The organism is Kitasatospora sp. NPDC051984 (genome assembly GCF_044593455.1).
Lineage (GTDB): Bacteria > Actinomycetota > Actinomycetes > Streptomycetales > Streptomycetaceae > Kitasatospora.
Genome location: NZ_JBIUCB010000015.1, coordinates 68378 through 120172, shown reverse-complemented (window position 1 = coordinate 120172; position 51795 = coordinate 68378). Strand labels below are relative to the sequence as shown.

The window sequence follows — 51795 nt, the reverse complement described above, 5'->3', positions numbered from 1 at the left end:
CGCGCCGGCGCCTACGGGCACGCCGATCAGGTGCGCCGGCTGGCCGTCAGCCCGGACGGCCGCTACCTGGCGACCGCCGGGAACGACCGGCTGGTGAACGTGTGGGACACCCGCACCGGTGCGCGACTGGACACCGTCCGGCGCTCGTTGGACGACACGGTGCTGGCGCTGGCGTTCGCCCGGGACGGCCGGGCGCTGGCGGCGGTCGGCCGCGAGGGCCGGCTGCGCGGCTGGGACACCGCGCACCCGGACGCCCCGGCCACCACCCTCACCGGCCCGGCGCAGTCGCTGAACGGTCTCGCGTTCCTGCCCGACGGCCGGGCCCTGGTCGGCGGCGACGACGGGACCGCCCCGCTGTGGAGCCTGTCGCCGGACGCCGCGGTGGCGCGGGCCTGCGCGGTGCTGCGGGCCCCACTCCCCCGCGACGAGTGGTCGCGGCTGCTGCCTGCCGTCGGCTACCGGCCGGACTGCGGCTGACCCGACGGGCCGTCGGGCCGGCGTGACTGCACCAGGGCGACGTAGCGGACGGTGAAGACCATCGGCACGGCGAACCCGGCGAGCTGGACCAGCAGCGAGGCCAGCGAGTGGCCGTGGCCCGCGTGGGCGAGCACGCCCAGGACGACGGCGGTGATCGCGAACGCGGCCGTCCACACCGAGGTGATGATCACGTTGACCCGGATGAACGGCTTGAGCGGCCAGATCTCGGGCGGGGTGCTGCGCTTGGCGATGCCGAGCGTGAACGGCTTGCCGATCAGCAGCGAGGTGCCGGCGATGACGGCGAGGCAGGCGGAGGAGAGCGTCGCGGAGTAGTCGCGGATGCCGGAGTGCGGGTCGGCGAAGGCGAGTGCGGCGAGCGCGGCGAAGTACAGCGCGGAGCCGAGTTCGATGATCAGCGCGTCCCAGGCGGCTCCGGCCCTGCGCTGCTGGAGGATGACGGCCGAGGCGACGACCAGACCGGCCAGGGCGGCCCACTGCCACTGGGCGGACGGGATCACCGCGAAGACGATCCAGGGCAGGAAGGTGCGCAGGTACGACATTTCGGTGTGGATTCCCCCTCGGTGAAGCGGCCGTTCCGGCCGTGCTGCCCGCAAGCCTATCCACCTGGCGCACCAATCACACCAAACGTCCGGATACCGACTATTGACATTGCGCCAACTCCCGTATCCACCACGGAACATGCGCCCGGCTTTGTCCTAACGGGATGTCAGGATCCGGGGCATGGAGAACAACACGGGGATGAACACCTACCAGCGCCTGGTCGTGCGCCTGCACGAACTCGGCATGATCGACCGTCGGACGGCGGACGAGCAGGTCGCGTCGACCGCGGCCTGGGGCGAGCCCCGACCGGAGCGGCGCGCCCAGGAGTTGGCCGGAGTGCTGGACGAGTGCGGCGTCGCGGTGCGGGCGCACGGCGAGGACGTCGACTTCGCGGAGAGCGCCTACGAGTCCGTCCTCAGGAACGCGGCACGGATCACCGGCGGCGCGGTCACCGTCACCGGGGTGGAACTGGTCGGCGAGATCGGCGACACCCGGGAGCTCCGTTTCAAGGTCAACGGCGTGGCGAAGTCGTGGTGGATCGACCAGCCGTCCGACGACTACCTCGACCTGGGGGCCATCGAGTTGGGCATCGGCGACCTCGAGCCGGGCGGTGCGGACCCCCGGGTCTTCCACCCCGTCCCCGCCGACGAGACCTGCGGGGACGACCTCCACCTGCTGGCCACCCCGGCCCAGGCGGCGGCGCTGCGCGAGGAGTTCGGCCTGCGGATCCGGGTGTGCGACGCGGACGGCGTGGTCGTCCAGGAGGTGTAGTGGCGCGTCAGAGGTGAGCCAGGTAGTGCGCCAGGTACGGCGGGGTGCGCAGGGCGGGTATCTCCTCCCGGCGCACCAGCCGGACGGCTTGGCCCTCGCCGAGGACGAGGGCGCCCTCGGGTCCGTCGTAGACGGCGTGCAGGACGGTGGTGGTGTCGGCGATCAGCGGGTGGCGCGGCGCGTCGAGTGGGCGCAGCGCGGTGACGGTGATGCCGGCTTCTTCGCGGATTTCGCGGGTGGCGCAGTCGTGGGCGTTCTCGTGGCCTTCGCGCCAGCCGCCGATGGGGGCCCAGTGGCCGGGCCAGGCGATGCCGGGGTGGTCGTCGCGGAGGTTGAGCAGGACGCGGTCGCGGGCGGGGGTGGTGACGAGGACGAGGACGCCTTCGAAGGCGTCGGCGCCGGGGTCGGTGTCCTCGGCGTACAGGGTGGTGCGGGCGCGGCGGGCGCGGTCGACGAGCATCAGCCGGCGGTGGTCCTGGGGTCGCATCCGGTTGCGCCAGCGCCAGAGGGTGTCGACGGCCCAGTCGGTGTGGGCGGTGGTGAGGCGGATGCCGCGAAGTTGGTCGTCGTCGAGGGTGCCGCCGTCGAAGATGTAGTCGGTGGCGGCGAGTGGCCGCTGGGCGGTGGGTGCGTGGTGCAGGACGGCGAGCAGGCAGCGTTCGGTTTCGACGTCGATTCCGAGTTGCTCGCGGGCCCTCGACCGGGCGCTCTGCCAGGGGGTTTCGCCGGTTCGGGTGTCGCCGCCGGGCAGTTGCCAGCGGTCGGGGTCGTGGGCGGAGCGCAAGTGGAACGGGTGGCCGTGCCGGTCGGTGAAGTAGAGGGCGCCGTGGCTGCTGGTGAGGGCGGTCCGGCGCAGGTACTGGCCGATGGGTTCGGTGAGGTCGTGGTGTCCGGTCACGGTGTCCCCCTGTCCGCGTGCGCCTGTCTTCGACCCTAGGCAGCGGTGCGGCGCGTGCCAATGCCCGGTGCGGGATCCGCCGGAACCCGGCGGCAGCCGAATTCACCCAGACGGCGCAATGCGGGCAACCCGCCGTGCGCGCGGATGTAAGGACGGGTTGGGTGGGACCTGGGGCCGGCGATCTTGGTCGGCCCGTGGAACGGATGAGGGAGCGTCGATGTACTACAGCAGCGGCAACTACGAGGCGTTCGCCCGGCCGCGCAAGCCCGCGGGAGTGGACGGCAAGCGGGCGTGGTTCGTCGGCTCGGGGCTGGCGTCGTTGGCGGGCGCGGCGTTCCTGGTCCGGGACGGACAACTGGCGGGCGAGCGGATCACCATCCTGGAGCAGCAGCGGATTCCGGGCGGCGCGCTGGACGGCATCAAGGAGCCGGAGCGCGGGTTCGTGGTCCGCGGCGGCCGCGAGATGGAGAACCACTTCGAGTGCCTGTGGGACCTGTTCCGTTCGGTCCCGTCGATCGAGATCGAGGGGGCCAGTGTCCTCGACGAGTTCTACTGGCTGAACAAGGATGACCCGAACTTCTCCCTCCAGCGCGTCACCCACCAGCAGGGCCGCGACGCCGGCACCAACGGCCTGTTCGCGCTCAATGACCGGGCGCAGCGGGACCTGTTGAAGGTGTTCCTGGCGACGCGTCAGGAGATGGAGGGCAAGCGGATCGACGAGGTGTTCGGCGAGGACTTCCTGTCGTCGAACTTCTGGCTGTACTGGCGGACCATGTTCGCCTTCGAGCAGTGGCACTCGGCGCTGGAGATGAAGCTCTACCTGCACCGTTTCGTGCACCACATCGGCGGTCTGCCGGACTTCTCGGCACTGAAGTTCACCAAGTACAACCAGTACGAGTCGCTGGTGCTGCCGCTGGTGCGGTGGCTGATGGACCAGGGTGTGGTGTTCCAGTACGACACCGAGGTCACCGACGTCGACTTCTCCTTCACGGACGGCCGGAAGCAGGCGACGGCGCTGCACTGGGTCTCCGGCGGTGAGCCGGGCGGGGTTCAACTGACCGCGGACGACCTGCTGTTCACCACCATCGGCTCGCTGACCGAGAACTCCGACAACGGCGACCAGCACACCCCGGCGAAGCTGAAGGAGGGTCCGGCGCCGGCCTGGGACCTGTGGCGGCGGATCGCGGCGAAGCACCCGGACTTCGGCCGTCCGGACGTGTTCGGCGCGCACGTCCCGCAGACCAAGTGGGAGTCGGCGACGGTCACCACGCTGGACCACCGGATCCCGGAGTACATCCAGAAGGTCTGCAAGCGCGACCCGTTCTCGGGCCGGGTGGTGACCGGCGGCATCGTCACCGCCCGCGACTCGTCCTGGCTGCTGAGCTGGACGGTCAACCGGCAGCCGCACTTCAAGCAGCAGCCGAAGAACCAGATCGTGGTGTGGCTGTACTCGCTGTTCGTGGACGTGCCCGGCGACTACGTGAAGAAGCCGATGCAGGAGTGCACCGGCGAGGAGATCACCCGCGAGTGGCTGTACCACCTGGGCGTTCCGGTGGAGCACATCGACAAGCTGGCGGCGGAGGCGGCCAAGTGCGTGCCGGTGATGATGCCGTACGTGACGTCGTTCTTCATGCCCCGCCAGGCCGGCGACCGGCCGGACGTGGTGCCGCCGGGCGCGGTGAACTTCGCCTTCATCGGCCAGTTCGCGGAGGCCGGCGACCGGGACTGCATCTTCACCACCGAGTACTCGGTGCGCACCGGCATGGAAGCCGCGTACCGCCTGCTCGGCGTGGAGCGCGGCATCCCCGAGGTGTTCAACTCGACGTACGACGTGCGGGCGCTGCTGAACGCGGCGAGCCGGCTGCGCGACGGCAAGCCGGTGGCACTGCCCGGCCCCCACGCGCTCCGCAAGCGGCTGAACAAGCGGCTGGAGACCTCGGAGATCGGCGAGCTGCTGAGCGAGTACAACCTGCTCCCCGAGTGACCCCGCATACGGTGCCCCGGACCCGAACGGGTCCGGGGCACCGGCGCGACTACTCGGTGCGCCGAACCGAACGGCCGCCTCGACGCCCTGCGGGTCGACGCTCGACGCCCTGCGGGTCGACGCGCGGGTGAACGCCCCAGGCCTCACACACCGTCAATGCCACACTTCCGCCGCACGCCGTCGCACAGCATCTCGACATCAAGCATCTTGATATCGAGAGACTTCTCCGGCAGAGTGCTCCCGGTACGGAAGAACGACGGCGTGAACGGGGTGGCGGCGATGGCGACGGGAAGCAGGGACGGCGGGGCGGGGTTGCTGGCCCAGTTGCGCAACCCGCCAGGGGGCGCGGCCGGGCGGACCATGCTGCTGACGGTGTTCACCGACCGGACCGGGTCGGGGGTGTGGGCGGCGGCCTGCGTGCTGTACTTCACCGAGGTGGAGCGGCTGACGGCCGGCCAGGTCGGGCTGCTGCTCGGCGTCGCCTCGGTGGCCGGGATCGCCGGCTCGCCGCTCGCCGGGCGGCTGGCCGCGAGCCTCGGGAGCCGGCCGGTGCTGATCGGGTGCCACCTGCTGCGGTCGGTGGCGCTCGCGGCGATACTGCTCTGCTCCTCGTTCGGCGCGCTGCTGGCCCTGGTCGCGGTGACCGCGCTGGGCGACCGGGCGGCCCGCGCGATGGAGATGCTGTTCGCCACCGACGCGGCGGGCGACCGGCGTTCGGTGTACCGGGCGCTGTCCCGGACGGCGATGAACGCCGGCTACGCGGCGGGCGCGGGCCTGGCCGCGATCGGCCTCGCGGTCGGCACCCCGGCCGCGTACCGGGCGCTGCTGCTCGCGGACGTGCTCTCCTTCCTGCTGTCGGCCGCCCTGGTGGCGGGCATCCGGGAGCCGCGCCACGAGGGCCGGGTGGTCGCCGGATCCGGGCACCCCGCCCCGGACGCCGGCACCGGGCCCCGCCCGAGCCCGTGGCGCGACGGCGGCTACCTGCGCTTCGTCGCCCTGGACTGCGCACTCACCATCGACGACGCGATCCTGAACGTCGGCCTGCCACTGTGGCTGATCCACGCCACCCACGCGCCGCACGCACTCGTCCCGGCCTTCCTGGCGATCAACACCGTGCTGGTGGTGGCCGCCCAACTCCGCGTCTCGGCCGCCGTCCGGACGCCCCGCCAGGCAGTGCGGGCCGTGCCGGTGTACGGCTTCACGCTGCTCGGCTGCTGCGCGGCGGCCGCCGCGGCGTACGGGACGGGGCCGGTCCTCGCCTCGGCGCTGCTGCTGGTCGCGGCGGTGCTGGTGACCTTCGCCGAACTGATCCGCTCGGTGGTCTCCTGGGAGCTGTCGGTGGCCCTGGCCCCGGAACGGGCCCGCCCCGAGTACCTCGGCGTGGCCGGCATGGCCCAGTCCACCGAAAAGGCAGCCGGCCCCCTCCTCCTGACCGGCGCGGTCCTCGCGACCGGCCCCCTCGGCTGGCTCGCCCTCGGCCTCGCCACCACCGTCGCCGCGTACGCACAGCGCCACTTCAGCGCGGCCCGGCTGGGCACCGCGAGCACCGTCGCCATCGGCTCGCCCGCGCCGTCCGTCACTTCGAGCTGAGCTCCACCACCCCGAACGCGTCGCCGACGGCGGCGGGCAAACGCCGGCGGACCAGACGCTGCCGACCGCGGTGCGGCTCTGGACGCGGGCCTGCACGGCAGTGCATCGTTCGGTTCCGCCGGAGCCGGCCGATGAATGGAGTGACGACATGTCGGAGGAAGTTCGAAGCGGGGCGTTGGTCGTCGTCCTTGGCGATGTGCTTCGGGCGGAGATCGCCGCCGACCCGACGATGACGGAGTTGCCGCGTGTGCGCGACATCGCCGAGACGTACGGCGCGGCCCGGCCGACGGTCGTGGCCGTTCTGCGCGCATTGGCGGCCGAGGGGCTGATCGAGGCCCGGCCGGGCGACCGGTGGACGGGCACTGGAAGGCCCTGACCACGTGAACGCCGAACGCCGCCCGGAGCGGGCGGCGTTGAGGCGGGGGGCGTTGAGGCGGGGGGGCGTTGAGGCGGGGGGCGTTGAGGCGGGGGGCGGCACCCCGTTGCAGTCGCGGAGCCTGTCGCGACCGCCCGTGGGGCACGTCTCAGGGGCGCTCCTGGCCGAACGGGTCGACCCGGATCGGCTCGGCGGCCGGGACGGTGCCGGGCTCGGGGTCCTGCGGGGAGAAGGCGATCGCCAGGCCGGCCACGGCGAGCACCACCACGATGCCGACGGCCACGGGCAGGGCGAACTGCGAGGCGGGGACGCCGGCGCCGCCGGCCCGGCCGTCCAGGGTGACGGTGACGGCGGCCATCGCGGTGTAGTGCATCGCGACCACGGCGATGCCGGCGATCAGCGCCGCGCCGAGTGCCGCCGTCAGGCCCTTGATGTGCAGGGTCATCCACAGCGCGGCGGTGGCGGCGGCGATCGCGATCGCGACCGAGGCGACGACCAGCGGGGTGTCGTAGGAGACCTTGCCCTCGACCTGCATGGCGGCCATGCCGAGGTAGTGCATCACCGCGACGCCGCACCCCGTCAGCACGCCGCTGACCAGCAGGGTGCCGGTGCCGCTGCCCCGGTAGCCGACGAAGCCGATGCCGAGGCCGACCACGACCACCGCGACCAGCAGGCTCAGCAGCGTCAGCGGAATGTCGTACACCAGCGTCGAGGCGTCGACCATGAATCCGAGCATCGCGATGAAGTGCATCGACCAGATTCCGCACCCGAACGCACCGGCCGCCAGCGCCAGCCAGCCGGCCCGCTTCTTCTGTGGCAGCGTCATGGCCCGGGCCGTGCACCGCAGTCCGATGGCGGCGCCCACGCACGCGATGACATACGCGACGACCGGGTTCACCCACCCGTACTGAAAACCGTCGAGGTGGGCCATGGTGCCGTGATTCATGAGAGGGGGGGTCCGATCGAAAGACGAAATGCTGGTGCGGGATTGCCGCACAGACAATACCTCCTGGTAACTACAGGTCCGTACCAGCAGTCAAATTCCCCTTCACTCCGCCTTTTCCCCGATCACACCACTCCTCCATCTGCCCGCGCCGTGGCACTCTTGACGCTCGTGAACAACAACAACGAGACCGAGCCGCCGCCCCTGCTGATCGTGGACGGCGCGAACGTGGTCGGCTCGGCCCCGGACGGCTGGTGGCGCGATCGGCGCGGGGCGGCGGAGCGGCTGCGCGACTCACTGGTGACGGTCGCCCGCGACGGGCTGCCGGAGCTACCGGGCCCGCTGACGGTCGTTCTGGTGGTGGAGGGTGCCGCCCGCGGGGTGGAGTCGGTGTCCGGCGTGCGGGTGGAGTCCGCTCCCGGCAGCGGTGACGACCGGATCGTCGACCTGGTCGCCGAGGAGCCGTCCCGCCGCTGCCTGGTGGTCACCGCCGACCGGGGCCTGCGCGAGCGCGTCACCGCTCTGGGCGCCACTCCCCTGGGCCCGCGCACCGTCCGCCGGCCGAACACCTAGCCGGCGGTCAGGAGGAGCGCTGGGCGCGGCGCCAGTTGGCGGGGCTCGCGCCACGGGCGCGCTTGAAGGCGGTGCTGAAGGCGAACGCGTCCTCGTAGCCGACGTCGCGGGCGACGGCGGCCACGGTGCGGTCGGTGTCGCGCAGTTGGTCGGCGGCGAGGGTCATCCGCCAGCCGGTGAGGTAGCCGAGCGGGGGTTCGCCGACGGCGGCGGTGAAGTGCGCGGCGAAGGTGGCCCGGGACTGGCCGACCTTCGCGGCGAGTTCGGCCACCGTCCAGCGGCGGGCGGGGTTCTCGTGCAGCAGGCGCAGCGCGTCGCCGATCGCGGGGACGGCCAGCGCCCGGTGCCAGGACGGCACTCGGGTGTCCTGGCGGGCGCACCACTCGCGCAGGGCGAGCACCAGGACGAGGTCCAGCATCCGTTCGAGCACGGCGTCCTGGCCGGGTGCCTCGTGCGCGGTCTCGGCGGCCAGCAGGTCGAGGACGGCGCGGGTACGCGGCCCGGCAGGAACGACGGCGAGCGGGGTGAGGGTGCCCAGCAGGCGTTCGGCGACGTCGCCACGGAGTTCGTAGGCGCCGCGCAGCAGCGTGGTGGCGCCGGGCAGCCCGTCGCCGTGGGTGCGCGGCGCGAGCGGATGCCGAGCGGGGGCATCGGCGTCGCGGACGACGATCTGCGGCGGCGTCTCCGGCGAGTCGGCGATGGTGTACTGCGCGGTGCCACTGATCAGCGCGATGTCTCCGGCGGCCAGCCGGACGTGCGCGGCCTGCGGGTCGTCGTCGAGCCGCACCGCGGCCCGGCCGCCGAGGGCGGCGACGACGGTGAGCGGCGGGGCGCCGGCGAAGGTCATCGACCACGGGGCCCGCCGGACCAGTTGCCGGACCTGGGCGTTGGTGACGCGGGCGCGGTGCAGCAGGTCGCTCAGGACGTCCATGTGACGTCACGTTAGACGATCACGAAGGTGCCTGGGCGCCCGCGCTCGACGGCGGCCGGCCTTGACGCAGCGCCGCCTGGTGGCACGACCCGCTCAGGGCGTCTCGCGTTTGGCACCCGCTACCGCCGGCTCCTCGTCACGGGTCTCCGACGTGAACGCGTCGCTCCCCGTGAGTGTCACCGCCGACGGCACCCCGAGCCGCGTGGCCACTTCCGCCCGGCCCAAGCGGCTCGGCGCAACAGGGCAGCGGTGGCGGCAGGTGCACCGGCCCGGGCGGGAGCGGGCGGGTGGGGCGGGGTTCAGGCCAGGCGGGTGCGGGTGGTGGGGCGGGTGCGGCCGCGGGAGCTTGTGCTGGGGCGGGTGGGGCGGCGGTCGGGGCGGGGCTGGTCGCGGGTGGGGCGGGCGGCGAGTGCGGCCTTGAGGGCGCGGACGGCCAGCAGGACGGCGACGGCGGCGAGTTCGGTGGGTTCGCTGGCGCCGCGGCGGGCCGCGGCGAGCTGGCAGACGGAGCACCAGACGGCGCTGGCCCGGCCGCCGTCCGGGTAGTGCAGGGCGGGTGGCACCAGGTAGTGGCAGCCGCAGCTCTGGCAGACGAAGACCAGCCTCATCGGTGCACCACCCCCGAGCCCGCGCACACCGTGCACGGCGACCAGAAGGTGCGCTGCACGGGCTGCTGCCACCCTTGTCCGTCGGTCTCCACGGAGTGTTCGGTCTTCTCCGTGCCGCGAGCCCCGGCGCAGCCCGGGCAGGTCTGCTGCTCAGTCATCGGCCACCTCCAGAGCACAGACCGTAGCGTGCCGACCCCGGTGAGCGACAGCGATTCGCCGTTGGTCCACTCGGATTTGCAGTGCACCGGCCTTGCACGCCGTGCGCCGCCCGCGCGCGCCCCGCGCCTCCCGGGCGCCCCCGCCACGCCGCCACGCCGCCGATGCGCTGTCAGGCGGTGGGCCAGTCCGCCGGTGACGCCTCGACGTCGTTGCCCCGGATCCACACCGTGGAGACGCCGAGCAGTCGGCGCATCACCGCGAAGCCGCCCTCCCAGCCGCCGGGCAGTCGCAGTCGCCCGGACCGGACGTTGCCCGCGCTGAACCGGGTGTCCGCGCTCTCCAGCATGCCGGTCCAGCCGGGCAGGCCGAGTTCGGGGACGTTTCCGGTCAGGTCGGCCTGGACCGGGATCTCCAGTCCGTCGGCCAGCAGCAGGGCGGGGCCCCGGTACACGGGTGTGCTCATGCGTAGAGCCTGCGGGACCTGCCCTCACCTGCGCAAATCCCGCAATCCCGGTGGAGCCGGACACTTCGTCCGATGTCTGAGACAAGAATCCCTGACGGGAAGTCAATTGGGATACGGCCAGGCGTATCCGAGCTCCTCGGCGCGCTCCTTGCTCCCGGCGACCACCTTGGCGTAGCGCTTCGGGTCCTCCGCCGCCAGCCGCCGCAGGGCGGTCGCGGCCTGGGACTCGGGCGGGGAGCCGTCGTCCTGGACGGTCCAGCGGAATCCCAGCGGGCGGTCGGGCCGGTCGGGGTTTCCGCTGCCCTGCCCGGGGACGTACCAGAACAGGATCTCCACGGTGTCGGGCTCGTCGGGGCTGGTGCCGATCCAGCCGCGTTCGGCGTCCCAGCGGCGCATCAGCTCAGGCCGTGAGATCAGGGCGGCCTTGATCAGCCGGGCGATGTCGCGGGCGTGCCACATCCAGGACGCATCGGCCTCGGCCCGGGCGATCGCCGCGTCGTAGGTGGCGGCGTCGAAGCGGTGGGCGGGCGGGTCGAAGGGCGCCCGGCCGCCCATGGTGCGGCGCCAGTTCTCCCACACCACCTGCTCGCCGTCCCGCCGGATGGTGACGAAGAGTTCGCCGCAGCAGCCTCCGGTGCAGGTGGCTTCGGCGAGTTGGACTTCGTGCGGCTCGGGTCGGGCGCGCAGGCGGCCCTCGTCGAGCAGCAGGGCGGGGGTGAGCGCGGGGCCGTCCCGGAACAGGGCGGGGACGATCGGGCGGCCGTCGATGAGCACCCGGGTCTCGAGGCTCAGCCGTTCGACCGGGTCGGTGGCCACCACTTCGATCCGGATCGGCTCGGGGGCGGCGGGGTGTTCGAACGGGTGGCGGCCGGTGCGGCGGATCCACATGGCGCGCCGCCGCTGTACGCGGTCGCGTTCCCGGCGGTACGCGACGTGGGCGGACGCGGCGGTCAACGCGTCGAGCGCGGTGAGCAGTTCGGCGCGCCGGCCGGGGGGCCAGTCGAGCAGGACGGCGGTGCCGCTGGACAGGTCGAGGGCGAGGGAGAGCAGGGTGGCCGCGGTGTCGAGGGTGTGCGGCAGCTGGGCGGCGCGGGCGATGACGGTTTCGTAGAGGCGCGGCGCGTCGGGGTGGGCGAGCAGTTCGGTGGGGTCGTCGTGCGAGTGGGCGAGCCGGACCAGCAGGTGGGCGGCGACGGCGAGCAGTTCGCTGTCGTCGGGGTGGCGGTCGAGCAGGTCGGGCAGGTGGGTGGCTTCGGTGATCCGGCGGGCGGTGCCGGCGGAGAGCGGGACGGTGGCGGGCAGGGCGCGGAGGGCGGTGCGGACGGCGGGTCGGTCGCCCGTCCAGAGCGCGTCGACCAGCGGCCGCACGTCCTCCGGGTGCTTGTCGAGGGCGAGCGAGAGAGCGGCGGCGGTGGGGCGGTCGATCCGGTCGAGGGCGCGGACGGCCGGACCGCCGAGCGGGCGGAGGGTGCCGAGCGCGCGCACGCCGGACACGTCCGTGGCGTCGCCGAGACGGCCGAGCAGGGTGATGCCGACGGCGGCTGCGGGCACGCTCGTGGCGGTGCGCACCAGTTGCCGCCCCAGCTCACGGGCTGCCGCCGCATCGTCGAACACCAGCTGGTCGACGACCGTCATGATGGCGGGCAAGTGACGGGCGGCGAGCCGGAGCTCGGCGAGGCGGTGGTGCACGGTGCCGGCGTCGCCAGGCAGCGGGGTGAGGGCGGCGCGGACGGCGTGCTCGGCCTCGTCCCTGGTGAGCCGCGACCGGTCGTTGTCGGCCGCGGGGCCGGGCAGGGCGTGGCCGCCCCGGGGTGGGAGGGCGTCGCTCAGCAGCAGCCGGGCGTGGTCGTGAAGGACGGCCGGCGGCGCTGGTGAAATGGCGCTCACCGGGTAACAGAAAGCTCGATTCCGTAGCTCATGGCCCGCAGCCTGCCAGCCCGCCCGGCCCCCTGTCGAACCATTTTCCGACGCTTCGTCGGATACCCGCCCAAGACGGACGGCCGGGCCAAGAGGCTCCGGCCGCCCTCTCCTCCCGGTCAGCGGCCGAGGCGGCGCTCCAGCTCCTGCAGGTAGCTGTCGCCGTAGGCGTCGGCGAGGTCGTCCAGGTCGATCATCGGGGGGATGTCGATGACGGGCTGGCGCTCGATCAGGAACGCCACGGTCTCGTGCACCACCCGGCGCTCGTCGGCCTCGGGGAGTCCGGTCCGCTCGAGCACGGTGTCGGTGACCCGGATCTGGGTGGAGGCCTGGGCCGCCCCCTCCTCGACCCGGACCAGGTACTCGCGGTCCCCCAGGAACTCCACCCGGATGTCAGCTGCCATGGCGCAGGTCGTCCTTCCCTCGGTGCTCGGCCGTTGTGGCCGTGCCGGTGATGGGTGCCGACGCCGCGCGGCCGACCCGCCGGGCGCCGGGCGTCTCCACCTTACGACCTGCTGACACCGTCCTCGTCCAGGCCCGGCGCACCCTGCGTCCCGGGGGCGGCACTTGATGTCCGGTCGGCGTGCAGCGCGAGGTAGGTCCAGCTGACGCCGGCCCTGGCGTGCGGGTCCTCGCGCCGGGCGAGGTGCAGCGGCGCGAGCCCGTTCGCGCGGGCGAGGGCGAGGGTCTCGGGCGCGTCGACCGGGAACATCCGGCGGCCGGGCGGGACGGGGCCGTGGCGCAGCGACAGGACGATCCGGCCGTCGTCGGCGAGCAGGCCGGCCAGGGTGGCCATGGCGGTGGCGCGCTGTTCGGCGTCGAGGTGCATCCAGACGGCGGTGAGCAGGATCAGGTCGTAGCGGTCGGCGCGGGCGGTGAGGCCGGGCAGGTGCGGGAGGGCGTCGTCGACCCAGTCGATGGGGTGCCGGGCGTGCCGGGCCCGGCCGAGTTCGCGCATGGGGGCGGTGGGTTCGACGGCGGTGACGCGGTGGCCGGCGGCGGCGAGGGCGGCGGCGTCGCGTCCGCTGCCGGCTCCGATGTCGAGGACGGCGGCGGGCCCGGCCGGGTACAGGTGGAGCGTTTCGCGGTGGACTTCCGCGAAGCTCACGCTCTCGTACTGTTCGACCAGGGCTTCGGCGGCGTCGGTGTATCCGGCGGTGCTGTCCATCGCCCGCAGGCCGGGGTCCGTGGTGTCACTGTGCATACGGGGACGGTAGTCCACGGCGCCGGACGTGCCGTCAACTCACCGTCCCCGCAGGCTCATCCGACGACGGCGACGGGCGCGTCCCAGGCGTTGCGGTCCACGGTGAGGGCGGCGCCGCCGTAGCTCTCCTTCTGGTTGACCTGGTACTGGTGGGCGCGGCGGTGGCCGGTGTAGAGGCCGGCGGCGAACGGGAAGCTGCCGGTGGTGTCGGCGGCGCCGTCGTAGCGGGCGTACCAGAGGGCGTCGGGCAGGTCGGGGGCGCCGGCGGCCTGCGCGATGCCGGCGGCGCTGGACGAGGCGAAGCCGTAGAACCCGGCCCAGTAGCCGGAGTTGTGCACGGCGCGGTTCCAGGACTGGGTGTAGGCGAGGACGGCGTCGGCGCAGCCGGTGTCGGCGGTGTTGTACGCCTCGATGTCGAGGTAGAGGGTGCTGCCGGCCCGCATGCCGAGGGCGGCGGCCTTGGCCACGGCGTCGTTGCCGTCGCTGGTGCCGAGTGTGGTGGCGGTGTCGGCGGTGATCTTCTCGGGGCTGCTGCCGGTCTGGCACGGGGGCTGTGCGCCGACGTACAGCGGGACGAGCTTCCAGCCGATGGAGTTGACCGAGCTGACCCAGCCGGCGGTGAGCTGGGGCTGGGCGCAGCCGCGGTTCTTTCCGCCGATGTAGACGGCGGCGGCGCCGTACGGGGAGGTGCCGTGCCATGCGGTCATGGTGGCGAGGGCGGGGGCGGTGCAGGTGTCGAAGGCGAGTCCGGTGAAGGTGGCGGGTGCGGTGCCGGGCTTGGCTGCGGGTGCGGCGTTGCGGGTGGGCGCGGGGGCGGAGCCGCTGGCGGAGGCCGGGGCGGAGCCGGAGGGCGCCGGTGAGGCCGAGGCCGAGGGGGAGGCCGATCCGGACGCGGACGCGGACGCCGAGGGGGAGGCGGAGGCGCTGTCGCCGGGCGCGGGCGTGGTGTCGGTGCCGGTGGGGGTGCTCGCGGCGGGTTCGGCGGCGTGCGGGGCGGGGTGGTCCTTGCTGGTGGCGGCGAGGGCGGCGACGCCGCTGCCGATGACCAGGACGGTGGCGGCGGAGAGCAGGACGGCGCGTCGGCCGCGGGGGCGGCGGGGTGAGGTGCGGGCGCGGCGGTGCGACACGGGATCTCTCCTGGTGGAACGGGGTGGGGGGTGGGGCGCGGCGGTAAACGATCACCACGGGTGGCGCACACCCTAACCGGTCGCCGGTAAACGCTTTCCCAATCCTTTCCCAACCCTCGGGCGGGAACGGGCGGCCCCTAGGATGGGGGTGATGAAGTCCATGTCGAGCGCGGGGCGGCCGCGGCGGAGGGAGTCTCCGATGGAGTTGGCGGGCCTCGATCCGGAGAGCGGCGAGTCCGGTGACGGCGAGGAGGGCGGCCGTCGGCGCCGCGGGCAGGGCGAGCTGGCGACCGAGGTGCTGACGGTGCTGCACGGCGCGCCGGGGCCGGTGACGGCGTCCTGGGTGCAGGAGCAGCTGGGCGGCGAGCTGGCGTACACCACGGTGATGACGATCCTGTCGCGGCTGCTGGCGAAGCAGGCGGTGTCGCGCAGCCGGGTGGGCCGGGCGTACGTGTGGTCGGCGGCGGCGGACGCGGCGGGGCTGACGGCCCGGCGGATGCGCCGGCTGCTCGACACCGAGCCGGACCGGGACGCGGTGCTGGCGAGTTTCGTGACGGCGTTGACGCCGGAGGACGAGCAGCTGCTGCGCTCGTTGCTGAACGCGACGGACCCGCCGCAGGACGGCGCGGGCCCGGGCAGCGGGCGGTGATCGATGGGCTTCTTCGTCTTCCTTCCGCTGGTGCTGCCGTTGACGTCGTGGCCGATCGCGCGGCTGGCCGAGCATCATCTGCATCCGCGCAACGCGGTGCGGCTGCTGAGCTGGATCGGCGTGTCGATGGCGGTGTGCAGCACGCTGGCGCTGGGGTTGCTGTTCGTGGTGGGCACCGCGCAGATTCCGGGCAACCCGCTGCCGGACAACTGGTCGGATCCTGAGATCCGTACGGCGGTGCCGTTCCACGAGGAGGTGGGTACGGCCGCGGTGGTCGGTCTGGTGACGGTGTTGACGGCGTGTTCGCGTTCGTTGCGCCGTCATCTGCGGATCCGGGCGCGGGCTCAGCGGGCGCTGGCGCCGATGCCGCTGGATTCGGATCTGGTGGTGCTGCCGGACGCCGAGCCGTACGCGTACGCGGTGCCGGGGGTGCCCGGCCGGGTGGTGGTGTCGACGGCGATGATGGATTCGCTGGACCTGGACGAGCAGCGGGCGCTGTTGGCGCACGAGCGCTCGCACCTGGCGAACCGGCATCACCGCTACCTTCTGGCGGCGCAGTTGGCGAGTTGTGTGAATCCGTTCCTGCGTCCGTTGCAGAAGGCGATCAGCTATGCGACGGAGCGGTGGGCGGACGAGGAGGCGGCGGGTTCGGTGGGTGACCGCCGGCTGACGGCCCGCGCGGTGGCCCGGGCGGCCCTCGTCACCCGGTCCGCCGGTCCGTCGCCGTCGTTCGCGGCCTTTGCCGCGCCGGGCCCGGTCCCGCGCCGGGTGACGGCGCTGCTGAGCCCGGCGCTCGGCCTGTCCTGGCCGCCGCCGGCCAGCCCGGCCGGGCTGGCCGCGATGGTCGCGGCGGCGGGAACGGCCGCCTCGGCGGTCTTCGCCCTGAACGCGGCGGTGGCCCTGCTCCTCCTGGTGAAGGCCGCCACGCCCTGGTAGCCGGCAGTCGACCTGCGAGAACGGCCCCCGCCACTTGGCGGGGGCCGTTCCTCTGTTCGGGTGGGGTGTCAGTCCACGCAGGGCACTCCCCCGGCCTTGACCGGCGGGCCCTGCATCTGGAGCGTCGCGCTGGGGCTGGGGTCGGCAGGGGTGGCCGTTCCGCCGGGGGCGGTGTACTCGGTGCCGAGGGTGACCTGGACGTGGCCGGCGGCGATGCCGGTCCCGGCGGTGGCGGTGACGCCGTAGCGGGCGGCGATCTGTTCGGCGGCGTCCTTGGACCCGGCGCCGTACTTGACGGTGGTGGTCTTGGGCTTGGCGTCGGCGGTGGCGGCCTTCCCGGCCCGGTAGCCGAGCGCGACCAGCGCCTTGGACTCGTCCCCGGCCGCGCCGGTGACGGACGAGGCGTTGAGGACGTCCACGGTGGTGTTGGCGGCGTCGGCGGGCGGCGCGGTGGTGGGCGCGTCGCTGGTGGCGGCGGGTGCGGGCGCGGGGTCGGTGGCCTGGCCGAACAGCTGCTTGACGATGCGCCGCAGCTTGACCGGGTCGACCTGGTTGACCTCCTGGCCGCCGATGTTGGCGAACTTGTCGATCGGCAGGGTGTTGAACTCGACGTTCCCGCCGGTGAGGTTGGGGGCTTGCTGGGCGAAGTCGAGGATCTGCCAGTCGTCGTCTATCACGATGTCCTTCTTGACCACGTCGAGCAGCGACTGCATCTTGCCCAGGTCGTCCATCACGCCCTGCTGCTTGAGCTTGTATTCGACGGAGGCGATGAACGCCTGCTGGCGGTGGGTACGGTCGAGGTCGCCGTTGGTGAGGTTGTGCCGCTGGCGGACGAAGGACAGCGCCTGGGCGGCGTCCAACTGGCTCTCGCCGGCGGGCAGTTGCAGGCCGGTGCCGCCGCCGGGCTTGATCACGTTGCCCTTGCTGTCGGTGACCCGGGAGACGATCGGGTCGTTGACGGGCTTGTTCAGGCAGACGGTGATCGGCTGGAGTGCCTTGGCGATGTCGTAGAAGCCGAGCAGGTTGACCTCAGCGAAGTGGTCGATCGGGACGTCGAGCAGCTTCTGCACGGTCTGGATGGTGGCGGAGCGCCCGGCCTCCCGGCTCTGGTGCTCCAGGTCGGCGCCCTTGACGCCCTTGGCGCGCAGCTTCTGCTCGGCGGCGTCCTTGGCGTACCCGTACGCCTCCTTGACCTTGTGCATCTTGCCGTCGGCGCCGTAGGTCTGCACCCAGTCGTCGCGCGGGATGGACACCGCCTGAACCTTTCCGCTGGGCGGGATGTGCAGCACGATCAGCGAGTTGGTGTTGTAGCCGCCGATCTCGCTGGAGCCGGCGTGCAGTTCGTCCTGGACGAACTCCTTGGGCAGGTCGTTGCCGTCCATGTCCTTCCGGCTGTCCAGGCCGATCAGCAGGATGTTGATGGACTTGTCGAGGTGCTTGGGGGCGTTCTTCTTCGCCTCGTCGAGCGCGTGCGAGCGCGTGACGCCGTTCAGGTTGTTGACGGTGTACCAGGCGAAGCCGCTGACGGCGAGCACGGCCAGCGAGACGCCGCAGGCGACGGTGCGGCCGGCGATCACCAGCGGGGCGGTGCGGGACGGGCGGGTGCCGGTCCGCCGGGTGCTGCGCTGCTCAGCCATGGTGGACCTTCCGGGTGCGGCGGGTGCGGACGGCGGCGGCCAGCAGCGCCGCGACCAGGGCGGCGATCATCGGCCAGAACTGGCCGCTGACCAGCTTCAGGCCCTGGGTGGCGAGTCCGGCGCCCTGGTAGTGGTCGCCGTGCGCCAGGTAGTCGACGGCGCAGGCCACCGTGAGCGTGACGACCGGCGCCCCGCTGACGATCCACCACCAGCCGCGCCGGGTCGCGACCAGCGCGGCCATCGCCGCACCGACCACCGCGCACGTCGCGTACAGCCAGCCGAGGCCGTCGCCGAACATCTCGTCGGCGAGCGCCCCGAGTACGGGCAGGCCGAGCGCCGGCAGCACCGCGGGCATCCGGTTCGGCGCGGCGGCCGTCTCCCGGCGGCGGTCGGCCCGCCGGGGGGCCGCCCCGCGCCCGCCGGCCGGTCGTCCGCCGGCCGGGCGCCGCTGCTCCGCGGTGCGCCGCTGCTCCGCAGTGCGCCGCGCGGCACGCTGGCCCGGTACCGGACGCTCGCTCGCCCGGCGCCCGCTCGGTTCGGGGGTCGGCGCGGGCGCCTGCTGTCCGTACTCGTCCCGCCACAGCGGTGTTCCGCCGCGCGAGCCCGCTGGCCTTCGCCCCGTCATGGTCACCCCTTGTCCACTGCCGCGTCGTCGGCGCGACGTTCGGCCGGTTCGGCCTGACAGACGCGCACCGGACGCCGTTCGGTTCCTCTACACGCATGTAGAGGTTGGAGCGAAGCATACAAATCCCGTCCGGGTACGTAAGCTCACCCCCAGGTCGTCGCGGCGGGCCACCCGCCGTGGGCGACACCTGGCAGAACGCGGCAGGCCGTCGGCAGGACACGGTCGCCGGTCGGCGACGGACCGGCGGCCGGGCAGCGGCCCGGAACAGAAGGAGGCCCGGCGGTGGCGGAGCGCGGCGCGAAATGGCCGTGGGCGGTGCTGGCCCTGGCGGTCCTCGCGATCTGGGCGTACGAACGCGGCGACGACTCCGCGTCCCCGTCCGCCACCCCGCCCGCGGCCTCGGCGAGCGGCCCGGCCTCGCAGGACCCCTCGCCGGACTCCTCGTCCACGCCGCGGGGTTCGGCCGACTACGCGCCGCCGCGGTTCGCCCCGGAGGTGCGCAAGTACGCCGCCGAGGCGGGCATCGACCCGCAGCTGCTGATGGCGATCCTGTTCAACGAGTCGTACAAACCGCACGGGCCGGACGTCGAACGAGCCTGGCAGAAGATGAAGCCGGAGGCCTCGTTCGGCGTCGCCAACATGCACCGCGCCGCGTACGAGGACACCCGCAAGGGCCGCCCGTTCGCCGACCGGCCGTGGGAGGACCTGCCGGACGACCCGGCGCTGGCGGTCCGGGCGGCCGCCTGGCACCTGCACGACCTTTCGGCGCAGCTGCCCGCGAAGTGGTCGGCCTCGTACAACCGGAACGAGTTGATGGCGCTCGGCTACAACACCGGCGCCGGCAACATGCTGGCGTTCGCCCGGGGCGCGCACCCCGGCCCGGAGGCCCGGTCGTACCTGGACCGGCTGCACGACAACTGGGACAAGTCGGCTGCCGCGATTGCTTCTTGACGCGCGTCATGGGGTGTAGGCCCGCTCCAGTTCGGCGAGCGGGTAGGGCGTCAGTTTGCTCTCGGCCCGCAGGCGGCGGTGAAAGCCGTCCAGCACCACGGCGGTCGGGGCGTGCCGGTCGAGCAGGTCGGCGGCGGGTGCGGGGACGGTGGCGGGGCGGTGTCCGGCGAGCCACTCGCGCAGGAAGTCGGTCCGCGCGGTGTCGCCGCGGTAGCGGTCGAGCAGGTGGTGCTGGAGCAGGCAGTTGGCGGTGAAGTGGCGGTCGTAGCCGCGGTGGTCGGCGAGGAAGCGGCATTCGGCGGGGGTGAGGTCGAAGCGTTCGCTGAGCGCGAGGCCGAAGTCGGCGAAGGCGATCAGGCGGCCGTCGGTGAGCACGTTCGTGAAGTGCGCGTCGAAGTGCAGGAAGCCGCGTTCGTTCATGAACCGTGCGCCGCGGGCGAGTTCGCCCGCCGCCCAGCGGTGCGGGGCGCCGGTGCGGTCGGGGTGGTGGTGCAGCCAGTCGGCGAGGGTGTGCGGGAAGTGTTCGAGGAACAGCACCAGGCTGTGCGTGGCGCCGGTGAGCGCCTCCAGCCGCCTGCGCACGGCCGGGTGGCCGTCCCAGCGAGCGACACCGCCGTCGAGTCCGCCGAACTCGTCCAGGAAGCCTTCGGGCGGGGTGTCGGGCAGGATCCGCCAGTGGTACATCAGCGGGAAGCCTTCGTGGGCGCGGTCGAGCACCCAGTGGGTGGTGAGGGTGTGCGCGGCGAGTTCGCGCCAGGCGCCGAAGCCGGTGGAGCCGATCCCGTACTGGTAGAACCCGGGCAGTTCGAAGTGGTTGGCGGTGCTGCGGACGTTGCCCGCCGCGAGTTCCAGGTCGGTGAGCGGCACCCGTTTGACGAACACCCGGATCCCGTCGATCTCCACGCGCCGGTCCGCCCGCCGACTCCGGACCCACCGGGCGCCGACCCCCCTGCGGCGGCGAGCAGTTCGCCGATCTGCCGGTCGCCGAGCAGCGCGAGCGCGGTGGCGGCCGTCCCGTAGGCCCTGATCCGCGCGTCCGTCGCCGGATCCTCTGCGTCACGCATCGACAACTCCCCCGTCCGGCACCCCCGTTCGGCCGAGCCTACCGCCAGGGTGCCGGAACGGCGCGGGAGCCGGCCGGTCAGTGGTGCCAGGCCTGGCCGCCGGTGTTGTGGATGAACCGCTGCAGGGCCTTGATCGTGGTCAGGTACTCCTCGTCGGAGATGCCGGCGTGGCGCTCCGCCCACAGTTCGTCCTGGAGAGCGGCGCCCTTGGTGAACACGGCCAGGCCTTCGGGGGTCAGGGCGAGCCGGCCGTCGGTCTCGACGATCCAGCCGTGCTCGACGGCCCCCTCGATCTCGGCCTCCATGACCTCCGGTCCGGCGTCGAGGTAGCCGTGCAGCAGGTCGGTCACCTCGGTGCGGACGCGCGGCCCGTCGGGGTTGTTCAGCTGGGCGAGCACCCACCACTGCGGCTGGGTGAGCCCGAGTTCGGCCAGCGCGCCCCGGGTGCGGCTGACGACCGCATTGTAGGCCGCCCAACTCCAGTAGCCGATGGGCTGCTTGATCAGTTCGGCGTCGCTGTGCGAGTACTCCATGGCCGGGTCCTCCCCGTCTCGTCGATCACTGCGGTACGTCCGACCCTAAAAGTTCAAGCGCGTTTGAGGTCAAGCCCCGCCCTCACCCCTTCACCTAAACTGACTGTCCGTCAATTCCGGCCAGCGGAGGGTCATCAATGTCCGAGGACCTGCTCATCGCCAAGATCGCCCACGGTTTCGATCACCTCGACGCGGACGGCGACGGCCTGCTGACCGAGCAGGACCACGTCCTGATGGGCCGGTCGGTGGCACGTTCGCTCGGACACCCGGCCGGATCGCCGCAGGAGCAGCGGATCGTGGACGCGTACCTGGCGATCTGGCGCGAGGTTCATCTGCCCCAACTGCCCGCCGGCGTAAGAGCGATCGGGCGGGCGCAGTTCCTGGAGTCCACGGCGGCGCTGGCGGACGATCCGGCGGCGGCCGAGGCGGTGCTCGGCGGCCTGGCGCGGGCGTTCCTGGCGATCGCCGACGCGGACGGCGACGGGCAGTTGGACGCGGACGAGTTCTTCGCCTTCCAGCGCGGCCACTTCCCGCAGTTGCGGCGCATCGACGTGGACGCCGCGTTCGCCCATCTGGACCGGAACGGGGACGGCGCGCTGTCCGCCGAGGAGTTCGTCACCGCGATCGTCGAGTACTGGAGCAGCCGCGACCCCGAGGCGCCGGGGAACTGGTGGACCGGCAGCCCGCAGGGCAACCCGGACCCGACCACGCTCTGACCTCCAACAGCGCTGCGCCGAAGCACGGTTGGCCGCCGCCCGGGCGGGATTTGACCGGGCGGCGGGCCCCGGGCAGCCTGGTGGACATGACAGATCTGGATCTTGCGGGGTGGGTGGCCCGGGTCGACGCCGAGACGGCGGGCGCCGGGGACATGCAGCGGATCGCGCACGCACAGCGCCTGGCAAGGCAGTTGACCGAGCTGGGCCACCGCCTGGTGGAGCACTACCTCGCGGCGGCGGACCCGACCGAGGCGGGTTGCGAGGAGGCGCAGGCGGCGGAGGACGAATCGGACGCGCTGCTGGACGGGGCCCTGCAACGGGCCCGGCAGCTGGGGCACCGGGAGACCAACACCGGTCACCTGCTGCTGGCGCTGACGGCGGTGGACGACACGGCGGCGGCGGTGCTCGCGGGGCTGGGGGTCTCGCAGGAGGCCCTGGAGTCGGCGATCGCGCAGGCGTGGGAGGGCCACAAGTGGTGGCGGTTCCCGGTGCCGGACGGCGAGTTCCCGCCGTTCGCCTCGAGTACGGAGGGGGTGTACCGCCGGCTCACCGACCCGTCGGCCGGGGCGGGTCTGCTGACGGAGCGGCTGCTGCTGAGCGTCCTGGAGCAGGACCACCAGGGCCCGGGCCGGATCGCCCTGCACACGCTGGGCCTGACCTCCCGGCAGGTGCACCGCGAGCTGACCCGCCGCCTGGCCACCGCCTGAGCCGCCGCCCGGCCCCCGCCTGAGCCGCCCGCCGGCGACGCGTTCTCCGCTGCCCGGCCGCCGCTACGGGTCCGCCCGGGAATCGGCGGGCAGACTGGGGGCATGACCGCTTCTCACGGGCTCGGCCCGGCCGATCACGACGAGGCGCACGACCCGGGGCTGGGCGGGCGGCTGAACTGGCTGCGCGCGGCGGTGCTCGGCGCGAACGACGGTGTGCTGTCGACGGCGGGCCTGGTGGTGGGCGTGGCCGGCGCGAACGCCACCTCGACGCAGCTGCTGACGGCAGGTCTGGCGGGCCTGCTGGCGGGTTCGCTGTCGATGGCGGCGGGCGAGTACGTGTCGGTGAGCACCCAGCGGGACACCGAGCAGGCGGCGCTGACGAAGGAGCGGCACGAGCTGCGGCACACGCCGGAGGCCGAGCTGGTGGAGCTGGCCGGCCTGTACGAGGCGAAGGGCCTGGATCCGGAGCTGGCGCACCAGGTGGCGGTGCAGCTCACCGCGCACGATGCGCTCGGCGCCCACGCGGAGGCCGAACTCGGCATCGACCCGAACGAGTTGACCAATCCGTGGCACGCCGCGTGGGCGTCCTTCGCGGCGTTCACGGTGGGTGCGCTGCTGCCGCTGCTGGCGATCGTGCTGCCGCCGCCCTCGTACCGGATCTGGATCACCGTGGTGGCGGTGCTGGCCGCGCTGGTGTTCACGGGCTGGAAGAGCGCCCGGCTGGGTGACGCGGATCCGCGCCGGGCGGTGCTGCGCAACGTGGTGGGCGGCGCCATCGCCATGGGTGTGACGTACGCGGTCGGCACGATTCTGGGCGCGTCCACCGAGTGAGTCCGGGCGTGCGTCAGGGGCCCGTACCGCGAGTGCTTGGCGCGTCCACCGAGTGAGCCCGGACGTGCGTCAGGGGCCCGTACCGCGCGTGCTGCCGCGGTGCGGGCCCCTGACGGACGTTCAGTAGCGCAGGTCGGCGGCGATCCGTCCGGCGTCGGAGAGCGTGCCGTCAGGGACGAAGCGGACCGTGGCACCGGCGTCGAGGGCGCGTTCGATGACCTCGTCGACGATGTCCTCGCGGGCGCCGGGCTCGTCGGCCTGCGCGGGCACCAGGTGGTCGCCGTCGTCGCGGACGGTGGTGCGGAAGTTCTCCTCGACCACCAGCAGCGCGATCCGGCCCTCGCCGACGGTCTGCCAGACCTCGTCCAGTCCGGCCGCGAAGGCCTTGCGGCCGCGGGCCTTGTCGAGCTGGGCGAGCGCGTCGGAGATCTCCTGGTCGGCGTGGGCCCGGACGGCGGGTTCGACCACCTGGCGGACCTTCTCGGCGCCGAGCTGGGCGAGGCCGCCGTGCGGGACCTGCGCGGCGGATTCCTTGGCCATCGGGCCGACGGCGTCCAGCAGGGCGAGCGCGGGGGCGTCGCCGAACACGAACAGCGGGCGGGGGTCGGCGGCCAGCACCTTGGCGATCTCGGTGTCGGCCTGCCGCAGGAAGGTCTTGGTCTCCTCGTCGCGGAAGGTGCTGGGGGTGTCGCCGATCTGCTCCTGGCGTTCCGGGTCGGGGTTTTCGTGCTTCTCGTACTCCCGGATCAGCGGGAAGCCGTAGCCGGTCTCCTCCGTCACCCGCTCGTCGATGCCGCCCCACAGCACCACCCGGTCGGCGGCGACGGCGAGCACCCAGTGCGGGCGCTCGGCGATCTGCGCGGCGACCAGGTTGCGGGTCAGGAAGGTGTCGGACAGGACCACCCGGGCGGCGGCGGTACGGCCGAGTGACCACACCTGGTGCTCGCCGGGCGCGGCAAGGATCGCCAGGCCGTCCTCGGCGTGCACCAGGTCGACCTCCTTGAGGGCCTGGTCGAGCTGCCCCAGCACGTCGATCCGGACGGCGCGGTCGACCTGGGGATCGGCCTGGACCCGCTCCTTCGCCTCGGCCACCAGGTTGCGCAGCCGGACCGGGTCCTGCGCGTTGTCCGGCTCCCGCCGGTGCGTGGGCATCAGGATCGACACCGCCGGGTACGGGCGCGGCCGACGCAGCTCGGCGAGGACGGCGGGGCTGAGGGCGGGGTGCATGGAGACCCTTTCCGAAGGCGGTTCGGCCTTCTGTGGCGGTTCGGCCTGCTGTGCGTGGACGCGCGAAGCCTGTGCTCTGCTCCAGAATGTCCCAAATGTACCCATCTGCCCGGCGGCGCGTCCCCCCGCCGACCCGGCCGACACGCCGTGTTCGGCCGTTCCCCCCACCTACCGCCGGTCCCGCCCCTCGGTGGCGCGCCGGGCGGCGAGGTGGGCGGCGACGGCGGCGAGTGCGCCGAGGGTGTAGCCGAGCAGGTCGGACGGGTCGAAGGTGGTGCCGAGGGCGAGCCGGGCCAGGCGGCTGTGTGCGGCGAGCGTCTCGGGGACGCCGGTGAGCTGGAACGTCTCGACGGCGAAGCTGGTGGCGAGCGCGGCGGCACCGGCGGTCCACGGCCGCAGGCGGGGCGCGGCGGCCATCAGCAGCGTGTGCAGCAGCGCGGTGTAGAGCGCCCCGCCGAGCAGCGCCCCGGCGGCGGACGGCAGCAGGCCGGGGGCGACCAGGCCGAGTGCGACGACGGCCGCGGCGGTCAGCAGCCAGCGGGCACGGCTGCACATCTGACTGGACGTCAACTTCCTTGCCGACAGCGGACGATGGGGCTCGGACGGGTGCGGTGGGCGTGGCGGGTGCGGGTCGCTGGTGCGCATCCGCACAGCCCATCACACGGGTCGGTCGCGGGTGTGCCCGGGGCGGGCCCTACGGTGGGGGCATGCGAACCATCGAGTTGACCTGCGCCCCGGCGCTGGACCGGGCGGTGCGGACGGTGTGGCGGCAGTTGGCCTACGGCGGGGTGGACTCGCTGGCGGACAATCCGCACCCGGCGCACCGGCCGCACCTGACGCTGGCGGCGTGCGGGGCGGTCGAACCGGAGCAACTCGCGGAGCTGGGTGAACTCCTGGCCGCCGCACTGCCGTTGGAGGTCCGGTTCACCGGTCTGCTGTCGTTCAGCGCGCGCAGCCGGCGGCGGGTGCTGGCCTGGGGCGTGGTGCCGAGCCCCGAACTGGTGGAGCTGCACCGCGAGGTGTGGCGGCTGCTGGCCGCCGCCCCCGACCCCAATCCGCTGTATCTGCCGGGCCGTTGGATGCCGCACCTCGGCCTGACCCGTCGCCTCGAACCGGACGCCCTCGCGCAGGCCCACGACCTGCTGGGCCGCCACCCGGACCTGACCGGAACCTTCGACGCGGCGCGGACGTTCGACTCCGAGACCCAACTCACTGTCCCGCTAACGCCGGTGGCTCCGCGAAGCCACTGACGCGCTACCGCCGGTGGCTCCGCGGCGCCGCCGACGACCGGTCCGGCGCAGGGTCGGGAATGCGCCACGGCTCCCCCGTCGAACGCGCTGCCGCTCCCCCTGACCTCCCCGGCGTACGCCCCTTGTCCTGGCGAAAGACGCTTCCCTGGCGAGTCCGGGTTTGATTGACTTCCGGTCATGACCTCCCCTGTGTTCGAGACCGTGCCGCCCCACCCGATCGCCTACCTGGATCGACTGGCCGTCTCGGATCTCGGTCTCGCCTACAAGGCGACGATGCTCACGGCGCTCGCCGCCGAGCGCGGCCACACCGTGGTGGACCTGGGGTGCGGCCCGGGCACGGACCTGGCGGCGCTGGCCGAGGCGGTCGGCGCGGAGGGCACCGTGTACGGGGTGGACCACGACCGGGAGGCGGCCGACGCGGCCACCGACCGGACGGCGCACCTGTTCCAGGTCGCGGTGCGGCTCGCCGATGTGCACGACCTGCCGCTGGCGGACGCCAGTTGCGACCGGGCGCGCACCGACCGGGTGCTGCAGCACGTCGCGGATCCGGCGCTCGCGCTGCGCGAGGCCCGCCGGGTACTGCGTCCCGGCGGCCTGCTGGTGCTGGGCGAACCGGACTGGGGCACCCTGACGATCGACCACCCGGAGCCGTCGCTGACCGCCGCGTACACCCGGTACGTCACCGACCACGCGGTGCGCAACGCCCGGATCGGCAGTCAACTGCCGCGGCTGGCCGCCGAGGCCGGTCTCGAGGTGGTCGACGTCCACCCGCTCACGCCGGTCTTCCGCGAGGTGGCCTCCGCCGACCGGGTCCTCGGCCTCCAGCGGGTCACCCGGCGCGCCGTCGCCGCGGGCTACCTCTCCCCCGCCGACGCCGACCGCTGGCTCGCGCACCTCGCCACCGGCCCGTTCCTGGCCACCGTCACCTTCCACGTCGTCACAGCGCGCGCCTGAACACCGTTCAGGCGCGGCCGAGGGCCCGGTCCACGGTGATCTCGATGACCACCCGCTCCGGGTTCTCGCGCGGCTGGCGGTAGCGCTCGGCGTAGCGGCGTTCGGCGTCGGCGACGGACGCGGCGTCCTGCCGGATGACGGCGCGGCCCTCCAGGGTGGCCCAACGTGCCCGGTCCACCTGGCAGATGGCGACCCGCTGCCCGGCCTCGCCGGCGGCCAGCACGTTGCGGACCTTTCGGCTCTCCCGGCTGCTGATCACCCGGGCGATCCCGGTCTCGGGGTCGAAGGTCGCGCCGACGGGCACCACGTGCGGGGTGCCGTCGGGGCGCAGCGTGGTGAGGGTGCACAGCTGGTACTCGCGCCAGAACGCGAGGTAGGCCGGGTCGAGGTTGTGGATGTCGTGTGCCATGCCCGCATGGTACGGCGGGCCCTGGGGCGGCTCCGTGGCGGCCCTGGGGCGGTTCCGTGGCGGCCCTGGGGCGGACCCGCCCGCTGGGGTGCGGGCCGGGCCGGGTAGCGTCACCGCTGGTAGGGGCGGTCCCTGTCGGGTTCGGCGCGGTGGCGGAGGGAGTCCGGGGTGGCTACGGTGGAGGTCCGGGAGGGCGGGCAACTGTCTTTCTCCGCGCGGCGGTTCACGGTGGACGGGTTCGCCTCGGCCCCGGACCCGGAGGGCCCGAAGCGGCGCGGGAAGCTGCTGCGGGAGCGGGTGCCGCTGGAGTCGCACGCCGGGCTGGTGCTGTCGGCGTCCCGGCCCGACGTGCCGGCCGCGGTGGAGTCGGCGAACGTCGGCCGACTGCCGCACCTGGTGCCGCTGCGGGTCGGGCGGATGGCGGCGTCGCCGTTCGCGTTCCTGCGCGGTTCGGCCGGCCTGATGGCGCACGACCTGGCGACCACCCCGGTGAGCGGCGTCACCGCGCAGCTGTGCGGGGACGCGCACGCGGCGAACTTCGGCCTGTACGGGGACGCCCGGGGCCGACTGGCGCTGGACCTGAACGATTTCGACGAGACGGTCGTCGGCCCGTGGGAGTGGGACCTGAAGCGGCTGGTGGCGAGCCTCGTCCTGGCCGGTCGCCAGCTGGGCGCGGGCGAACTCGCCTGCCGGCAGGCCGCGTTCGACGCGGCGGCGACCTACCGGCGGACGGTGCGGCGGCTGGCCAAGCTGCCGGCGCTGGACGCGTGGAACGCCTGGGACGCCATCGCCGAGCACCAGTTGGTGGAGTTCACGGACGCGCACGAGCTGAGCGAGGTGCTGGCGGCGGTGTCGGCGAAGGCGCTGCGCAACACCGGCGCGAAGTTCGCGGCGCGCTCCACCGTCCTTACGGAGGACGGGGGTTGGCGGTTCGTTCCGGCGCCGCCGATCCTGACCGAGGTGACGGACCGTCAAGCCTCCCTGGTGTCAGGCGCGTTGGCCTCCTACCGCGACACCGTGCCGGCGGAACTGCACCCGCTGCTGGGCCGGTTCCAGGTCCAGGACGTGGCGTTCCGGGTGGTGGGCACCGGCAGTGTCGGCACCCGCTCGTACGTGGTGCTGCTGACCGACCGCCGGGGCGGGCCGCTGGTGCTCCAGGTGAAGGAGGCCCGCCCGTCGGTGCTGCTGCCGCACCTGGTGCGGGCCGGGTTCCCGATACCCGCGGACGGCGGCCACGAGGGCCGCCGGGTGGTGCTCGGGCAGAAGCGCATGCAGGTGGTGTCGGACCCGCTGATGGGCTGGACCAGCGTCGCCGGACTCCCTTACCAGGTACGCCAGTTCCGCAACCGCAAGGGCAGCGTCGACCCGGCCGCCCTGACCCCCGCCCAACTCGACGACTACGCCCGCCTCACCGCCGCCCTCCTCGCCCGAGCCCACGCCCACACCGCCGACGCCGCCCTGCTCGCCGGCTACTGCGGCAAGGACGACCGCCTCGACGAGGCCCTGACCGCCTTCGCCATCACCTACGCCGACCAGTCCGAAGCCGACCACGCCGCCCTTCTCACGGCGATCCGCACCGGCCGCCTCCCCGCCGAGAGCTGACCGCCGGGAGCGGCAGGGCGGGCCCGGGGAGCCCGAGCACGGCCTCCAGGTCATGCTGCGCGGCGGCCGGTCGGTGACGGAGGTCGGCCCGCGCCCGCCCGCGGCGCCGGTCAGCTGCCCGCGAGCCCTACGACGACCACACACACCACCAGCGCCAGGAACAGCGTCGGCAGTGCCGCGATGCCGAGGAAGACGTAGGAGGCCCGCTTGGCGACGGGGGTGCCGTGCTCCCGCAGTGCGGCGAAGCAGACCAGCGCCACCGCGATCACCGGCACCGCCCGGAACACCGCGAACGAACCGTCCGGCATCTCAACTCCCCTGACCCGCACCGATGCAGGGTGATCCTGCTGCGGCAGGTGCGCCCGGCGCCTGTCGGGCGGGGCACAATGAGGCGCATGCGAGTACGAACGGTGCGGGTCGGGGAACTGTCGGCGCTTCAGGAGATCGAGCGGGCCGCCGGGCGGTGGTTCCACGAGGTCGGGATGGCGGAGATCGCGGAGGACGAGCCGCTGTCGGTCGAGGAGTTGGGGCGGTATGTCGAGGCGGGGCTGGCCTGGGTGGCGGTGGACGGCGAGGACCGGCCGGTGGCGTACCTGATCGCCGAGCGGGTGGACGACGCGTTGCACGTGGAGCAGGTCTCGGTGCATCCGGATGCGGCGCGCCGGGGTGTCGGGCGGGCGTTGCTGGAGCATGCGGCGCAGGTGGCGCGGGCCGACGGGCTGCCGGCGTTGACGCTGACGACGTTCGCGGAGGTGCCGTGGAACGCGCCGTACTACGCCCGTTGCGGGTTCCGGCCGGTGCCGGCGGAGTTGCTCGGGCCGGAGCTGCGGGAGGTGCGGGCGCGGGAGGCCGAACACGGGTTGGACCGCTGGCCGCGGCTGGCGATGCGCCGTACTCTCTGAGCCACCCGGTGCCCGCCCGGACGCCGGTGAGTGCCACCGTCCCGGTGCGCGGGGCGGCCGGACGTGGGAGGGGCTGAGCATGGTCGCGCGGGGAACGGCACGGCTGCTGGTGGGCAACAGCGGTGAGGAACCCCTGGAGTTGACGGTGGAGCCGTGGGCCGGGGCCTACTGGATCCCCCCGGGCCGGACGTTCGCGGTGGTCACCCCGACGCCCGGCGAGGACGGATCGTGGCGGGGCACGACCGGCCCGCACGGGCTGTTCGGGGTCGACCGTCGGCCGGATTCGGTCACCGTGTGGCCGTACGGCAGTTGCTTCCAGCTGACCGACGGGACGGGCACGGCGGCCGGCTCCGACTGGGGCCGCGCGGAGCGTCCGCCGGCCTGCTGAGTCCGGCCCGGGTTCGGGAAATCCGCTGGCGGGGCGGGGTGTCGGCGCGTCATGATCACCGGCATGAACGTCCTCTCCCCCACCCTGTTGCTCGCGCCCCGGATCAACGAGACCGGTCTGCAACTGCGTACGGCCGCCGGCCGGCGCGGGATGCGGGCGTTCACGGCATCGTCCTGGCGGGCCCCGCAGGAGTTGCTGGGGCAGCAGGTGCACCTGTACGGCGGCCCGTTGTTCGGGGACGCGGTCGGCGGGGCGCTGGGGCTCGGCCTGTTGGAGCCCTCGGCCGGCTGGCTGGCCGCGCTGCCGCGTGAACTGACAGGCCGCAGCGTCGAGTTGACCACCCTCGCGGCGGCGCGCCGGCTGACCGGGCCGGCGTTCGTGAAGGCCCCGGCGGACAAGCACTTCGCGGCGCGGGTGTACCGCGACGGCGGCGAGCTTCCGGGCCCGGAGCTGCTGGACGGGGAGGTGTCGGTGCTGGTCAGCGAGGTGGTGCAATTCGCCGTCGAGTACCGGCTGTTCGTGCTTGACGGCACGGTCCGGGCGGCGTCCCGGTACGCGCGTGACGGCGAACTGTCCATCGGCGCCGACGATTTGGACGGACCGGAGGCGTTCGTCGCCGAGGTGCTGGCGGCCTCGGCGGAGTGCGCGCCGCTGCCGAGCGCGGCGGTGGTGGACGTCGGCCGCACGCCCGGTGGTTGGGCGGTGGTGGAGGCCAACGCGGCCTGGGCGAGCGGCGGTTACGCGTGCGACCCGGACGCGGTGCTCGGCGTGGTGCTGCGGGCGGCCGGTCCGCTCGAGCGACTTCCGGACGGCGACCGGCCGTTCCTGCGGGAGTTGCCGCAGATCGAGGATTGACGCACGCCGAATTGGGGGTGCGCGGGGCGGCCCGGCTGGGCGAGGATGATCGTCATGAACTCCTCGCACCTCACCCACATCACCGAGCCGCCCGGCGTCGCCCCCGCCACCGGCTACACCCACGTGGTCACCGGCACCGGCCGGCTGGTCCAGGTCTCCGGGCAGGTCGCCCTCGACGAGCAGGGCCGGGTCGTCGGCGAAGGCGACCCCGGGGCGCAGGCCCGGCAGGTGTTCGCGAACCTGGACCGCTGCCTGTCCGCGGCCGGCGCGAGCTTCGCCGATGTGGTGAAGCTGACCATCTTCGTCACCGACATCGGATACCTTCCGGCGATCCGCGAGGCCCGCGCGGCGTACATCGACCCGGCGCGGCTCCCGGCGAGTTCGGCGATGCAGGTGGTGGCGCTGTTCCGGCCCGAGATCCTGATCGAGATCGAGGCGATGGCCGTCGTCGCCGGCTGAATCCCCGTCCGGGCCAATACCCGCCCCCTGTCCGCCGGTTGAGATTCCACGGGTGGCTGGATTCCGTACTGCTGCGGGGCGGGTGTGCCGCATACGGTCGGGGGGTGGCTGCCGGTCGGCAGCCTGCGATCTCTCGCCAGGAGGACGGATGACCACCGCCGCGCACCCCGAGGCCCCCGACGCGCAGCCGCTGGTGCCCCTGCACTGCCTGCTGCGCGCCGAGCCCGGCCCGCCGAGGCTGGCGGCGCTGCCGACCGGCACCCCGGTGTGGGTGCTGACCCGGCACGCGGACGTCCGGCAGGCGCTCGCCAACCCCGGCTTCGGCCGGGCCACGCTTTACGCGCCGGACGCGCCGCCGCTGACGCTCACGCCGAACATCCTGGACGACCCCGCGTCGATGCTGAACAGCGACGGCCCCGACCACCAGCTGATCCGCCGCACCGTGCAGCGCGCTTTCACGCCACGGGCGATCGAACGCTGGCGGCCCTGGGTGGACGGCGTGGTACGGGAGTTGGTGGACGACCTGGTCGCCTCGGGCTCGCCCGCGGACGTGGTCGCGGCGCTCACCAAGCCGCTGCCCGTCCGGGTGATCAGCCGGCTGATGGAACTCGACGGCCTGGACATCGACCGGCTCGGCCACTGGAGTGACCACGCACTGTCCACCACGGCGTACACGGCGGACGAAATCCGCACCGCCATCCGGGAGTTCAGCGAGTTCGGGTACCAGCTGGTGGTGGCCCGCCGCAAGAACCCCGGCGAGGACCTGGTGAGCTCGCTGGTGCAGGCCGCCGACCAGACCGGCGGCGTGACCGAGGAACAGCTGACCTCGCTCACCATCGGCCTGGTGATCGCCGGACACGAGACCACCATGACCAGCTTCGGCAACGCCCTGGTCTACCTGCTCGACCCCCAACACGCCGACGCCTGGCGGAAGATCGGCCAGGACCTGTCGGCAGCGACCGCCGCCACCGAGCAGATCCTGCGCACCGTCCCGCTCGGCGACCGCACCTCCGCACCCGGACTGCTCCGGCGGGCCGTCACCGACGTGGAGATCGGCGGCGTGGTCATTCCCGAGGGCGCGATCATCGCCTGCGACGCCGGCGCCGCCAACCTCGACCCGGACGTCTACCCGCCCGGCCCCACCGACCTGTTCACGCCGCTCGGCACCCCGTCGCTGACCTTCGGCGCCGGCCCGCACCACTGCCTCGGCGCCTGGCTGGCCCGGATGGAACTCGAACTCGGCCTCCACCACCTGGCCCGCGTCCTGCCCGAACTCCGCCTCGCCGCCCCCGTCGAGGACATCGCCTGGCGCACCGGCCTGCTCACCCGCAGCCCGCTGCGCCTGGAGGTGACCTGGTGAGCACCGACCCCGTCGTCGTGACGGTCGACCAGTCCCGCTGCATCGGCAGCGGCCTCTGCGCCCGCACCGCCCCCGACGCCCTCACCCTCGCCCCCAACGGCCGCGCCGCCCCCCTCCACCCCACGGCCACCCCGTCCCCCGACCTCACCGAAGCCGCCGAGATGTGCCCCGTCGAGGCCATCGCCGTCCACCACGCCACCACCGGCGAACTCCTCGCCCCCGTCTGGTAGTTCGGCCCTCCACCCACCGGCCCCGAGAGCATCTCCCTCCGGGGCCGGTGGCGCGCAACCGCCTGCACCAGGTCGCCCCAAGGCTCGTCCCCCGGGGCCGGTACGGTGCGCAGCATGGTCGCCCCACTCACCTCCGCCGCGATCGCCGCCTGGCGGGCCCGCACGAACGCGGCACTCGCCGACCTGACGGCCGGTTTCGAGGACCGCTTCGGCTACTCACCGGGCGTCAACGCGGTACACCTGGCCACGCCCACCACTCGCGCCGCCGCCGAGGCTCTCGGCCCGCTGCCCGCCGACCTCGCCGCGCTCTACCGCGAGATCGCCGCCGCCGACCTCCCGGACCTCGACCACGGCTTCTTCGTCCACCCGCCCGACCTCGTCGCCGCCCACGGCCCAAACCACTGGTCTTCGCCAGCGACGGCGGCGGCCTGCTGTTCGCCCTCGCCATCGACGGCCGGGTGCTGCGCTCGCTTGCCGCCTCCCGCGGCGCCGGGTTCGCGCTGAAGGCCGACTGTCCGCACGACTTCATGGACGGGCTGGCCGGGCGAGCGGAGGCGCTGGGTCAGTCCCACCAGAGGACGGTCATCAGCCCGCGCCGGGCCGCGCCCACGTAGAACGCCTGCAAGGCGTGGAAGTGGCGCAGCAGGTAGCGCGCCGGGTCGCCGCGGAGGTCGAAACCGAGCAGTGCGGCCAGGGCGGGGCCGGACGGGAGCCGGTCGAGCAGGGCGGGGAAGTCGATCTCGGCCAACTCGGCGGCGACTCCGGCGACTTCGGCGGGTGTGAGTGCGGTGGCCGGGCCAAACGAAGGCGATCGGGTGCGGCCAGGTGTTCAGGACACCCGGGTCGACCGCCGCGGAGCCGTCGAGCGCGCGGCGCAGTGCGTCCACCTGCGTCCTCTCCAGGCCCGCACTCTCCAGGCCCGCACGTTCGCAGACGGCCCGGAGCGCGACCGGGGACCAGTCGAGGTCGAGGTGATCCCCGGCGGGCGGGTCCCAGTCCGGATCGCCGTCGTGGAGTGCGGCGTGCCGGCGGCAGCGCTCCAAGTAGTCCGGGGTGATCCGGGCGAGCTGCTGGGTAATGGCCATGACGCCAAGTGTCCGGCCGCTGTCCAGCGGGTTTCAGCCGAGGCGGGGGACGCGCTGGCTACCCGATTCGCGCAGCCTGCTGCGGAGTTCCGTGCCGACCGTGACGGACAGAGCGGCGACGGTCAGCAGCGCCAGCAGCGCCCAGGCCGGGGTGAAGCTGCCGGTGAGGTCGACCAGCAGGCCGAGGACGGGCGGCACCGTGATGATGGCGAGCTGGTTGACGGACATGGCCAGGCCCAGGGCGAAGCCGGTCCGGCCGGGCGGGGCCGTCTCGGTGACGTGGGCGACCCACGGGCCGTACCAGCCGAAGCCGAAGAAGCCGAGCCAGACGAAGACGCCGGACGCGACCGCCGGAGCACCCCCGCCCGGCGTCATCAGCAGAGCGAGCCCGACGACCACGGCGACCATGCAGACCAGCACCACGGCATGCCGACCGAACCTGCTGCGGTCGCTCCAGGCGGCCAGGCAGACCCGTCCCACCACTCCCGCGCCCTGCGCGGCCACCAGCACCAGGGCGGCCTGCCCGGCGCCGAGCGACGCCTCCCGGTGGAGGTGCAGCACTGTCAGCACGCCCACCCCGCACTGGACCGAGACCAGGCTGGTCCCCGCCAGCATGATCTTCACCATCGCCGGTTCACGCAGCATGCCCAACCGCGCACGCAGCTGCGCCGACAGCGGGAGCGACGGTTCCACCGGCCCGGCCGGCCCGGGCGGCCTCCGGTAGCAGCCCATGAAGAGACCGGCCCCGAGCAGCGCGACCCCGCACCCCGTTACCAGGGTCGCCCGCCACCCGAACTCCCTTGCCACCACCGGGAGTACGGCCGAGGCGAGCGCCGCCCCGAGCGGCAGCCCGGCCTGCCGGACGCCCATGGCGAAGCCGCGCTGCGAAGCGTCGAACCAGGACGCCACCGACTTGCTCCCGCCCGGTTGGACGGTGCTGTACCCCGCACCGACCACCAGCAGCGCGCCCAGCAGCGCCGGGTACCCGGACGCCAGGCTCCCCAGCCCGAGCGCCAGCCCGACCACGCCGGCGCCGATCCCCACCACCCACCGCTCGCCGTACCGGTCCAGCAGCACACCTGCCACCAACAGGCCGACCAGCGGCGCGAGTTGGGCCGCCGAGACCAGCAGGCCCAGCTGCGCCGTGCTCAGGTCCAGTGCGCTCTGAAGCTGAACTCCGAGCGCCCCGATCCCGCCCACGAAGAAGCCGGACGCGGCCTGGGTGAACGTCGCGATACCCAGCACGACCCAGCGATAGGGCAACGGGTTGCGGCGCGCGGATCCGGCACGTGCGGCGGTCTGTTGTGTCATGCCGCCCACCCTGTTGTAATGCCCTTGTGCAACTCAACCCTTACGGCGAGGACGCGGTGAACCTGGCCGCGGATCTGGCCAACCGCCGCCCCGGGAGCGCGGACGAACTGGCGGACCGCTGCCGCGCCGCCGGCCTGGCCCTGGAACGCCCGGTGGCACCGGACGATCTCGGCCGCGCCCTGGCCGCACTCGACGCCTGGGAGAAGGTCGTCGACGCCGGCGGGGAGCAGGAGCGCGCCGACCTGCTCAACCGCATGCTGGCCGAGGCCGCCGCCTACCCCCGCCTGACCTCCCACGCCGACACCGGCTGGCACCTGCACTACCGGGACGCCGAACAGCCGCTCGGCGCCCTCCTGTTCACCCTGTTCGCAGTCGGCACCGCCCTGCACCTGGCCGGCCGAGGCATGCACCGCCTCCGCCGCTGCGAGGTCCCCGAATGCGCAACGGCCTTCGCCGACACCTCCCGCACCGGCCGCCAGCGCTACTGCTCCCAACGCTGCGCCAACCGCGACGCCGTCCGCCGCCACCGCGCGCGCACCGCGACCGCCTCAACGCCCTCCTGAGCGCCGCTGCTTTCTGCGGCCGGTCAGAAGTGCGGCCTCCCGCCTCCGGTGTCCCCGCTGGCGGATAGCCTCCGGCGGGAACGAGCGGCTGACGGGAGTGGACGTGGACATCGAGGAAATGCTGGACCGGCTCGGCACCGTGATCGGGCCGCCGCCTGCGGGCGGAGTGGTCCCGGTCCCGTGGGAGCTCGGGCCCGAGGTAATGGGTTTCCAACTGCCTGCGGACTACCGGGCGTTCGCCGACCGGTACGGAATGGTCAGCATCAGAGACGAGCTGCACATCTACACACCATCGGCAGCGCCCGGCCCCGAGATCAGGCAGCCGCTCGGCTTCGAGGGATTCCTCTACCTCACGACGGATCCCTACGGGTACTGTGGCTCCCTGGGCCAGGCCTACCTGGACGGGGACTACGACGAGTGCCCGTATCCGATGTTCCCGGCCGAGGGCGGGCTTCTGAACTGGGGTAACAACGGGAGCGCCGACCATTTCTTCTGGTTGATGCGGGGGCCGGACCCGGACCGCTGGCCGGTTGCTGCCGAGTTCAACTCGGCGCGGGAGTGGGACCTGTTCGAGGGTGGCTTCCTGGAGTTCCTGCTGGCGGCGGTGACGGAGGAGTATCCGTACCACGAGGACGTTGTTCCCGGTGGGATGAAGGAGGTCGGTGACGGCCGCGGCTATCGCTTCCGGGGTGACTGGTCGAAGCAGCTGGGTTGGCAGTGAAACCCGCGATCACGAGACGGCCTTCACGACCTGCACCGGCCACCAACGCCACTGCCCCCGTTGCGTCAACCGCGACGCGCCCGTCCGCCGACACCGGCGCGAACTACTGCCACCCGACCGGCAGTTCAACAGCGCCCTCTCAACCGGCCCGCAGATGCCGGATCTTGACGCCGGCCCGGCGCAGCGTCGCCCGGAGCACCGTGTCGGTGTCGGGGGCGGGGCGCAGCCCGGCGAGTTCGGCGATGCGGTCCGCGACCTGGGTGACGGTCAGCCGGTCGGTGCGCAGGTGCGTGGCGAAGGCGGGGTCGGCGAGCCGGTGCAGGCAGTCGTCGAGGCGGCGGACGGCGAAGCTCTGCCCGTGCGGCGGTGCGGGCAGACGGGCGAGGCGCCGCAGGTGGTGCACGGGTTCGCGTTCGGCGAGGCGGCGCAGTACGGTGGCGCGGTCGGCGAGCAGGGTGAAGTGCCGTACGTCGTGGCCGAGTTCGCGCAGGCGGCCGACTGTCTCGGCGAAGTACGCCGGATCGGTGACGGTCATCGGCACGATCAGCGGGCCGGGGTGACGGCGCGCGGCGAGGTCGAGCATCTCGACGGTCCCGGTGCGCCACGCGGCCAGGTCCTGGAAGTCGCCGCGCAGCGCCGGGGGCAGCATCCGGTGCAGGCCGAAGCCGAGGTGTTCGGGGTCGCAGACAACGGCTCCCGGCAGCCGGCGGGCCAGGTTGTGCGCGGTCTGCGTCTTCCCGCCCCCGAACGGCCCGTTGATCCACAGCAGCACGACCGACGCCTCCCGACAGCAGTTGCTGTTACTACAATGACACGGCTGCTCGCCCGATCCCGCCGCCTGCGATCATGAGGGCTTTCTGCACCTCGGAGGGGTACATGGGGCACGTCTTCGCTCGGCTGACCGGCTTCGGCATGACGCTGATACCGGTCTGGCCCTACACCTTCGAGCGCCCGGACCACGCGCCGGGCACGGTGCGGGTGACCCGGTGGGAAGGGCAGACCGCCCACACCGCTGTCGTGACCGGCCCTGCGGCGCAGCCGACGATCGAGTTGGCGGACGCCCAATCGGCGACCGAGGTCGTCGAGGTGCTGGCCGGACCCGACGAGCGCGTCTGGCGGATCGAGACCTCGCCGTTCTCGGTCGAGTGGCCGGAAGGCTTCTCGATCGACTCCCCGCCCGCCGGCGACACTTCCACGCCGTTCTGCCTGTTCGGGCCGGCCGGCTCCCTGATCTACCTCCAGGGCCCGCGCAGCCTCGATCGGATCCCGCCGCTCACCCAGTTCGTCGCCCCTGGTCAAACCATCGTCGGTCACCGCACCGAGGCCGCGTTCGAGGCCGTCGAACTCGCCTACCAGCACGACGGCATCGCGTGGCGGCAGTGCCATCACCTGGTCGCCTTCACCGACACCCTCGGGCTCGTCGTCACCGCCCAGTGGCCCGCCGCCCACTCGGACCAGGTCCGCCGGGCCGCCGAGTTGGTGGCCCGGTCGGTCCGGGCCCGATCCGGCACCTGAAATCGGGGATCACCCCCGCCCGACGGCCTGCGGGAAGTCGAAGAACCCGTCCGGGTCGTACGCCGCCTTGACGGCGACCAGCCGCGCGAGATTGGCCCCGTAGTACGCGTGCCCGAATTCCTCGAGGTACGGGTCGGCGTAGTTGACGTATGCCCGGTCGCCGGCCCACGGGCGCATGGCGCGGCGCAGGTCCTGCTGCCAGCGGGCTGCCGCGTCCAGGGCGGCGGCCGGCGCGCCGGGCTCGAAGACGCTGTGGTACTGCGCCGAGAAGAGAGCGTCGCGGTGGACGAACGCGGTGTCGGCGGGAGCCACCCGTCCGACGGCCCCTTGCAGGCTGTCCAGCAGGACGTAGGCCGGACCGCCGTCCGCCGCACGGCGTTCGACCGCGGTGACCAGTGCGTCGATGCCGGCGGGCGGCAGCAGGACCGGGAAGAAGTTGGACGTCGCGACGAACGGCGGCCGGTCGATCACGGCGTCCGGTGTCTGCCCGGTCAGGCGGAGTTGGGTCACGCTGCCCGGGATCCCCGTCGTCGACATGATCATCTCCTGGTAGGAGAGGACCTCGTTGCTCAGCTCGAGCGGCTGGATGCCGACGGCGGCGACCAACTGCTCTGCCACGTCGGGCCCTTCGCCGAGGACGTAGATCCCCGACTCCACCACGCACTCGCCCGTCTCCTCGACGGACAGCCGCAGGAAGGACCAGACCTCGTCCGCCTGGCCCGGCGCCCAGCGCTGCCAGGCGTCCACGATCCGGGCCGCGTCGCGCCAACTCCAGCGCAGGCCGACCCGGGTGACCTCGGTCGTGGGGTGCGTGCGGAACGTGAACTCCGTGACGACCCCGAAGTTGCCGCCTCCTCCGCCGCGCAGCGCCCAGAACAGCTCCGGCTCGCGCTCCGCCGAACACTCCCTGACCCGGCCGTCGGCGGTCACCACCTGGGCGGAGACCAGCCGGTCGCAGGTCAACCCGTAGGCGCGGCAGACGATTCCGATCCCCCCGCCGAGCGTCAGCCCCGCGATGCCGACGCTCGGGCAACTGCCCGCCGGTATGCTCCGGTTCTCGGCGAGCAGCGCGTCGTACACGTCGATCAGCAGCGCCCCGGCGCCGACCGTCGCGGTCCCGTCGGCGGCAGACCCCTCGGTGGTGACCGCGTTCATCCGGCTCAGGTCGAGCGTGACGCCCGGGCTGGTGGACCACCCCCCGTAGCAGTGCGTCCCCGCGCGCGCCGCCAGTGGCAGCCCGTACCGGCGGGCGAAGGCGATCGTCTGCCGCACATCCTCGACCCCCTGCGCGAACACCACCGCCTGCGGATGAATGTCGAACCGCGAGTTGTACGGCAACCGGGCCACCCCGTACGCCTCGTCCCCCGGCCGCACCAGAGTGCCGTCGAGATCGCGGGCCAGTCCGTACCAGTCGGTCGAGGTCGTGCTCGGCATCGGCTTCATCCTGCCGATTGTGCGGCCCCACCACCCCTGATGGCCAGGTGCGCACTTCCGGGACGGGTGAGCACTCCTGCTGCAACAGGCCCTTCCCGAGCGCCACTTGCTCGCCCGCACCGGCCCGGTGACCTGCGGCGACGTGGCCGTCAGGGGCTCGCTCTACGCTGAGCCCCTGATCATCGTCCACCGGCAGGAGCGAACCAGATGAACGACGTCGGGCACACGGCAGTTGCCCTCCGCGACGCCCATTTCCGGCTGAAGAGGCTGGCCCGCACCTGGGCGGAAGCCGGCACGGTGCGTGGACGGGAACCGCTGGGCCCGGCCTGGCAGTACTCGGACCTCCCGGACGAGGCCTGCTACCTCGACGGCCAGACGCTCGAACTGGCCGGCGGCCTGACGCTGATCGCCCAACTGGCCGTCAGCTTCGTCACCACCGGCACCGACATGCTGGCGTCGGTCACCGTCGAGGACGACGAGGGCAACGTCACCGAGCTGCTGGCCACCGGCCCCGAGGAATTCCCCACGACCGCCGCGGAGTTGGCCACCGAGATCGACCGGTGCCTGACCCGAATGGAACGCCTCGACCTCTCGCCCGCCCTCCGCTGACACCACGGAACGAGCCTACGGGCCGCGAGTTCGTCCTTCTCGTACATCTCGTGCTTCTCGTGCCTCTCGTGCTTCTCGTGCTCCTCGTGCTTCTCGTGGTCGAACCGCCCCGCCGCCGGAGGAGAACACCCGGTGCGGGAAGATCGCCCCATGAGTTCGCCGACACCCGCCCGCCACCTCGTCCGCCGTATCACCCCGGAGGACTGGCCCTCGCTCCGCGCGCTGCGCCTGGAGGCCCTCGAGGACTCGCCGACGGCGTTCAGCGTCACCCACGCCGCGACCGCGGCCCTCCCCGACGCGGACTGGCAGGCCCTGGCGACGGAGGCGGCGACCTCCCCTTCCGCGGCCCTGTTCGTCGCCCTCGACCCGTCCGCGCCCTCGGGCGCCTTCATCGGCATGGCGGGCGCCGCCCCGCTCCCGGACGTCCCGGAAACGGCCCACGTCCACGGCGTCTACGTCACCCCGGCCCACCGCGGCCCGGAAGGCCCGGCCGCGGCCCTCGTCGCGGCCGCCACAGCCTTCGCCGAGAACCACATCGACGTCACCCGACTGACCCTGGGAGTCCACGAGTCCAACGCCCGCGCCCAGTCCTTCTACGCCCGCCTGGGCTTCGAACCGACGGGCCTCCGCGTTCCGTACGCGCTCAACCCGGCCGAACAGCTCGTCATCCTCGGCTACCCGGCCTTCCGCCCCCGGGCCCGCTGACGGCACCGGCAGCCGGGAGCTCGTCGCCAGGTCCTGCCTGCCTGTCGGCGGGACGTGAGAACCTCCGGGCACGGCCGCATCGCCGCACGTGACAAACCCGGCGACGCCGGCGGCCGTCGCCGGGATACTGGGCGCCCATGGATGAAGTCGAAGTCGTTGTCGCCCATTCCGAGCGTGCGACTCTGCGCGTCGGCGACGTGTTCCTGAAGGTGGACGCCGACGGCGCGCGCCTCTGTGCCGAGGTCGAGGCGATGTCTCTCGCGCCGGTCCCGACCCCGGAAGTCCTGTGGTACCAACCGCCCGTGCTCGCGATGGCCGCTCTCCCGGGGACGACGCTCGGCCGCCTCGGCGGGCCGTCGACGGGATCGCCGGCGGCATGGGCCGCGGCGGGCGCTGCCATCCGGAAACTGCATGACGCACCGCTGCCGTCCCGACTCGGGCGGGCCGGGCGGAGCATCGCCGTGCTGGCGGCGGAACTTGACGCCGAGTGCGAGCTGCTCGTGGCGAACGGCTTCCTGCCCGCCGACCTGGTCACCCGCAACCGCCAGGTCGCCGAGGCCGCACTCCGCCCATGGACCCCGGCTTTCACCCACGGCGACCTGCAGATCGCGCACGTCTTCCTCGACGGTGACGAGGTCACGGGCATCATCGACTGGTCCGAGGCCGGCCGGGGCGATGCCCTGTACGACCTCGCCACCTTCACCCTCGGACACGAGGAACACCTCGCCGACGTCATCACCGGCTACGGCACCGACGCCGACCGCGACGTGATCCACGCGTGGTGGTCGCTGCGAAGCCTGCTGGCGGTCCGCTGGCTGGCCGAGCACGGCTTCGACCCCTTCGCGCCGGGCTGCGAGGTCGACGTGCTGAGATCCCGGCTGTGAGGCCGCCGGACCCCAGGACTCCGGCCGGGAATCAGATCCGTCGCATCCGGTAGACGCAGGTCCGGTAGGGCATTGCGAGGTCGACGTGCTGAGATCCCGGCTGTGAGGCCGCCGGACCCCAGGACTCCGGCCGGGAGTCAGATCCGTCGCATCCGGTAGACGCAGGTCCGGTAGGGCATCTCGACACTGTCGCGGCCGGCCAGCGCCGGGTCGGTGGCGGCCAACTCGCCGATCTCCCGGTCCAGGCGGGCCTGTTGGGCGGCGTCGGCGGTCAGGTACGAGGAGCGGGACCGCACCAGGTCGATCAGTCGGTCCGTCGGGACGGTCACGGTGTGCTCGATCAGGCCGCGTTCGGGTTCGGTGAACCATGGCGTCACCGGCCCGTACTGCCAGGCGTCTTCCAGGCCGTATCCCTCGTTGCCGACGATGCCGGAGAGCGCGGCCACCCACGGCGTCCGGTCGTCACGGATGTTCCACATCGGGGCGAAGACGCCGCCCTTGCGCAGCACCCGGTGAATCTGCGGCAGGGCGTCCTGCGGAGTGAACCAGTGGTACGCCTGCCCGACCACGACCGCGTCGACGGACTCGTCCGGCAACGGAATGTCCTCGGCGCTGCCGGCGAGCACCCGCGTGCCCGGGAGGCGTTCGGCGGCCACGGCACGCATCTGCTCGTCGGGCTCGACCGCGATCACCTCGTGACCGGCCGCACGCAACACACCGGCCAGCAGCCCGGTACCGGCCCCCAGGTCCAGGACGCGCACCGGCTCGGCACCGACGGCCCGGGCGACGGCCTGGACGGGGTAGGTGGGCCGGATCGAGTCGTACAGGCGGGCAGCGGCACCGAAGGACAGCGCAGCGGAGGACATGCTCGCGAGCGTACTCAGATTCGGTCGGCAGTACGGGCGTTACGGCAATCCCAAACACCCGCCGACGGCTACGGGCCCCACCCCCCGCCACCCGAGCGGTCGGGTCCGGTGACCACCACCGGCCCGAGTACGCGCGGCCTTTACGTGCGGCTGCCACCGATTCGCCGCGAAACTACCGGGGTTCCCGGCGCTGGCGGCGCGGCCGGCTGCCTGGCGAGCCCTGCCGTCCCCGCCGGAGGACCACCTCCGCGGGTACATGCCGGAGATGAACGTGCTGTGCGCGCTGGGCGACTACAGCAGCCAGAGCGATCAGCCGATCACGAAGCACCTCAACGTGGCGATCAGCCCCGCTGCCACCAGGCCCTGACGGTCCTCCACCGCCCCCGCGCGGGGCGGGCCGCGCGGTCCGAGAGCAGCGCCCGGCCCTCGAACCGGCCGCCGGGCACCTCGACGGGCGCCTTCCGGTCGGCCTCGGCGAGCAGTTCGGCGTGCGCCGCGTACGAGGTGCCGCGCACCGCCTCCTCGTACGCGGCCAGCATTCCGCCGACCGCTGCGGCGGCTCCGCGGTGCCGCCGCAGCGCCTGCCCGGCCAGGCCGAGCAGGGTCAGTACGCCGGCCAGCACCGCCAGCGTGATCAGGTAGGGCAGCATCACCGCTCCGTCGTCCGTCCCGACACTCGTCCGTCCAACCTACGTATCGGGAGCGGCAGTTCCTCAGCCTCCCCCGGGGAGACCGAACAGTTCGGCGCACGCGGCGAGGCCGGTCAGCTCGATGCCCTGTTTACCCGGGCCGCGTCACGCGTCGGGCGGTCAGGTCAGCTCCTCCGCGAGCAGGTCCATCAGCAGTCCGTCCTGCCAGGTGCCCGTCCGGTGGTCGCGCCAGTAGGCCCGCATGATTCCGACGGGCTTGAACCCGACCTTGGCGTAGCTGCGGATCGCCGCAGTGTTGGCCGCGGCGGGGTCGATGGTCAGCCGGTGGTGGCCGCGTTCGTGGACCAGCCAGCGGGCGAGGGTGCGGACGGCGTCGGTGCCGAGTCCCCTGCCGTGGTGGCGGGCCGTCAGGAAGATGTCGAGGCCGGCGTGCCGGTACTCGGGGTCGGTTTCTTCCGCGAACTGGATCGCTCCGATGACCTCGCCGTCGAGGACGACGGCGAGCATGTCCGCGAAGTCGTCCGGGGGCGACCACCACGCGGCGACTTCCGGCTCCCGCACGATCCTGCCGAGGACTTCCTCGTCCCCGACGGCCACCGACCGCAGTACGACCTTTCCCCCGCGCAGTTCCATGCCCCTCAGTATCCCCTCACGGCAGCCGGCAGCACCCGCGCCAGCGACTCGAGGGACGCCAACGCGTCGGCGCCGACCGGTGCGAGGACGACTGTCGTGGCGCCGGCCGCGTGGCGGGCCGCGATGGCCTGACGCGCCTGCGCGGGCGTGCCCGCGATGGCGAGGGTGCGGACCCACTCGGCGGGGAGGGTGCGGGCGAACTCGGCGCCGTCGGGGCTGGCCGCGCGGTGGGTGCGGAGGTCGGCGGCGAACGGGAGGGGGTCGAGGTGGGCGGCCCAGTCGGGTTCGCCGATCGCGGCCAGGCCGGGCCGGACCTGGTCGAGCGCGGCGCGCTCGTCGTCGTCGACCGCGGCGGCGTCGTAGGTGACTACGATGGCCTCGGGGCCGAGGTGGAGGCGTGAACTCGCGATGTACGCGGGGGTGGCGGGTTCGGCCAGCAGCAGCCCGTCGGCGACTTCGCCCGCCGCGGCCTGCGACTTGGGGCCGCGCACACCGAGGACGACGGGCGGCACCACGTCCGGGAGTTCTGTCAACTGGACGCCCTCGCAGCGCACGTAGCGTCCGCCTGCGGGGCCGGGCTCGCCGCGCAGCAGGGTGCGCAGCGCGGTCGTGTACTCCTTGAGCAGGGTGAGGGGGCTGGCGGGCCAGGCGCCGGCGTCGCGCATCCAGCCGGGCATGCCGTGGCCGATGCCGGCGGTCACCCTGCCGGGGTGGAGCTGGGCGAGGGTGGCGAGTTCCATGGCGGCGAAGCAGACGTTGCGGGCGCCGGCGGGCATGATGCCGATGCCGACGGTGATCCGGTCGGTCACGGCGAGCGCGGTGGCGGCCTGGGCGACGCCGCCCCGCCAGCCGAGGTCCTCGACCACCCACAGTTCGTCGAAGCCCAGTTCCTCCGCCCGGCGCGCGTACGGGATCAGGTCGCGGGCGGGCAGGTCGCGGGGCAGCATGACGCCGACCCGGCCTCGGACGCTGGTGGTGCTGGGCATCGGGGGCTCCTCAGGTGCGCGGAACGGTCACCTCCGCGCCGCCGGCGCGGAAATCCGGTGATCGTACCGCCAGCCCCAGATGGCCCCCTGTCAGAGCGTCGCACCCACCTGCTCGGCCGCCACCGGCTGGTCGCCGACCACCACCGGCGCCCGCCGGTCGGCGATCCACGACCCGACGGCGATCAGGAAGCCGATCATCGCCAGCCCGGCCCCGACCAGCGTCGGCGACGTCCAGCCGAGGCCGGCCGAGAGCGCGAGTCCGCCGAAGTACGCGCCCTGCCCGTTGGCCACGTTGAACGCGCCCTGGACGGTCGCGGAGGCCAGTGTGGGCGCCTTGCGGGCCTTGTCGATCACCAGGGTCTGCACGGTCGGGACGACCGCGAACCCGGCCATGCCGATCAGCACCACCGTCAGGGCGGCCGACCAGCGGGCGTGCGCGGTGACGGCGAACAGCGCGAGCGCGCCGGACATCGCGAGCAGCGCGCCGCACAGGGCGGGGCGCAGCGCGCGGTCGGCCGCGTAGCCGCCGATGACGTTGCCGATGGTCATGCCGACGCCGAACAGGGCGAGGATCAGGGTGACGGAGGAGTCGGCGAAGCCGGCCACCTCGGTGAGGGTGGGGGTGATGTAGCTGTAGCAGGCGAACAGTCCGGCGCAGCCGAAGACCACGGTGGCGAGGGCGAGCCAGAGTTGTCCGCTGCGGAAGGCGGAGAGTTCGCTGCGCAGTCCGGCGCCGGGGTGGGCGGGCAGCTGCGGGACGAGGCGGGCGATGGCGACGGTGCCGAGCAGGCCGACGGCGACCACGACGAGCATGGCGGCGCGCCAGCCGAGGTGCTGGCCGAGCAGGGTGGCGGCGGGGACGCCGACGATGTTGGCGACGGTCAGGCCGGAGAACATCACCGAGATGGCGCGGGCCCGCAGGTGCGGGGCGACCAGTTCGGCGGCGGCGACGGCGCCCGCGCCGAAGAACGCGCCGTGCGGCAGGCCGGTGATCAGCCGGGCGGCGGCGAGGAAGGCGAAGTTCGGGGCGAGCGCGCACAGCAGGTTGCCCGCGGTGAACAGCGCGACCAGGCCCACCAGGACGGCCTTGCGGGGCAGTCCGGCGGTGCGGGCGGTGAGCAGCGGGGCGCCGATCACCACGCCGGCCGCGTACGTCGAGATCAGCCACCCGGCCTGCGGGATGGAGACGTCCAGGCTGTGGGCGATCTGCGGGAGCAGTCCCATGGCGGCGAACTCGGTGGTGCCGATGGCGAACGCGGTGATGGCGAGGGCGACGAGCGCCAGGGGCATGGGGGTGCTCCACAACGAGGGGGTCAGTAGGTGCACCGACGGTATGTCAACGTTGTCAGCGCCAACCGATCCTACCGGGCCCCGCCCGTGCAGCACCCCCGCCGTCCGCGTACCGGGCGAAGGGCACGCTTCCTCGGAAAATCGTTTGCCGCCGGCCGGGCGGGCCGGAATCATCCGGACGATGAGCGAGCAACTTCCCGAGCGCTGGACGAAGGCGGGCGTGTACCCCGACATGTGGGTGGACCCGGACGACGATCCGCGCAACACGAACGGATCGGCGCCGGACGGCGAACTGGCCACGTTCCAGGACTACTTGACGAACTACCGGCTGACGCTTCGGATGAAGTGCGAGGGCCTGTCGCCGGAGCAGCTCGCCCACCGCTCCGTCCCGCCGTCCACCATGTCGCTGCTGGGTCTGATCCGGCATCTCGCCGAGGTGGAGCGCGACTGGCGCAACTGGATCGCCCTGGGCGAGCCGGCGCCCAAGCTGTACGGCGATCCGGACGGCGACTTCGAGGGTGCGCTGCCCGAGCGGTCGGTGGTGGACGGCGCGTTCGCCGACCTGGAGCGCGAACAGGCCGACACCGACGCCGAGTTCGCGAAGTTCCCGGACTTGGGCGCCCGGATCGGCCGCGACCACGACCCGGTCCGCGCCCTGTGGGTGCACCGCATCGAGGAGTACGCCCGCCACTGCGGCCACGCCGACCTGTTGCGCGAGCGCGTCGACGGCCGCACCGGCCAGTAGTCCCCGCGCGGCCCGAAAACCATGTGCGCGCGGGCGGCCCCTGCCGTTAGCGTCGGACGTTTCCCGGAAATCGGACGCGGCATGGGGTGAAGCGGGATGAAGCGGGCCGGCGGGCTGGGTCGGGCGTTCGGGGTGCTGTGGTCGGCGTCGGCGGTGTCGACGCTCGGGGACGGAATCGTCGCGGCGGCGGCCCCGCTGCTGGTGACGTCGCTGACCAGGGATCCGGTGCTGGTCGGCCTGTCGGTGTTCGTCCAGCAGCTGCCGTGGCTGCTGCTGGCCCCGGTGAGCGGCGTGCTGGTGGACCGGGTGGACCGGCGGCGGCTGACGGTGGCGATGAACGCGGCGCGGGCCGCGCTGACGGCGGTGCTGGCGGGCGCGGTGTTCGCGGGGGTGGCCTCGCTGCCGCTGATCTACGCGGTGGGTCTGCTGCTGGGTGCCTGCGCGGCGCTGGGCGACAACGCGTCCGCCGTACTGCTGCCCGCGCTCGTCCCGTCCGAGCAGCTGCCACGCGCCAACTCCCGGATGTTCGGGGCCTATACGGTGCTCAACAAGCTGTGCGGCCCGCCGCTGGGCGCGGCGCTGTTCGGGGTGGCGGCCGGTGTGCCGATGACGGTCGACGCGCTGAGTTTCGCCGGCGCGGCCGTGCTGATCTCGATGCTGCCGCTGGTGCCGGGCAAGCAGCCGTCGGCGCCGGCGGCCGCCCGGGTGCCGGTGCGCCGTCAGTTCGGCGAGGCGGTGCGCTGGCTGTGGGCGAATCCGGCGGTGCGGACGCTGACGCTCGCGCTGTGCCTGATGAACGTGACGCTGATCGCCGGGTTCTCGATCATGGTGCTGTACGCCCGTGAGCACCTGGGGCTGTCCCCGTTCGGCTACGGCGCGCTGATGTCGGTCGGGGCGGTGGGCGGCCTGCTGGGGGCGGCGGTGGCGCCGCGGCTTCAGGCCCGGTTCTCGTCCTCGGTGCTGCTGCGCACCGGCCTGGTGCTGGAGACGCTGACGCATGTCGGTCTGGCGCTGGCGGGTTCGGCGTGGGTGGCGGGCGCGGTGCTGTGGATGTTCGGCGTGCACGGCGCGGTCTGGATGAACGTGGACCGGACGCTGGTGCAGCGCTCGGTGCCGGACGAGCTGCGCGGCCGGGTGATGAGCGTCTTCATGGCGCTGGCGGTCGGCGGTTCGGCGCTGGGCGCGCTGCTCGGCGGCCCGCTGGCCCGCGCGTTCGGCCTGACCGGGCCGTTCTGGTTCTCGGCGGCGGTGATGGCGGTGCTCACGCTGTTCGCCTGGCGCCCGTTCAGCCGCAGCATCGACGGCTACGACGCGGCCCCGGCCGCGCCGCGGCCGGTGGCGGCCACCACCAACTGACGGCCGGTCCGGCCCTGCCTGCCGCCGCGGGCCGCCCCGGCTGGGATATACCTGCGGGCAGTATCGGCGGCGAGCGGGGCGAGGTGGGTGCGGGTGATCCGGCGTCGGGTGCTGGTCTCGGGCACGGTGCAGGGCGTGTTCTTCCGCGACTCCTGCCGGCAGGCGGCGTCCCAGCTGGGCATCGCCGGCTGGGTGCGCAACCTGCCGGACGGGCGGGTGGAGGCCGTGTTCGAGGGCGACGAGGCGCCGGTGGAGACGATGGTGGGCTGGATGCGGCACGGCCCGTCCCGGGCGGTGGTCGAGCACGTCGAGGTGATCGACGAGGAGTTGGAGGGCCTCCTCGTCTTCGCCATCACCGACTGAGGACGGCTACTGCTCCTGGTAGGTCCACACCTCGTCGGGGAACACCCGGGCGAACCAGTGGGGTTGGACGTCGCGCAGCGTCAGGGTGCGCCAGCGCGTCGGGTCCTCGGGGACGGGGACGCCCACCTCGACGTCGGGGCCGTACGCGAACAGCCGTTCCTGGCAGACGCCGCACGGGGCGAGCACCCAGAACCCGCTGCCGTCGTCGGCGAAGGTGACGCACACCGAGGCCACCACCTTGCGGTCGCGCTTGTACGCCTCGCAGATCGCCCCGGTCTCGTGGCACAGCCGCACCGCGTTGTTCGGCGGCTCGGGCGCGGTGCTGGTCAGCACGGTGCCGTCGTCCAGCCGCAGCGCCGCGGCGCCGGCCCATTCCTGTCCGGGGAACCGGCGGCGGGTCAATTCGATTGCGGCATCGACGAGTTCTTGATCAATGGCCATGCCGGGAACGTTACCGGAGTGTGAAAACCCTTTGCGATCCGATTCCGGCCTTGACCACACTCCGGCCATGACGACCACCGACGAATCGAACATCCCCGATCAGCTCGCCACTGTGAAGCGGGATCTGAAGCTGTACCTGCAGGACGCCCGGGACGCGCTGCTGTGGAAGCTGGAGGGCCTGTCGGAGTACGACGTGCGCCGCCCGGTGACGCCGTCGGGCACGAACCTGCTCGGGGTGGTGAAGCATCTGACGGGCGCGGAGGCGGTCTACTTCGGCGAGACCTTCGGCCGTCCCTTCGACGGCGGGCCGGGCCTGTGGGTGGCGGGCGCCGCCGACGCCAACGACGATCTGTGGGCCCGCCCGGACGAGAGCCGCGAGGAGCTGATCGCCGAGTACCGCCGGGTCTGGGCGCATTCGGACGCGACCATCGACGACCTGCCGCTGGACGCCCTCGGCCAGGTCCCCTGGCCGCCGCGCCACCACCTCACGCTCGGCCGGATCCTGCTCCACCTGGTCGCCGAGACCCAGCGCCACACCGGCCAGGCCGACGTGGTCCGTGAACTCCTCGACGGCTCGACGGGACTGCGCCCGGGGGACGCCGTCCTCCCCGACGTCTCCCCCGACTGGTGGCCGGCCCACCACGCCCGGGTCGAGCAGGCCGCGCGCGAGGCCGCCCACGCGGCGGGCGAGAGCGTCCCGGACTGACAAGCGACCGCCGGCCGTCCCTCCGAGGGGCGGCCGGCGGAACGAACAGGCGTCAGCTGTCGAAGCCGAGGCCCAGGGTGTCCATGGTCTTCAGCCACAGGTTGCGGCGGCCGCCGTTGCGGTCGGCGCGGTCCAGCGACCACTTGGTGATGCCGATGCCGGCCCAGCGGACGGGCTCGGGCGGGAACGGCAGCGGCTTGCGGCGGACCATCTCCAGCGTGGTGAGCTCGGTGTTCTTGCGGGCCAGCAGGTCGAGCATCACCTCGGCGCCGAACCGGGTCGCGCCGACGCCGAGGCCGGTGTAGCCCGCGGCGAGCGCGACCTTGCCGTGGTAGGCGGTGTCGAAGAACGCGGAGAACCGGGTGCAGGTGTCGATCGCGCCGCCCCAGGCGTTGGTGAACCGGAGCCCCTCGAGCTGCGGGAAGGTCTCGAAGAAGTGCCGGGCGAGGGTCCGGTAGGTCTGCGGCCGGTGGTCGTACTCGTTGCGGACCTTGGCGCCGTAGTGGTAGATGGCGTCGTAGCCGCCCCACAGGATCCGGTTGTCGGCGGACAGCCGGTAGTAGTGGAACTGGTTGGCGCTGTCGCCGATGCCCTGCCGGCCCTGCCAGCCGATCGAGGCGAGCTGCTCGTCGCTGAGCGGTTCGGTCATCAGCGCGTAGTCGTACACCGGCACGGTGTAGGGGCGGATCCGCTTGATCAGCGAGGGGAACACGTTGGTGCCGAGCGCGACCTGGCGGGCGAACACCCGGCCGTAGGGGGTGCGCACGGCCATGCCGGAGCCGGACTCGGCGATGTCGGTGGCCCTGGTGTGCTCGAAGATCCGGACGCCGAGGCTCTCGCAGGCCTGCTTCAGGCCCCAGGCGAGCTTGGCGGGGTGGACCATGCCCACGCCGTCCTTGTCCCACAGCGCGCCGAGGTAGGTCGGCGAGTTGACCTGGGCGCGGATCGCGTCGGCGTCCAGCAGCTCGTAGTCGCCGTACTGCTTGGCGAGTTCGTACAGCTCGGCGAGTTCCTCGACCTGGTGCGGCTCGGTGGCGACGTCGAGTTCGCCGGTACGCTCCCAGTCGCAGTCGATGCCGTACGTGGTGATGGCGTCCTCGATGGACTGCAGGTTGCGGGCGCCGAGCTGTTCGAGGGCGGCGAGTTCGTCCGGCCAGCGCTCGTGGCCGTTGCCGAGGCCGTGGGTGAGGCTGGCGGCGCAGAAGCCGCCGTTGCGGCCGGAGGCGGCCCAGGCGATCTCCTGGCCCTCGATCAGGACCACGTCACAGCCGGGGTCGCGTTCCTTGGCGATCAGCGCGGTCCACAGGCCGCTGTAGCCGCCACCGACGACCAGCAGGTCGCAGCGGACGTCTCCGGTGAGCGCCGAGTTGGCCTGCGGACGACCGGGGTCCTCCAGCCAGAACGGGGTGGGCTTGGCGTCCCGCAGGGCGTGTACGGGGTCCATGTTCTCGGTTCCTTGCCTTGGGAGGGTGGCCGGCCCGGCCGTGGGGGCGGCCGGGCCGACTGCTGTGCCGTTCGCGGCGGTTATCGGTCCTCGTCCCCGGCCGCCTCCGGGCCGAGGTTGATGGTGTAGACCTTGCGGAGCGTCTCGTGGACGGTCCAGGTGGTGCGGTCGCCTTCGCGCAGCACCGCGAGGTCCCCGGGGCCGAGCTCCAGGACGGGGCCGTCCTCGAAGGCGACGGTGGCCCGGCCGCTGAGGACGACGAACATCTCGTCGGCCTCGGTGTCGGTGACCACGCCGGGCGTGATCTGCCAGATCCCGCGGATCTGGCGGCCGTCGGCGGACTCCCAGACCACCTTGCCGGTGACCTCGGGGGTGCCGGAGACGATCTGCTCGGCATCGAGCGGCTCGGGTTCCAGCTCAACGTCCGGGACGTGCAGGGCGAAGCTGTTGATCATGCCTCGACGCTACCCGTTCCGGTGCCGGTGGCGGCCTTGTCACTGTGTGCCGGGTCCCACTGCGACCCTGACAGCCCGTAGGCGTCGCCGTGCACCGACCCGTTCGCGGCGGCGGCCCGGTCGAGCGCGGCGGACTCCTTGGCGGCCTTGCGCAGCGACAGCAGCG

Annotated in this window: 63 protein-coding genes and 1 pseudogene (2 of these 64 only partly in view); 32 read left to right on the top strand and 32 right to left on the bottom strand. The window is 73.2% G+C overall.

What is annotated here, in order from left to right:
- Positions 1 to 477 carry the 3' portion of a helix-turn-helix domain-containing protein gene (locus tag ACIHEI_RS26460; protein ID WP_396608337.1) on the top strand. The gene continues 3288 nt to the left of window position 1, outside the view, so the window shows 477 of its 3765 coding nt (coding positions 3289–3765); its start codon lies off the left edge, out of view; it ends in the stop codon at positions 475 to 477.
- On the opposite strand, the gene ACIHEI_RS26455 is transcribed toward ACIHEI_RS26460, so the two are convergent.
- A complete protein-coding gene (locus ACIHEI_RS26455) occupies positions 456 to 1037 on the bottom strand; it encodes a hypothetical protein (protein WP_396608336.1) in 582 nt (193 codons plus the stop codon). The two genes, ACIHEI_RS26460 and ACIHEI_RS26455, sit on opposite strands and share 22 nt — an antisense overlap.
- 181 nt (positions 1038 to 1218) lie before the next feature.
- On the opposite strand from ACIHEI_RS26455, the gene ACIHEI_RS26450 reads away from it, so the two are divergent.
- Positions 1219 to 1809 (top strand): hypothetical protein, encoded by a 591-nt coding sequence (locus ACIHEI_RS26450; RefSeq protein ID WP_396608335.1) that lies wholly within the window; start codon positions 1219 to 1221, stop codon positions 1807 to 1809.
- 7 nt (positions 1810 to 1816) lie between these two features.
- On the opposite strand, the gene ACIHEI_RS26445 is transcribed toward ACIHEI_RS26450, so the two are convergent.
- Positions 1817 to 2707 carry an NUDIX domain-containing protein gene (locus tag ACIHEI_RS26445; RefSeq protein WP_396608334.1) on the bottom strand — a complete coding sequence of 297 codons (891 nt, stop codon included), beginning with the start codon at positions 2705 to 2707 and terminating at the stop codon, positions 1817 to 1819.
- Positions 2708 to 2924: 217 nt separating this feature from the next.
- Between ACIHEI_RS26445 and ACIHEI_RS26440 the strand changes: the two genes are divergently transcribed.
- From ACIHEI_RS26440 to ACIHEI_RS26430, 3 genes are all read left to right on the top strand, one after another.
- Positions 2925 to 4691: an oleate hydratase gene (locus tag ACIHEI_RS26440; protein ID WP_396608333.1), complete on the top strand. Its 1767-nt coding sequence runs from the start codon at positions 2925 to 2927 to the stop codon at positions 4689 to 4691.
- 234 nt (positions 4692 to 4925) lie between these two features.
- A complete protein-coding gene (locus ACIHEI_RS26435; protein WP_396608332.1) occupies positions 4926 to 6281 on the top strand; it encodes an MFS transporter in 1356 nt (451 codons plus the stop codon).
- A 148-nt stretch (positions 6282 to 6429) separates the two neighbouring features.
- Positions 6430 to 6657 carry a GntR family transcriptional regulator gene (locus ACIHEI_RS26430; RefSeq protein WP_396608331.1) on the top strand — a complete coding sequence of 76 codons (228 nt, stop codon included), beginning with the start codon at positions 6430 to 6432 and terminating at the stop codon, positions 6655 to 6657.
- A gap of 148 nt (positions 6658 to 6805) precedes the next feature.
- Here the strand turns inward: ACIHEI_RS26430 and ACIHEI_RS26425 are convergent, their stop codons facing one another.
- On the bottom strand, positions 6806 to 7603 hold the full coding sequence (locus tag ACIHEI_RS26425) for an MHYT domain-containing protein (protein ID WP_396608330.1): 798 nt from the start codon (positions 7601 to 7603) through the stop codon (positions 6806 to 6808).
- Positions 7604 to 7771: 168 nt separating this feature from the next.
- Between ACIHEI_RS26425 and ACIHEI_RS26420 the strand changes: the two genes are divergently transcribed.
- Positions 7772 to 8173: an NTP pyrophosphohydrolase gene (locus ACIHEI_RS26420; protein WP_396608329.1), complete on the top strand. Its 402-nt coding sequence runs from the start codon at positions 7772 to 7774 to the stop codon at positions 8171 to 8173.
- A 7-nt stretch (positions 8174 to 8180) separates the two neighbouring features.
- On the opposite strand, the gene ACIHEI_RS26415 is transcribed toward ACIHEI_RS26420, so the two are convergent.
- The 8 genes from ACIHEI_RS26415 to ACIHEI_RS26380 all read right to left on the bottom strand — a co-directional run bounded on the left by ACIHEI_RS26415 (position 8181) and on the right by ACIHEI_RS26380 (position 14582).
- Positions 8181 to 9104 (bottom strand): AraC family transcriptional regulator, encoded by a 924-nt coding sequence (locus ACIHEI_RS26415; RefSeq protein WP_396608328.1) that lies wholly within the window; start codon positions 9102 to 9104, stop codon positions 8181 to 8183.
- Between the two features lie 299 nt (positions 9105 to 9403).
- Positions 9404 to 9712: a hypothetical protein gene (locus ACIHEI_RS26410; RefSeq protein WP_392946447.1), complete on the bottom strand. Its 309-nt coding sequence runs from the start codon at positions 9710 to 9712 to the stop codon at positions 9404 to 9406.
- Positions 9709 to 9870, bottom strand: coding sequence for a hypothetical protein (locus ACIHEI_RS26405; RefSeq protein WP_387649458.1), 162 nt, complete (start codon positions 9868 to 9870; stop codon positions 9709 to 9711). The genes ACIHEI_RS26410 and ACIHEI_RS26405 overlap by 4 nt, the downstream gene beginning before the upstream one ends.
- Before the next feature lie 170 nt (positions 9871 to 10040).
- Positions 10041 to 10334: a hypothetical protein gene (locus tag ACIHEI_RS26400; RefSeq protein WP_387649461.1), complete on the bottom strand. Its 294-nt coding sequence runs from the start codon at positions 10332 to 10334 to the stop codon at positions 10041 to 10043.
- A gap of 102 nt (positions 10335 to 10436) precedes the next feature.
- Complete coding sequence (locus tag ACIHEI_RS26395) at positions 10437 to 12221, bottom strand: hypothetical protein (RefSeq protein WP_396608327.1); 1785 nt, start codon at positions 12219 to 12221, stop codon at positions 10437 to 10439.
- Positions 12222 to 12370: 149 nt separating this feature from the next.
- The gene (locus ACIHEI_RS26390) at positions 12371 to 12655 is read right to left on the bottom strand and encodes a hypothetical protein (protein ID WP_392946441.1); all 285 of its coding nucleotides are present in this window, start codon (positions 12653 to 12655) and stop codon (positions 12371 to 12373) included.
- Positions 12656 to 12756: 101 nt separating this feature from the next.
- Positions 12757 to 13455, bottom strand: a complete 699-nt coding sequence (locus tag ACIHEI_RS26385) for a class I SAM-dependent methyltransferase (RefSeq protein WP_396608326.1) — start codon at positions 13453 to 13455, stop codon at positions 12757 to 12759.
- Between the two features lie 56 nt (positions 13456 to 13511).
- Positions 13512 to 14582 carry a glycoside hydrolase domain-containing protein gene (locus ACIHEI_RS26380; protein WP_396608325.1) on the bottom strand — a complete coding sequence of 357 codons (1071 nt, stop codon included), beginning with the start codon at positions 14580 to 14582 and terminating at the stop codon, positions 13512 to 13514.
- A 199-nt stretch (positions 14583 to 14781) separates the two neighbouring features.
- On the opposite strand from ACIHEI_RS26380, the gene ACIHEI_RS26375 reads away from it, so the two are divergent.
- Both ACIHEI_RS26375 and ACIHEI_RS26370 read left to right on the top strand, forming a co-directional pair.
- A complete protein-coding gene (locus ACIHEI_RS26375) occupies positions 14782 to 15231 on the top strand; it encodes a BlaI/MecI/CopY family transcriptional regulator (protein ID WP_387649478.1) in 450 nt (149 codons plus the stop codon).
- Positions 15232 to 15234: 3 nt separating this feature from the next.
- Positions 15235 to 16167, top strand: coding sequence for a M56 family metallopeptidase (locus ACIHEI_RS26370; RefSeq protein ID WP_387649481.1), 933 nt, complete (start codon positions 15235 to 15237; stop codon positions 16165 to 16167).
- Positions 16168 to 16235: 68 nt separating this feature from the next.
- Here the strand turns inward: ACIHEI_RS26370 and ACIHEI_RS26365 are convergent, their stop codons facing one another.
- Both ACIHEI_RS26365 and ACIHEI_RS26360 read right to left on the bottom strand, forming a co-directional pair.
- Complete coding sequence (locus ACIHEI_RS26365) at positions 16236 to 17804, bottom strand: LCP family protein (RefSeq protein WP_396608324.1); 1569 nt, start codon at positions 17802 to 17804, stop codon at positions 16236 to 16238.
- Complete coding sequence (locus tag ACIHEI_RS26360) at positions 17797 to 18429, bottom strand: DUF6542 domain-containing protein (RefSeq protein ID WP_396608323.1); 633 nt, start codon at positions 18427 to 18429, stop codon at positions 17797 to 17799. Before ACIHEI_RS26360 ends, ACIHEI_RS26365 begins: the two co-directional genes overlap by 8 nt.
- A gap of 282 nt (positions 18430 to 18711) precedes the next feature.
- Here ACIHEI_RS26360 and ACIHEI_RS26355 point away from each other — a divergent pair, with 282 nt between their 5' ends.
- Positions 18712 to 19380, top strand: coding sequence for a transglycosylase SLT domain-containing protein (locus ACIHEI_RS26355; protein WP_396608322.1), 669 nt, complete (start codon positions 18712 to 18714; stop codon positions 19378 to 19380).
- A gap of 6 nt (positions 19381 to 19386) precedes the next feature.
- On the opposite strand, the pseudogene ACIHEI_RS26350 reads toward ACIHEI_RS26355, so the two are convergent.
- Together ACIHEI_RS26350 and ACIHEI_RS26345 are read right to left on the bottom strand one after the other, a co-directional pair.
- Positions 19387 to 20444 (bottom strand): annotated as a pseudogene (locus tag ACIHEI_RS26350) (protein kinase family protein).
- Positions 20445 to 20521: 77 nt separating this feature from the next.
- Positions 20522 to 20977, bottom strand: a complete 456-nt coding sequence (locus ACIHEI_RS26345) for a MarR family winged helix-turn-helix transcriptional regulator (protein ID WP_396608321.1) — start codon at positions 20975 to 20977, stop codon at positions 20522 to 20524.
- A gap of 137 nt (positions 20978 to 21114) precedes the next feature.
- Here ACIHEI_RS26345 and ACIHEI_RS26340 point away from each other — a divergent pair, with 137 nt between their 5' ends.
- From ACIHEI_RS26340 to ACIHEI_RS26330, 3 genes are all read left to right on the top strand, one after another.
- Entirely contained in the window at positions 21115 to 21693 is a 579-nt protein-coding gene (locus ACIHEI_RS26340) for an EF-hand domain-containing protein (RefSeq protein WP_392946416.1), read from the top strand.
- Between the two features lie 86 nt (positions 21694 to 21779).
- Positions 21780 to 22400, top strand: a complete 621-nt coding sequence (locus tag ACIHEI_RS26335) for a Clp protease N-terminal domain-containing protein (RefSeq protein WP_387862367.1) — start codon at positions 21780 to 21782, stop codon at positions 22398 to 22400.
- Between the two features lie 102 nt (positions 22401 to 22502).
- Positions 22503 to 23231 carry a VIT family protein gene (locus ACIHEI_RS26330; protein ID WP_392946412.1) on the top strand — a complete coding sequence of 243 codons (729 nt, stop codon included), beginning with the start codon at positions 22503 to 22505 and terminating at the stop codon, positions 23229 to 23231.
- Positions 23232 to 23351: 120 nt separating this feature from the next.
- Here the strand turns inward: ACIHEI_RS26330 and ACIHEI_RS26325 are convergent, their stop codons facing one another.
- On the bottom strand, positions 23352 to 24458 hold the full coding sequence (locus ACIHEI_RS26325) for a chemotaxis protein (protein ID WP_387649505.1): 1107 nt from the start codon (positions 24456 to 24458) through the stop codon (positions 23352 to 23354).
- A 168-nt stretch (positions 24459 to 24626) separates the two neighbouring features.
- Complete coding sequence (locus ACIHEI_RS26320) at positions 24627 to 25013, bottom strand: DUF2809 domain-containing protein (RefSeq protein WP_396608320.1); 387 nt, start codon at positions 25011 to 25013, stop codon at positions 24627 to 24629.
- A gap of 152 nt (positions 25014 to 25165) precedes the next feature.
- Between ACIHEI_RS26320 and ACIHEI_RS26315 the strand changes: the two genes are divergently transcribed.
- Entirely contained in the window at positions 25166 to 25708 is a 543-nt protein-coding gene (locus ACIHEI_RS26315; protein WP_396608319.1) for a 2'-5' RNA ligase family protein, read from the top strand.
- 177 nt (positions 25709 to 25885) lie between these two features.
- Complete coding sequence (locus ACIHEI_RS26310; RefSeq protein WP_387649513.1) at positions 25886 to 26662, top strand: methyltransferase domain-containing protein; 777 nt, start codon at positions 25886 to 25888, stop codon at positions 26660 to 26662.
- Positions 26663 to 26669: 7 nt separating this feature from the next.
- Here the strand turns inward: ACIHEI_RS26310 and ACIHEI_RS26305 are convergent, their stop codons facing one another.
- Positions 26670 to 27071, bottom strand: a complete 402-nt coding sequence (locus ACIHEI_RS26305) for a pyridoxamine 5'-phosphate oxidase family protein (RefSeq protein ID WP_387649515.1) — start codon at positions 27069 to 27071, stop codon at positions 26670 to 26672.
- A gap of 177 nt (positions 27072 to 27248) precedes the next feature.
- Between ACIHEI_RS26305 and ACIHEI_RS26300 the strand changes: the two genes are divergently transcribed.
- The gene (locus tag ACIHEI_RS26300) at positions 27249 to 28673 is read left to right on the top strand and encodes a DUF2252 domain-containing protein (RefSeq protein WP_396608354.1); all 1425 of its coding nucleotides are present in this window, start codon (positions 27249 to 27251) and stop codon (positions 28671 to 28673) included.
- A 110-nt stretch (positions 28674 to 28783) separates the two neighbouring features.
- Here ACIHEI_RS26300 and ACIHEI_RS26295 read toward each other — a convergent pair whose 3' ends face one another.
- Complete coding sequence (locus tag ACIHEI_RS26295) at positions 28784 to 28981, bottom strand: hypothetical protein (protein ID WP_396608318.1); 198 nt, start codon at positions 28979 to 28981, stop codon at positions 28784 to 28786.
- An 87-nt stretch (positions 28982 to 29068) separates the two neighbouring features.
- Here ACIHEI_RS26295 and ACIHEI_RS26290 point away from each other — a divergent pair, with 87 nt between their 5' ends.
- The 7 genes from ACIHEI_RS26290 (at position 29069) to ACIHEI_RS26260 (ending at position 33371) form a co-directional block, all read left to right on the top strand.
- The gene (locus ACIHEI_RS26290) at positions 29069 to 29575 is read left to right on the top strand and encodes a GNAT family N-acetyltransferase (protein ID WP_396608317.1); all 507 of its coding nucleotides are present in this window, start codon (positions 29069 to 29071) and stop codon (positions 29573 to 29575) included.
- Positions 29576 to 29654: 79 nt separating this feature from the next.
- Positions 29655 to 29963 (top strand): hypothetical protein, encoded by a 309-nt coding sequence (locus ACIHEI_RS26285; RefSeq protein ID WP_396608316.1) that lies wholly within the window; start codon positions 29655 to 29657, stop codon positions 29961 to 29963.
- Between the two features lie 63 nt (positions 29964 to 30026).
- Positions 30027 to 30818 (top strand): ATP-grasp domain-containing protein, encoded by a 792-nt coding sequence (locus tag ACIHEI_RS26280; protein WP_396608315.1) that lies wholly within the window; start codon positions 30027 to 30029, stop codon positions 30816 to 30818.
- A gap of 54 nt (positions 30819 to 30872) precedes the next feature.
- Positions 30873 to 31277 carry a RidA family protein gene (locus tag ACIHEI_RS26275; RefSeq protein WP_396608314.1) on the top strand — a complete coding sequence of 135 codons (405 nt, stop codon included), beginning with the start codon at positions 30873 to 30875 and terminating at the stop codon, positions 31275 to 31277.
- A gap of 148 nt (positions 31278 to 31425) precedes the next feature.
- Entirely contained in the window at positions 31426 to 32637 is a 1212-nt protein-coding gene (locus ACIHEI_RS26270) for a cytochrome P450 (protein ID WP_396608313.1), read from the top strand.
- Complete coding sequence (locus tag ACIHEI_RS26265; RefSeq protein ID WP_396608312.1) at positions 32634 to 32867, top strand: ferredoxin; 234 nt, start codon at positions 32634 to 32636, stop codon at positions 32865 to 32867. Before ACIHEI_RS26270 ends, ACIHEI_RS26265 begins: the two co-directional genes overlap by 4 nt.
- Positions 32868 to 32981: 114 nt before the next feature.
- Entirely contained in the window at positions 32982 to 33371 is a 390-nt protein-coding gene (locus ACIHEI_RS26260) for a hypothetical protein (RefSeq protein WP_396608311.1), read from the top strand.
- A 58-nt stretch (positions 33372 to 33429) separates the two neighbouring features.
- Here the strand turns inward: ACIHEI_RS26260 and ACIHEI_RS26255 are convergent, their stop codons facing one another.
- Positions 33430 to 33615: a hypothetical protein gene (locus ACIHEI_RS26255; protein WP_396608310.1), complete on the bottom strand. Its 186-nt coding sequence runs from the start codon at positions 33613 to 33615 to the stop codon at positions 33430 to 33432.
- A gap of 370 nt (positions 33616 to 33985) precedes the next feature.
- Positions 33986 to 35263 carry an MFS transporter gene (locus ACIHEI_RS26250; RefSeq protein ID WP_396608309.1) on the bottom strand — a complete coding sequence of 426 codons (1278 nt, stop codon included), beginning with the start codon at positions 35261 to 35263 and terminating at the stop codon, positions 33986 to 33988.
- A gap of 26 nt (positions 35264 to 35289) precedes the next feature.
- Here ACIHEI_RS26250 and ACIHEI_RS26245 point away from each other — a divergent pair, with 26 nt between their 5' ends.
- Complete coding sequence (locus ACIHEI_RS26245; protein ID WP_396608308.1) at positions 35290 to 35826, top strand: CGNR zinc finger domain-containing protein; 537 nt, start codon at positions 35290 to 35292, stop codon at positions 35824 to 35826.
- Between the two features lie 103 nt (positions 35827 to 35929).
- Positions 35930 to 36547: a hypothetical protein gene (locus tag ACIHEI_RS26240; protein WP_396608307.1), complete on the top strand. Its 618-nt coding sequence runs from the start codon at positions 35930 to 35932 to the stop codon at positions 36545 to 36547.
- Positions 36548 to 36686: 139 nt separating this feature from the next.
- Here the strand turns inward: ACIHEI_RS26240 and ACIHEI_RS26235 are convergent, their stop codons facing one another.
- Positions 36687 to 37319, bottom strand: a complete 633-nt coding sequence (locus tag ACIHEI_RS26235; protein ID WP_396608306.1) for an AAA family ATPase — start codon at positions 37317 to 37319, stop codon at positions 36687 to 36689.
- Positions 37320 to 37423: 104 nt separating this feature from the next.
- Here ACIHEI_RS26235 and ACIHEI_RS26230 point away from each other — a divergent pair, with 104 nt between their 5' ends.
- Positions 37424 to 38062, top strand: a complete 639-nt coding sequence (locus tag ACIHEI_RS26230) for a hypothetical protein (protein WP_396608305.1) — start codon at positions 37424 to 37426, stop codon at positions 38060 to 38062.
- Positions 38063 to 38071: 9 nt separating this feature from the next.
- Here the strand turns inward: ACIHEI_RS26230 and ACIHEI_RS26225 are convergent, their stop codons facing one another.
- Positions 38072 to 39496: an FAD-binding oxidoreductase gene (locus ACIHEI_RS26225; RefSeq protein WP_396608304.1), complete on the bottom strand. Its 1425-nt coding sequence runs from the start codon at positions 39494 to 39496 to the stop codon at positions 38072 to 38074.
- A gap of 207 nt (positions 39497 to 39703) precedes the next feature.
- Between ACIHEI_RS26225 and ACIHEI_RS26220 the strand changes: the two genes are divergently transcribed.
- The 3 genes from ACIHEI_RS26220 to ACIHEI_RS26210 all read left to right on the top strand — a co-directional run bounded on the left by ACIHEI_RS26220 (position 39704) and on the right by ACIHEI_RS26210 (position 41694).
- Positions 39704 to 40105 carry a hypothetical protein gene (locus ACIHEI_RS26220; protein ID WP_396608303.1) on the top strand — a complete coding sequence of 134 codons (402 nt, stop codon included), beginning with the start codon at positions 39704 to 39706 and terminating at the stop codon, positions 40103 to 40105.
- A gap of 150 nt (positions 40106 to 40255) precedes the next feature.
- Positions 40256 to 40810 carry a GNAT family N-acetyltransferase gene (locus ACIHEI_RS26215; protein WP_396608302.1) on the top strand — a complete coding sequence of 185 codons (555 nt, stop codon included), beginning with the start codon at positions 40256 to 40258 and terminating at the stop codon, positions 40808 to 40810.
- 137 nt (positions 40811 to 40947) lie between these two features.
- Positions 40948 to 41694, top strand: a complete 747-nt coding sequence (locus ACIHEI_RS26210) for a phosphotransferase family protein (protein ID WP_396608301.1) — start codon at positions 40948 to 40950, stop codon at positions 41692 to 41694.
- Positions 41695 to 41831: 137 nt separating this feature from the next.
- Here ACIHEI_RS26210 and ACIHEI_RS26205 read toward each other — a convergent pair whose 3' ends face one another.
- The 5 genes from ACIHEI_RS26205 to ACIHEI_RS26185 all read right to left on the bottom strand — a co-directional run bounded on the left by ACIHEI_RS26205 (position 41832) and on the right by ACIHEI_RS26185 (position 46119).
- The gene (locus ACIHEI_RS26205) at positions 41832 to 42560 is read right to left on the bottom strand and encodes a class I SAM-dependent methyltransferase (protein ID WP_396608300.1); all 729 of its coding nucleotides are present in this window, start codon (positions 42558 to 42560) and stop codon (positions 41832 to 41834) included.
- A gap of 341 nt (positions 42561 to 42901) precedes the next feature.
- The gene (locus ACIHEI_RS26200; protein WP_387649575.1) at positions 42902 to 43210 is read right to left on the bottom strand and encodes a hypothetical protein; all 309 of its coding nucleotides are present in this window, start codon (positions 43208 to 43210) and stop codon (positions 42902 to 42904) included.
- 159 nt (positions 43211 to 43369) lie between these two features.
- Complete coding sequence (gene aac(6'), locus ACIHEI_RS26195) at positions 43370 to 43843, bottom strand: aminoglycoside 6'-N-acetyltransferase (RefSeq protein WP_396608299.1); 474 nt, start codon at positions 43841 to 43843, stop codon at positions 43370 to 43372.
- Between the two features lie 5 nt (positions 43844 to 43848).
- Positions 43849 to 44829, bottom strand: coding sequence for an LLM class flavin-dependent oxidoreductase (locus tag ACIHEI_RS26190; RefSeq protein ID WP_396608298.1), 981 nt, complete (start codon positions 44827 to 44829; stop codon positions 43849 to 43851).
- A gap of 90 nt (positions 44830 to 44919) precedes the next feature.
- Positions 44920 to 46119 carry an MFS transporter gene (locus ACIHEI_RS26185; RefSeq protein ID WP_392946324.1) on the bottom strand — a complete coding sequence of 400 codons (1200 nt, stop codon included), beginning with the start codon at positions 46117 to 46119 and terminating at the stop codon, positions 44920 to 44922.
- Between the two features lie 181 nt (positions 46120 to 46300).
- Here ACIHEI_RS26185 and ACIHEI_RS26180 point away from each other — a divergent pair, with 181 nt between their 5' ends.
- From ACIHEI_RS26180 to ACIHEI_RS26170, 3 genes are all read left to right on the top strand, one after another.
- Positions 46301 to 46864: a DinB family protein gene (locus tag ACIHEI_RS26180; protein ID WP_396608297.1), complete on the top strand. Its 564-nt coding sequence runs from the start codon at positions 46301 to 46303 to the stop codon at positions 46862 to 46864.
- 96 nt (positions 46865 to 46960) lie between these two features.
- Positions 46961 to 48220 (top strand): MFS transporter, encoded by a 1260-nt coding sequence (locus tag ACIHEI_RS26175; protein ID WP_396608296.1) that lies wholly within the window; start codon positions 46961 to 46963, stop codon positions 48218 to 48220.
- Positions 48221 to 48313: 93 nt separating this feature from the next.
- On the top strand, positions 48314 to 48583 hold the full coding sequence (locus tag ACIHEI_RS26170; protein ID WP_392946318.1) for an acylphosphatase: 270 nt from the start codon (positions 48314 to 48316) through the stop codon (positions 48581 to 48583).
- A 6-nt stretch (positions 48584 to 48589) separates the two neighbouring features.
- Here ACIHEI_RS26170 and ACIHEI_RS26165 read toward each other — a convergent pair whose 3' ends face one another.
- The gene (locus ACIHEI_RS26165) at positions 48590 to 49024 is read right to left on the bottom strand and encodes a cytidine deaminase (RefSeq protein ID WP_396608295.1); all 435 of its coding nucleotides are present in this window, start codon (positions 49022 to 49024) and stop codon (positions 48590 to 48592) included.
- A gap of 67 nt (positions 49025 to 49091) precedes the next feature.
- On the opposite strand from ACIHEI_RS26165, the gene ACIHEI_RS26160 reads away from it, so the two are divergent.
- Positions 49092 to 49730: a DinB family protein gene (locus tag ACIHEI_RS26160; RefSeq protein WP_396608294.1), complete on the top strand. Its 639-nt coding sequence runs from the start codon at positions 49092 to 49094 to the stop codon at positions 49728 to 49730.
- 52 nt (positions 49731 to 49782) lie between these two features.
- Here ACIHEI_RS26160 and ACIHEI_RS26155 read toward each other — a convergent pair whose 3' ends face one another.
- The 3 genes from ACIHEI_RS26155 to ACIHEI_RS26145 form a co-directional block, all read right to left on the bottom strand.
- On the bottom strand, positions 49783 to 51174 hold the full coding sequence (locus tag ACIHEI_RS26155; protein ID WP_396608293.1) for an NAD(P)/FAD-dependent oxidoreductase: 1392 nt from the start codon (positions 51172 to 51174) through the stop codon (positions 49783 to 49785).
- A gap of 80 nt (positions 51175 to 51254) precedes the next feature.
- Entirely contained in the window at positions 51255 to 51629 is a 375-nt protein-coding gene (locus ACIHEI_RS26150; RefSeq protein ID WP_396608292.1) for a cupin domain-containing protein, read from the bottom strand.
- Positions 51626 to 51795 carry the end of an APC family permease gene (locus tag ACIHEI_RS26145; protein ID WP_396608291.1) on the bottom strand. 1333 nt of this gene lie beyond the right edge of the window, so only the last 170 of its 1503 coding nucleotides appear in the window; the start codon falls outside the window, past its right edge; the stop codon is at positions 51626 to 51628. Before ACIHEI_RS26145 ends, ACIHEI_RS26150 begins: the two co-directional genes overlap by 4 nt.

Excerpts from the sequence above, each read along its gene's own strand:
- ACIHEI_RS26320 (WP_396608320.1), bottom strand. The coding sequence starts at position 25,013 with ATGTGCAGCCGTGCCCGCTGGCTGCTGACCGCCGCGGCCGTCGTCGCA.
- ACIHEI_RS26215 (WP_396608302.1), top strand. The coding sequence starts at position 40,256 with ATGAGTTCGCCGACACCCGCCCGCCACCTCGTCCGCCGTATCACCCCG.
- ACIHEI_RS26225 (WP_396608304.1), bottom strand. The coding sequence starts at position 39,496 with ATGCCGAGCACGACCTCGACCGACTGGTACGGACTGGCCCGCGATCTC.
- ACIHEI_RS26160 (WP_396608294.1), top strand. The coding sequence starts at position 49,092 with ATGACGACCACCGACGAATCGAACATCCCCGATCAGCTCGCCACTGTG.
- ACIHEI_RS26200 (WP_387649575.1), bottom strand. The coding sequence starts at position 43,210 with ATGCTGCCCTACCTGATCACGCTGGCGGTGCTGGCCGGCGTACTGACC.
- ACIHEI_RS26325 (WP_387649505.1), bottom strand. The coding sequence starts at position 24,458 with ATGCACCCCGCCCTCAGCCCCGCCGTCCTCGCCGAGCTGCGTCGGCCG.
- ACIHEI_RS26340 (WP_392946416.1), top strand. The coding sequence starts at position 21,115 with ATGTCCGAGGACCTGCTCATCGCCAAGATCGCCCACGGTTTCGATCAC.
- ACIHEI_RS26210 (WP_396608301.1), top strand. The coding sequence starts at position 40,948 with ATGGATGAAGTCGAAGTCGTTGTCGCCCATTCCGAGCGTGCGACTCTG.
- ACIHEI_RS26295 (WP_396608318.1), bottom strand. The coding sequence starts at position 28,981 with ATGCCGGACGGTTCGTTCGCGGTGTTCCGGGCGGTGCCGGTGATCGCG.
- ACIHEI_RS26270 (WP_396608313.1), top strand. The coding sequence starts at position 31,426 with ATGACCACCGCCGCGCACCCCGAGGCCCCCGACGCGCAGCCGCTGGTG.
- ACIHEI_RS26385 (WP_396608326.1), bottom strand. The coding sequence starts at position 13,455 with ATGCACAGTGACACCACGGACCCCGGCCTGCGGGCGATGGACAGCACC.
- ACIHEI_RS26360 (WP_396608323.1), bottom strand. The coding sequence starts at position 18,429 with ATGACGGGGCGAAGGCCAGCGGGCTCGCGCGGCGGAACACCGCTGTGG.
- ACIHEI_RS26400 (WP_387649461.1), bottom strand. The coding sequence starts at position 10,334 with ATGAGCACACCCGTGTACCGGGGCCCCGCCCTGCTGCTGGCCGACGGA.
- ACIHEI_RS26365 (WP_396608324.1), bottom strand. The coding sequence starts at position 17,804 with ATGGCTGAGCAGCGCAGCACCCGGCGGACCGGCACCCGCCCGTCCCGC.
- ACIHEI_RS26165 (WP_396608295.1), bottom strand. The coding sequence starts at position 49,024 with ATGGCCATTGATCAAGAACTCGTCGATGCCGCAATCGAATTGACCCGC.
- ACIHEI_RS26230 (WP_396608305.1), top strand. The coding sequence starts at position 37,424 with ATGGGGCACGTCTTCGCTCGGCTGACCGGCTTCGGCATGACGCTGATA.
- ACIHEI_RS26425 (WP_396608330.1), bottom strand. The coding sequence starts at position 7,603 with ATGAATCACGGCACCATGGCCCACCTCGACGGTTTTCAGTACGGGTGG.
- ACIHEI_RS26155 (WP_396608293.1), bottom strand. The coding sequence starts at position 51,174 with ATGGACCCCGTACACGCCCTGCGGGACGCCAAGCCCACCCCGTTCTGG.
- ACIHEI_RS26335 (WP_387862367.1), top strand. The coding sequence starts at position 21,780 with ATGACAGATCTGGATCTTGCGGGGTGGGTGGCCCGGGTCGACGCCGAG.
- ACIHEI_RS26190 (WP_396608298.1), bottom strand. The coding sequence starts at position 44,829 with ATGCCCAGCACCACCAGCGTCCGAGGCCGGGTCGGCGTCATGCTGCCC.
- ACIHEI_RS26220 (WP_396608303.1), top strand. The coding sequence starts at position 39,704 with ATGAACGACGTCGGGCACACGGCAGTTGCCCTCCGCGACGCCCATTTC.
- ACIHEI_RS26405 (WP_387649458.1), bottom strand. The coding sequence starts at position 9,870 with ATGACTGAGCAGCAGACCTGCCCGGGCTGCGCCGGGGCTCGCGGCACG.
- ACIHEI_RS26305 (WP_387649515.1), bottom strand. The coding sequence starts at position 27,071 with ATGGCACACGACATCCACAACCTCGACCCGGCCTACCTCGCGTTCTGG.
- ACIHEI_RS26440 (WP_396608333.1), top strand. The coding sequence starts at position 2,925 with ATGTACTACAGCAGCGGCAACTACGAGGCGTTCGCCCGGCCGCGCAAG.
- ACIHEI_RS26175 (WP_396608296.1), top strand. The coding sequence starts at position 46,961 with ATGAAGCGGGCCGGCGGGCTGGGTCGGGCGTTCGGGGTGCTGTGGTCG.
- ACIHEI_RS26315 (WP_396608319.1), top strand. The coding sequence starts at position 25,166 with ATGCGAACCATCGAGTTGACCTGCGCCCCGGCGCTGGACCGGGCGGTG.
- ACIHEI_RS26180 (WP_396608297.1), top strand. The coding sequence starts at position 46,301 with ATGAGCGAGCAACTTCCCGAGCGCTGGACGAAGGCGGGCGTGTACCCC.
- ACIHEI_RS26390 (WP_392946441.1), bottom strand. The coding sequence starts at position 12,655 with ATGGCAGCTGACATCCGGGTGGAGTTCCTGGGGGACCGCGAGTACCTG.
- ACIHEI_RS26375 (WP_387649478.1), top strand. The coding sequence starts at position 14,782 with ATGGAGTTGGCGGGCCTCGATCCGGAGAGCGGCGAGTCCGGTGACGGC.
- ACIHEI_RS26415 (WP_396608328.1), bottom strand. The coding sequence starts at position 9,104 with ATGGACGTCCTGAGCGACCTGCTGCACCGCGCCCGCGTCACCAACGCC.
- ACIHEI_RS26290 (WP_396608317.1), top strand. The coding sequence starts at position 29,069 with ATGCGAGTACGAACGGTGCGGGTCGGGGAACTGTCGGCGCTTCAGGAG.
- ACIHEI_RS26185 (WP_392946324.1), bottom strand. The coding sequence starts at position 46,119 with ATGCCCCTGGCGCTCGTCGCCCTCGCCATCACCGCGTTCGCCATCGGC.
- ACIHEI_RS26370 (WP_387649481.1), top strand. The coding sequence starts at position 15,235 with ATGGGCTTCTTCGTCTTCCTTCCGCTGGTGCTGCCGTTGACGTCGTGG.
- ACIHEI_RS26150 (WP_396608292.1), bottom strand. The coding sequence starts at position 51,629 with ATGATCAACAGCTTCGCCCTGCACGTCCCGGACGTTGAGCTGGAACCC.
- ACIHEI_RS26280 (WP_396608315.1), top strand. The coding sequence starts at position 30,027 with ATGAACGTCCTCTCCCCCACCCTGTTGCTCGCGCCCCGGATCAACGAG.
- ACIHEI_RS26410 (WP_392946447.1), bottom strand. The coding sequence starts at position 9,712 with ATGAGGCTGGTCTTCGTCTGCCAGAGCTGCGGCTGCCACTACCTGGTG.
- ACIHEI_RS26285 (WP_396608316.1), top strand. The coding sequence starts at position 29,655 with ATGGTCGCGCGGGGAACGGCACGGCTGCTGGTGGGCAACAGCGGTGAG.
- ACIHEI_RS26430 (WP_396608331.1), top strand. The coding sequence starts at position 6,430 with ATGTCGGAGGAAGTTCGAAGCGGGGCGTTGGTCGTCGTCCTTGGCGAT.
- ACIHEI_RS26250 (WP_396608309.1), bottom strand. The coding sequence starts at position 35,263 with ATGACACAACAGACCGCCGCACGTGCCGGATCCGCGCGCCGCAACCCG.
- ACIHEI_RS26455 (WP_396608336.1), bottom strand. The coding sequence starts at position 1,037 with ATGTCGTACCTGCGCACCTTCCTGCCCTGGATCGTCTTCGCGGTGATC.
- ACIHEI_RS26310 (WP_387649513.1), top strand. The coding sequence starts at position 25,886 with ATGACCTCCCCTGTGTTCGAGACCGTGCCGCCCCACCCGATCGCCTAC.
- ACIHEI_RS26260 (WP_396608311.1), top strand. The coding sequence starts at position 32,982 with ATGGTCGCCCCACTCACCTCCGCCGCGATCGCCGCCTGGCGGGCCCGC.
- ACIHEI_RS26450 (WP_396608335.1), top strand. The coding sequence starts at position 1,219 with ATGGAGAACAACACGGGGATGAACACCTACCAGCGCCTGGTCGTGCGC.
- ACIHEI_RS26345 (WP_396608321.1), bottom strand. The coding sequence starts at position 20,977 with ATGGAGTACTCGCACAGCGACGCCGAACTGATCAAGCAGCCCATCGGC.
- ACIHEI_RS26275 (WP_396608314.1), top strand. The coding sequence starts at position 30,873 with ATGAACTCCTCGCACCTCACCCACATCACCGAGCCGCCCGGCGTCGCC.
- ACIHEI_RS26205 (WP_396608300.1), bottom strand. The coding sequence starts at position 42,560 with ATGTCCTCCGCTGCGCTGTCCTTCGGTGCCGCTGCCCGCCTGTACGAC.
- ACIHEI_RS26330 (WP_392946412.1), top strand. The coding sequence starts at position 22,503 with ATGACCGCTTCTCACGGGCTCGGCCCGGCCGATCACGACGAGGCGCAC.